Raw genomic sequence first — 45176 nt, forward strand, 5'->3', positions numbered from 1 at the left:
GGCCTGTCCTGCGTACTGGGAGCCACAACGGCACGCCCGGCCTGAACCGTGCGTTGTCTGGCATGCCGGTTGCTTGATTACCGGCAAAGCCACCGACCGAACCGGACGTGAACGCCATGAACCCCGCCCCCGCCAACCGCCGCCCCCGTGCCCGCAAGACTCTGCTGCCCCTGCTGGCTACGGCGCTGTGCCTGGGTCTGGCCGGCTGTTCGGGGCGGCCCGTGGCCGTGTCGATCCCCATGAAGCCGCAGCCCGTGCTGCAATCGGCCGGGCAATGGCAGGTGGTTGCGGACGATGTCGCCTCGGCAATTTCCGCCCACCTGGAATTCCAGATGGGCAGGAAGGTGCCGGTACAGGTCTATATGATGCGCAAGGACGACACCTTGTTCGCCGATGCCTTCCTGTCGGCGGTGACCACCCGGCTGGTCCAGCAGGGGCATCTGGTTTCCGTCGATGCGCGGCCGGACGTGGTGGCGGTGGGGATTGATGTGCTGACGGTAAAAAGCAGCGGCCCGCGCATAGCCGCCGATCCGTTCCCCGGCCCGCTGACCCTGCTGGCGGCGGGGGTGGGGCTGGCGTCAAAACTATCGGGCGGCGACCTGGCCAAGTTCCCCTGGGGCATCTCGGCGGGTGTCGCCGCGGTTGGTCTGGAGGCGCTGAATTCAAAGCCGATGGAGACGGACACGGAAATGATCCTGACCGTGTCGGTCGCGCGTGAGGGCTATTACACCTTCCGCACCAGCGCCGTTTATTACGTGAACAGCGAGGATCTCTGGCATTATGACGGCGAACCGGGCCTGGGCGGGCGGCGCAACGTCAACCTGAATTCCGTGCCGCAGGCGGCCGTGATGTATGATCTGGCCGGCAAGCCTTATGTGATGAAGTGAGCCCGACCCCTTGATCGTGCCGATCAAGGGGGATTTCGTGCTCCTTCATGCGCCGGGCCGCCTGTCGGCGACCTCCAATCCGCCTTAAGTGTCGGATTGCTACAATCCCCTCCTACCGCCGCTCCGTCACCGTCAGCAGCAGCCCGGTGCCCAGCAGGAACAGCACGATCACGCTGGCCATGCCCGCGCGCTGCGTGCCCAGGGCGGTGACCGCGAAACCATAGGCCAGCGGTCCCAGCACGCCCACGGCGCGGCCTGTCAGGGCGTAGATGCCGAAGAATTCCGTCTCCAGCCCCGGTGGGGAGATGCGGGCCATCATGGACCGCGCCGCCGCCTGCGCCGGCCCGAAAAACACACCCAGCCCCATGCCCAGCAGCAGCAGCCATTGCTGATCCGGCGTGAATTCCAGCGGCAGGGACAGGACGGGCGCCCAGGCCCAGGCATCCGTGCCCACCAGCACCATGGAGGTACCGGTGATGATCAGGCCCGTCAGGCTGATCAGCAGGGTCGGCTTGGCCCCGATCCGGTCGTCGGCCCAGGCGAAGCCGATGGCCCCCAGCCCCGCCGCCACGTTCAGCGCAATGGCAAACAGGATAAGCTGCGCCTCCACCATGCCGAAGACGATGCCGGCATAGATGCCGCCAAAGGCCGTGATGGTGTTGATCCCGTCGCGCCACAGGGCGCTGGCGATCAGGAAACGCAGCGTATTGGCATGGCGCGGCATGGCACGGATGGTGGTCACCAGGCTGGCCCAGCCTTCCCGCACGGCGCGCGCCGCATTCATCCCCGCCTCCGGCAGCCGGTCGGGCACCAGAAGGAACAAAGGCAGGGCAAAGACCGCGTACCAGACGGCCACCAGCACGGAGGTGGCGCGTACCGGCTGCGCCTCGTCCGTGCCGATCAGGCCGAACAAGGGTGGATTGGACTGTAACAGCAGCACCAGGCACAGGATCAGGCAGACCAGCCCGCCCAGATAGCCCACGCCCCAGCCCCAGCCCGAAACGCGTCCCAGATGGCTGCGCGGGGTGATGACGGGCAGCAGCGCATTATAGAAGACGTTCGACAGTTCGAACGCCGTGCTGGCGATGCCGACCAGCAGCAGGGCCGGCAGGGCATAGGACGGGTCGGGCCGGATGAACCAGAGCGAGGCCGATCCGATGATTGCGATCACGGTGCAGGCGGCCAGCCAGGGCTTGATCCGGCCCCCCCGGTCAGCGATGGCGCCCAGCACGGGGGACAGGCACGCAATCAGCAGCCCCGAAAGGCCCAGCATGAAGGCCCAATCGGCCGACCCCTGGTCCGGGTCGGCCGCCACGCCCTTGGTGAAATAGACGGAAAAGACAAAGGTGCCGATGACGGTGTTGAAGGCTGACATGGCCCAGTCATACAGGCACCAGCCGGCGATGGCGGGGGGCTTCAGCCCCGGAACCGCCATGGCCTCAGGCAACCGTGTAACGGGCGCGGGCCCCGCGTTCCAGGGCGGCGGCCGTCAGCCGGTCCACGTCCAGCCCGTGGCGCAGCAGTTCCAGCAGGCGCAGTTCCTCCTGCGTGGCGGTCCGGTCGGCGGCCACCACTTCGCAGGCCAGCATATAGGCGGTTTCGCGCAGCGATTTGGGCAGGGACCGCCGGATCATCTCAATGGCCGAGTCCAGACCGTCCGGATCGCTCAGGATCTCGGTACATTCCTGCGCCACCTGCGGCAGCTTGTGCGTGTCGAAATCGGCAAAGACCGGCAGGAAGCGGATATTCTCGCCCATGGCATGCAGTTCCGCGTCGGTCATGTCGCCGTCGGAAGCCGAGGTCAGCACCATGGCAAAGATCAGGGCACGGTGGTGGTCGATCATCCTGTTCTCCTGTCGGACAAGGCACGCGTGCCGTCAGTAGGGTGCAAGCCCATGCCGCCGTCAAGCGGGGGGCGGTACTATGCCTCAACCATCTCTGCGGCTTTTTCCAGATCGACACTGACCAGTTGGCTGACGCCGCGTTCCATCATGGTGACACCGAACAGGCGGTGCATGCGGGCCATGGTCAGGCGGTGGTGGGTGACGATCAGGAAGCGCGTGGCGCCGCTGGCCGCCATTTCCTCCACCATGTCGCAGAAGCGGCCGACATTGGCCTCGTCCAGCGGCGCATCCACCTCGTCCAGCACGCAGATGGGGGCGGGGTTGCACAAGAACACCGCGAACAGCAGCGATAGCGCCGTCAGCGCCTGTTCCCCGCCCGACAGCAGCGACAGGACCTGCAATTTCTTGCCGGGCGGGCTGGCATAAATCTCCAGGCCCGCATCCAGCGGATCGTCCGATTCGGTCAGTTTCAGATGGGCCGCCCCGCCGCCGAACAGCTTGGTGAACAGCCGCTGGAAATGCCCGTCGACCAGATCGAAACTGGCCAGCAGCTTTTCCCGCGCCTCGCGGTTGATGGCGCCGATACCCTGGCGCAGGCGGGCGATGGCGGCGGTCAGATCGTCGCGCTCACTGGTCAGCTTGGCGGTCTCCGTCTCCATCTCAGCCAGTTCGACCTCGGCCCGCAGGTTGACGGGGCCGATACGCTCGCGATCCTCCATGAGCCGCGACAGGCGCTGTTCCAATTGTGACGGCGCCGGCATCTCCTCTTCCGGATCGATACCGGCGGCGGCCAGAACCTCCCCCGGCTCACAATCCAGCTTCTCCCGGATGCGTTCCACCAGACCGGCCAGCGCCGTCAGGGATTGGGCCACGGCCGCCTCGGCATGGGCGCGGGCCTCACGTGCGTCGGCCAGGGCGGCCTCGGCCTTGCGCACGGCCTGTTCGGCCTGGGACTGCGCCGTCTCCGCCTCGGCCAATGCATCGCTTGTCTGGCGGCGGCGGCGCTCGGCGGTGGCGATATGGCCGCGCAACGTCTCGCGTTCCGTCGCGATCTCCAGGGGCCGTTCGGTCAGCGCCTCCAACTCGGCCCGCCCTTCCTCGGCCCGTTCGGTCAGTTCCGACAGGCGGCTGGTCGCCCCTTCCACACGGACCTTCCAGGACAGTTCTTCGGCTTCCAGGCTGGACAGGCGGCGGCGGCGCTGTTCGGCATCGCGCTTCACCCGGTCCACGGCCGCTTGCGCGCCCGACAGGTGCCCGCGCTGTTCGGCCAGCAGGCCGCGCGCATCGGCCACCGCCATGCGCGACAGGGTGGGGTCGGGAAGCTCGTCCCGCGCTGCCTGTGAGTCGGCCACCAGACGCGCGGCCTCCACCTTGTCGGCGGTCAGGACCTCCAGCGTCTGGGCCATGGCGTCGCGCTTCGACCGGGCGGCGGCGGCTTCGCTGACCAGCCGGGATTGGCTGCTGCGGGCCTGATCGACGGCGGTGAAGGCGTGGCGCACCGCGTCACGCGCCTGCCGGTCGCCGGCCTGGGCCGCTTCCTGCGCGCGTCGTGCCGTCAGGATGGCCGCGTCGGCGGTGGCGCTGGCCTCGGCATGGGCACGGCGGGCAGCGGCCAGATCGGTATCGGCGCGGTCCAGCTCCGCCTCGATCTCGGCCAGACGGTTGCGCTGGGTCAGGCGGATGGCCGCCGCCGTGGGGGCGCCGGGCGTGGTGGTCAGCCCGTCCCAGCGCCAGGCGCCGCCATCGCGGCTGACCAGGATCTGTCCGGGCAGCAGTGTGGGGGCCAGCCGGCGGGCGGTCGCGGCATCGGGCACCAGCCCGATATGCGACAGGCAGCGGGCCATTTCCGCCGGGGCCTTCACCTGGGCCGACAGCGGCGCCACCCCCGGCGGCAGGGGGGCGGTGAGGTCCAGTGGCGGCAGGGTGCGCCAATGCCGGGCCGCCGCCTCGTCCAGCGGCGCCGTCAGATCATCGCCCAATGCCGCGGCCAGCGCCTGCTCATAGCCGGTGGCGACCGTGACCGCGTCGATCAGCGGTGGGAACAGGTCTTCCTCTTCCAGGTTCAGCAGAGCCCGCAACCCGTCGCGCTCGGCACGAAGCTGGGTGTCGCGGGCCTCCGCCTGGGACAGGGCGGCGCGGGCATCGGCGATGGTGGCCTGTCCATCGCTGCGCGCCTGTTCCAGGGCGCTGTCGGCCTCCTGCTTGGCCAATTCCGCCTGTTCGGCGGCATCGCGCGCCAGATCCAGCCGTTCCTCGGCCAGGGCCAGCGCCTCGGCGGCGGCTTCCAGAGCGGCATCGTCGCCGATCTTTTCGTCCAGGGCGGAAAGTTGGGCGGCCTGTTCGGACAGGCGCTTTTCCAGGGTGGACAGGCGGGCCTGCGCATCGCGCAGCCGGTTGCCGGCGGCGGTACGGGCCGCTTCCTCGGAGGCTGTTTGCTCCAGGGCGCGGGACAGGTCGCGTTCCGCCGCCTCCACCGCGTCGCGGGCCGTCAGCAGCGCTTCTTCGGCCGCTTCCAGCTCCATCGCCTCCTCGCCCTGCGCGTCCAGCAGGCTGGCGCGTTCCTCGGCCAGACGGGCGGCGGCGCTGTCGGCATCGGCGGCAAGCGCCCGTTCGCGGGCAAGGTCGGTGGCCAATTGCGCCAGACGGCGCTGCATGGCGCCATGGGCCTCCTTGACGCGGGTCTCCTCGGCGTCCAGTTGCTCTCGCGCCACCAGCAGGCGCTGCAACGCGGCACCGGCGGCGGCATCCTCCTGCCGCAGGGGGGGCAGGGCCTCTGCCGCCTGATCGCGGGCGGTCACGGTGCTGCCGACGGCCAGCATCTGATCGCGCACGGCACTGTCGGCGGCGGCATGGCCATCGCGGGCGCGATCCAGCAGGCGGTTGGCCTCCTGCCAGCGCTGATGCAGCAATTGCGCCTCGGCCCGGCGGATATGGTCCTGCACCTGGCGGTAACGCTGGGCTTGCCGGGCCTGTTTGCGCAGGCCCTGCAACTGCCCGTCCATGGCGGCCAGCACATCCTCCAGCCGGGTCAGGTTGGTTTCCGCCGCGCGCAGGCGCAATTCCGCCTCATGCCGCCTTGCATGCAGGCCGCTGATGCCGGCCGCTTCCTCCAGCAATTGCCTTCGGTCGGCGGGCTTGGCATTGATCAGGGCACCGACGCGGCCCTGGCTGACCATGGAGGGGCTGTTGGCCCCCGATGAATGGTCGGCGAACAGGATCTGCACGTCGCGGGCGCGCACCAGCTTGCCATTGATACGGTAATCGGACCCCGACCCGCGCTCCAGCCGGCGGGTGATCTCCAGTTCCTCCGCCTCGGTGAAGGGCGGGGGGGCGGTGCGGGCATTGTTGCCCAGCACCATCGTCACCTCGCAGATATTGCGGGCGGGCCGGGTTGCGGTGCCGCCGAAGATGACGTCATCCATATCCTCCCCGCGCATACGCTTGGCCGACGTTTCACCCATGGCCCAGCGCAGGGCTTCCAGCAGGTTGGACTTGCCGCAGCCATTGGGGCCGACAACACCCGTCATCCCCGGCTCGATCAGCAGCTCTGTCTGATCGACGAAGGATTTGAAACCGGAAAGACGGAGTTTCGTGAACTGCACGGGTGGCCCAAGGGTCGGAAGCGGGGAAGGGCGCGATGGGTAGGCCTAACCGGCGGTCCGTTCAAGCCCTTTGATGGCAAGGACCAGCCCCATGCCCCTGGATCAGGGGGCGGGCTTGGCGCCCAGCTTTTCCAAGGCGGCGAACAGCTTCGCCTCGCTGGCTTCCTCCACCCGCGCGGCACCGTCATTGATGATGAAGGTGGGCGTGCCCATGACCTGATGGCGCTGGCCGGCCTCCTGCTGGCGGCGGATCATGAAATCCTCCACTTGGCGGTCGGCCATGCAGGACTGGAACTGCGCCGGGCCGACACCGGCCAGGGCACCGATACGGGCCAGGCCATTCATGAAATCGGCGTTCAGCCATTGCGCCTGTGTCTTGAACAGCACGTCTGCCAGTTTGGCATGCTTGTCATCGCCCAGACAGCGGGCCAACTGTGCCGCGCGCAGGCCGGGGGCATTGTTGGGAATATCCTTCACCACCAGCCGCACCTGCCCGTTATCGATGAAACGGGCCTTCAGCCTGGGCAGGATATCGCTGTGGAAATGGGCGCAATGCGGGCAGGACAGGGAGGCGTATTCTACCACCGTGACGGGCGCCTTGGCGTTGCCATAGGTGATGTCGGCGAAGGTGGGGGCGATGGTCGCCCCCTGGCCCAGGGCGGGCAGGGACAGCGTCAACAGACCGGCCAGGATCAGGAACCGCCGCCCCCACATGTGATTACGACGCCTTGCGCTTGGCGCCGGCCTTGACCACGGCGTCGGTCAACTGGTCCAGATAGGCACCGGCGATCACATATTCGCCATTCACGATGAAGGTCGGCGTGGAATTGACCTGATGTTCCTGCTGGGCCGTGTACTGGCTCTTGATGATGAAATCTTCCAGCGGCTTGGTGGCCATGCAGGCATCGAACTGCGCCTGCGACACGCCCGCCAGCTTGCCGATATTGGCCAGATTGGCCAGGAAGTTCTGGTTCAGCCAGGTGGCCTGGCTGTTGAAGATGGCGGTCTTCAGCGCCTGGGTCTTGGCCCCGCCGGCGCAGCGCATCAGCATATGGGCGCGCAGGCCCGGCTCGTTCAGCGGGTAGTCGCGGAAGATCAGCCTCACTTCGCCGGTATCGATGAATTCCTTCTTGAAGGTGGGGAACATCTCCTTCTCGAAATGCGCACAATGCGAGCAGGCCAGCGAGGCATATTCGACCACCGTCACCTTGGCCTTCGGGTCGCCATAGACAATGTCCGCCGTGGCGGCCGCCACATCGATGGCGGGGGCAGCCTGACCCAGCGCCGGCAGGGCGGGGGCAAGGGACAGGGCGGCGCCGGCGGCCAGGAGTTGGCGACGGGAAAAGTCAGAACCGCTCACGGATGTTATCTCCACCAGGGGAATGTTTGCGCCGACGATAGGGGATGATGATGGCGGCGGCAAGGCGATCCGCACGGGCCATTACACCAGGATCTGCAACCCATGCTTCTCCACCAGCGAAAGCAGTTTCAACGCCATGCCGCTGGGCCGCTTGGCGCCGCTTTCCCATTTCTCCACCGTACTTTCGCTGGTGTTCAGGTAGCGGGCGAAGACCGGTTGGCTGACCTTGTTCTGTTGCCTGATCCGGATAATGTCACCCGGTGCCAGGGCTGGGGGTGAAACAAGACAAGTTTCGTCAAATTGACGCAGGGTAGTCTTGTCGATGGTACCTGCGCGATGCATACCCGCAACGGCACTGTGGATTGCCGCGAAGGCATCACTCTTATATTCCCGCTTCTTCGCCATGACAAATCTCCATCAGTTCCTTTGCCAGCAGTTCACGTTCGATCTCCACATCGTGTTTTTGGGCATAGATGTCAGCCAAAGCGCGAAAGCCCGCCAGTTCATCCTCGGTGATATTGGCACGGTCCTGTTTGGCGAACAGGTAGGCATAGACCCAGTAGCGCCGGCCTTTTGCGACAATAATGCTTCGTTGCCGGTTCTGGTCCAGCCGCTTCTTGAAGACGCCGCCACCCAGGTCGTCGGCCTGGCCACGCATCACCGCCCGCATGGCGGCGCATAGTTCGGTATCGGCGATGCGCGCCTTCCTTGCGGCCCTGCTGAACCAAGCCGTTTTGAATACCCGGGCGGGTACGATGCTGCCGTCCATCACGAAACACTAGCACCTGGTGCTATTGCGAGCAAGCCACCCCCAGCATCCCCTCCATCCGTGCCAGCGCTGCCGCGCTGGCCTGCCGGCTTTCCGCCTCCACCTGCCGGTAGAGCGCCACCAGTTCGCGGCCCCAATCGGTCAGGGCCGTGCCGCCGCCGCCACTGCCCCCGGTCTGTCCCGTGACGGCGGGCTGGGTGAAGGCGCGGTTGATCTGGTCGACCAGAAGCCAGGCCCGGCGGTAGGACATGCCCATGGACCGGCCCGCCGCCGCGATGGAGCCGGTATCCGCGATGGCTTCCAGCAGACGGATCTTGCCGGGGCCGATCTGGCTGCCATTGGCGAAATCCAGGCGCAGGGTCAGGCGGGTCATGGGAACATCCGATGAGGGGGGCATAGAAAAGGGGCGGCCGTTGCGGGCCGCCCCTATCAATTGGGTGACAAAGCCCCGTTCCGTCAATGCCCGGCGCTGTTGCCCGCCTTGGCCCGCCGCTTCTTGGTGGCCAGCAGGTTCAGGCTTTCCACACCGACCGAGAAGGCGATGGCGAAGTAGAGATAGGCCTTGGGGATGTGGAAATGCAGCCCGTCGGCGATCAGCGCGACACCCACCAGGATCAGGAAGGCCAGCGCCAGCATCTTCACCGTCGGGTGATCCTGTACAAACTTCGACGTCGGCCCCGCCGCGAACAGCATGACGGCGACGGCAATGATGACGGCGGTGATCATCACCGGCAGATCATTGGCCATGCCCACGGCCGTGATGACGCTGTCCAGCGAGAAGACGATGTCCAGCACCATGATCTGCGCGATCACCCCGCCAAAGGTGGCCGCTACGCGGGACGTGCCGTCGTCCTCGTGCTGGCCTTCCATGGTGTGGTGAATCTCCTGTGTGCCCTTCCACAGCAAGAACAGGCCGCCGCCCAGCAGGATCAGGTCACGGGCCGAAATGGCCAGATCGAAGATCGTGAACAGGGGTTCGGTCAGTGACACGATCCAGGCGATCGACGCCAGAAGCCCCAGCCGCATGAACAGCGCCAGCGCCAAGCCCACCTGACGTGCCTTGGCGCGCTGCGCCTCCGGCAACCGGTTGGCCATGATCGAAATGAAGATGATGTTGTCGATGCCCAGCACAATCTCCAGCGCCGTCAGGGTCGCCAGACTGGCCCATGCATTCGGGTCATAGATCCATTCAAACATTGTTTCCACCTGCCCCCAGGAAATGATTCGTTAAGGATAGCACCATAGTAGGGCTGTTTGCCGCCCTGCAATATGGCAGCAGCGGGCCTTGCGGGCTGACGGTATCGGGCATAGCGTGGGCCGCAATCCATGCTCATGAGGGAAAACCAAGCCCATGCGCCGTCTGGCCTGTTCGTTGCTGCTCTCCTCCCTGGTCCTGCTGCCCCTGGTCAGCCCCGTCAACGCGTGGGCGGAGACGGTGTTCCGGCGCGGCATCGGCTCCGCCCCCGGCACCATCGATCCCGGAAAGGCCGACCTGCACCCCGAATCCATCGTCATCTATGATCTTTATGAGGGGCTGCTGACGGCGGGACCGGAGGGCAAACCCATCGCCGGAGCCGCCGCCAGTTGGGAGATCAGCCCGGATGGCAAAACCTATACGTTCAGCCTGCGCCCCGACGGGCGCTGGTCGGACGGGTCGAAGGTGACGGCCAGCGATTTCGTCTATGCCTGGCGCCGTCTGGCCAGCCCGCAGCAGGCGTCGCCCTATGCCTATTATGTCTGGCCCATCGTGAATGGCCGGGAGGTGACGGCCGGCACCAAGGCGCCGACGGAACTGGGCGTGGAGGCTGTGGGCGACCTCATGTTCCGCGTCAAGCTGACCGAGCCTGCCGCCTATTTCCTGGGTCAGGTGGCGCACCAGTCCATGTCGCCGGTGAAGGAGGGGGCGACACCCGGTCAGGTGGGCAATGGCGCCTATAAACTGGCCGAAATGGTGCCGCAGACACATCTGAAGCTGGTGAAGAACCCTTATTTCCGTGATGCGGCCAACGTGAAGATCGACACCGTCATGCATATTGTGACGGAGAATGTGGATACCGAACTGAAGCGCTACCGGGCCGGCGAACTGGACGTCACCTATACCCTGCCGGTTACGGCGGTGACCTGGGCGCGCCAGGAAGTTGCGGCGGAATACATGCCGACGCCCACCTATTCCACCTTCTTCATGGCGTTGAACCTGACGCATGAACCGTGGAAATCGTCGCCGAAGCTGCGTCAGGCGCTTTCCATGGCCATCGACCGGGAGGTGATTGTGGAGAAGGTGCTGCAGGGTGACTTGCGCGCTGCCTACAGCTTCACCCCACCGGGCAAGGTGGCAGGATACGAACCGCCCCGCCCCTCCTGGGCCATGCAGCCGCAGATCGCCCGTGATGCCCTGGCCAAGCGGCTGTTGATGGAGGCTGGATACGGGCTGGGCGGCAAGCCCCTGCCGCCCGTCGAAATCCTGTTGACCCAGAGCGAGAACAACAAGCGGACCATGGTCGCCGTCGCTGCCATGTGGAAGCAGAAGCTGGGCGTGGAAACCGTGATGAACAATCAGGAATTCCGCGTCGTCTCGTCCATCGGCAATCAGAAGACCTATAAGGACGCCCTGTTCTATGGCTGGATCGGCGACTTTGCCGACCCGATCAACTTTCTGAAGCTGCTGCGCAGCGACGTGGATCAGCAGAATTATCCCGCCTATATGAACAAAGAGTATGACGCCCTGCTGGACAAGGCCAATGCCAGCCTGGACCCGGCGGACCGCATCGCCTTGCTGGGCAAGGCCGAGGCGATGATGCTGGAGGATACGGCCCTGATCCCGATCTTCCACAATACCCGCCGCCGTCTGGTCAATCCGCGCATCACCGGCTGGACCAAGGCGCCCTTGGACCAGAACCCGACCCGGTTCCTGGGGATCAAGGGTTGATCCCTCCGCTTTCCATCACCATTCCCTTCCTATCGGATTCTTGATCCATGAAAAGCTTCCGCCTTCTGCCGCTGCTGGCCATGGCCGCCCTGGCGCCCCTGTCGCTGTCCGCCCCGGTCCAGGCCGAAATGGTCTATAAGCGCGGGTCCGGTGCCACGCCCGACACGCTGGACCCCACCAAGTCGGAGCTGCAGCCCGCCGCCCGCATCATCTATGATCTGTTCGAGGGGCTGTACACGCTGGACGCCAAGGGTCAGGGCCGCCGGGCCGTCGCGGAAAGCGAAAGCGTCAGCGCCGATGGCCGCGTCTATACCTTCACGCTCCGCGCCGATGCCAAATGGTCGGACGGCACCGCGGTGACGGCGGCGGACTTTGTCTATTCCTGGCGCCGGCTGGCCGACCCCAAGCATGCCTCCCCCTATGCCTATTTTGTCTGGCCGCTGGTCAACGGGCAGGCGGTGACGACCGGCAAGATGCCGACCGATAAGCTGGGTGTGGAGGCGGTGGATGCCCGCACCCTGAAGGTCACGCTGGAACGGCCCACAGGTTATTTCCTGGCCTCGCTTCAGCATGTGGCCATGGCGCCGGTGCAGAAGGCCAATATCGACAAGTTCGGGGAGAATTTCACCAGCCCCGGCAATCTGGTGTCCAACGGCGCCTACAAGCTGGTCGAATATCTGCCGCAGTCGCACATCAAGACGGTCAAGAACCCATATTATTACGATGCGGCCAAGGTGAAGATCGATACCGTCTTCTCCTACCCGATCGACAATCAGGATACGGAGTTCAAGAAGTTCCGGGCCGGTGAATTGCTGGTCACCGACACGCTGCCCAACCCGCAGATCAATTTCGCCAAGGAGAATCTGCCCCAGGCCTATACGACGGGGCAGACCTATTCCACCTACTACCTGTCCTTCAACCTGAAGAACGAGCCGTGGAAGTCGTCGCCCAAGCTGCGCGCCGCCCTTAACCTGGCTGTGGACCGGGAGGTTCTGGCCGACAAGGTGGTGGGCGGCGGGGAGAAGCCGGCCTATACCTTCACCCCGCCCGGCAATGTCGGCGGCTATGAACCGCCGCGCCCCGATTGGGCGGCGCAGACCCAGGCGCAGCGTGACGAGATGGCGAAGAAGCTGTTCGCCGAAGCGGGTTACGGGCCGGGTGGCAAGGAACTGCCCGAGATCGAGATCCTGCACTACACCAACGACAATGCCCGCAAGGTGGTCGTGGCCGTGGCCGCCATGTGGCGGCAAAAGCTGGGCGTGAAGACCCGGCTGAACAATCAGGAATTCCGCGTGGTGGCCAATATCGGCAACCAGAAATCCTATGCCGACATCATGTATTACGCCTGGATCGGCGACTATCCCGACGCCAATTCCTTCCTGCAATTGTTCCGCAGCGATGTGGAGCAGCAGAACCTGCCCGGCTACAAGGACCCGGCCTATGACAAGCTGCTGGACGAGGCCAATGCCAGCATCGATCCGGCCCGGCGTATCGCGCTGATGAAACAGGCTGAAACCCTGGCGCTGGCGTCGAACAGCATCGTGCCGCTGACCCACAATACCCGCCGCCGGCTGGTCGATCCGCGGGTCAAGGGCTGGACCCCCAACCCGCTGGATTTCAACCTGTCGCAATATCTGGAGGTGGCGCAATGACCCCGCGCCGCCGGATCAGGTGCGATAGAAGCTGAACCCCCCAAGCATGACCACCGGGGTCAGCCCCACCGCCCAGGCGGGGATCGGGTCGGCTTCGTCCAGGAACCGGTTGGCCCCGGCGACGATCAGGTCCAGCCCGCCGATGGCCCGGCGGGCGATCCGGTGGGCAGCGGCGAAGGAAGGGTCACAGCCATCGACGGCCAGCATGGGGCCGTGGCGCGGGTCATCCGGTCCCCAGGCCGGGAACAGGGTGGGATCGCGCACCACCAGGGCCAGCGACCGGCCCGGCGTGCGGTGGCGGGCATTGACGGCCATGGCCGCCAGCGCCTCCATGGCGCGCACGCCGCGGTCGCTTCCATGGGCCCAGATGGCGCGGGCCAGCGCGTCCTGACCGCTATCGACGGGAACGCTGGCGGCGCGGTCGGGTTCGGGGACCAGCATCGGTCGGGTCATCATCATCTCCTCGCTGTCGGATCAAAGCTCGAAATCGGTCTGGGCCAGGACCGGTCCGGTCTGGCGCGTATGGTCGGGGCGCTGGCGGGCGCACATGGACATGGCGCCAGCCAGGGCATCCAACCCGTCATCATGGCTGCGCCCGCGCGGCCGCCATTCCCGCATCTCCCGACCCAGGGGGCCGGCGATGACGCTGTCATGGGCGTAAATCAGGCTGGCATGCAGCGGCCCGTCGATGGCGCCCAGGATGCGGTCCACCTTGGCCTGAGTGGATCGCTGTTCCAGGACGCTGACCTTGGTCTGGCCCTGTTCGACCAGGGTCCGGCGCAGCGTTTCGGGCAGGAAGGCGCCCACGCCGTTCACCTCCAGATGGATCAGGCGCACGCCGGTATCAGCCACCATGGCCGTCAGTTCCCGGCATTGCGCGGCGCCCGCCGCTTCCTCCGATCCCGGTGGTACGGTCAGGTATAGGGCACGGTGGACGAAGTACCGTCCCTCGCCATCCTCCCCCACCAGCACCGCGACGGAGCCGTCGCCGGCCTTGCGCCGTTTCTTGTCGCGCAGGCCCAGCGCCGGGTCCCACCAGACACGCAGCGAGCGCAGGCGGTAGGGACCCAAGCGGAAATCCGGCCGGGCCAGGGTCGGCGGCTCCAGCGGCCAGTCATAGGGAAGCAGCCTGTCCACATCCAGCCGCCCATCCTCCAGCGCGACGGGTGTCAGCATCATCTGGCTGGCGAACTTGTTGGCGCTGCTGCGCTTGCGGATACGCTCGATGCTTTCGGGCGTGAAACGCTCGGGCCAGGCGCTGGCCCCCGTCTCGGTCAGGATCGGGCGTTCCAGCCGTTCGAACCCGTCCAGGAAGGGGGCATCCTCCCCTTCCTCCACACAGGCGCGGCGGCTGTAGATCGACTGAAAGGAATGCGGCGTGCCGATATAAAGCTGGGTGCCGCCGGGTGACAGGACATAGGCGACCTCGCCCAGGCGTTGGCGCAGTTCCTGACGCTTTTCGGCGGTGCCGCAGGTGTTGGGCACTTCCACATCATCGCAGACCACGATGTCGGCATGGCTGCCCGTGACGTTCGCGGTGATGCCCTTGGCCACCATGGACGGGTCGCGGCCCACCTTGTCGCGGGCAATGGCGAATTCCTCCGCCCCCCACAATTCCGGCTTGGCGGGCTTCATGCCCTGGCACAGCGGGTGGCGTTCCACGATGCGCTTGACCGTGCGCACCATCTTCTTGGCCAGGTGCGTGTCGGCGGCCAGAACCATGACGCGGCGATTGGCATCCAGATACAGAAGCCAGGCACAGAACAGACCGATCAGGGTGGATTTGCCGCTGTCGCGGAAGGCCAGCAGCAGCAATTCCTTCGACCCCGCCCGCCAGCGGCTTTCCAGCCACCCGGCCATGTCAGTGTGAAGGGCGGGGGTGGTCATGCCCTGTTCACTGTTCCAGCGGTCCAGGAAGGCGATGAAGCCTTCCTTGTCGTCATCGGCGCCCCCCATCACGTTCGCCCGATAATGTGCCAGGCGGCCCCGTTGGACAGCAGGATCATGCCGTCGAACTGTGCCGACAGGGTCTTGGGTCCGCCATCGGGGCCGCCGCTGCCATCGCCGCTGGTGACATTGACGATGTTGGCCGACGGATCGGTCTTTTTCACCGACAGGCGCGTGCCGCTATTGGCCGCCGCTGGCGCCGGCAGCCGCACCTCCACCACCCCGGCAAAGGCGGAGACAAGGTAATGCTCCGCGCCCAGGTCGGGCTGGAACAGGCCCGCCGCCTCGTGGAAATGCACCGTCGTCGGCATGCGGCTGGCCGATGTGACCCACCAGGCCGCGCCGTTGGAGAATACCGTCACCTGCTCATATTGCGGGGCCAGTTTCCAGACGCGGCCGTCGGGGCCTGTGCCCGTGGCGGCGGTGACGCTGACCATGCCGGTCGAGGTGTCGGACTTCTTGATGGTGATGCGCCGCCCCACGGCCTGGGGGGCGGATGGGCCGGGCAGGCGGACCTCCACGGCCCCGTCGTCGCCGCTGACCAGATACAGATCCTTCATCAGGTCGGGTTCGAACAGGCCGCCTTCATCCCGGAATTCGGCATTGCCCGGCGACCCTGTGCGCGCCGTGACCCACCAGCCGGCGCCGTTGGAAACGACGCTGACATGGTCGTACCGGCTGGACAGGATCACGGCTCGCCCGTCCGGCCCCGGCCCGCCCAGTTCGGTGACGGTGACGGGGTTGGCGGAACTGTCGGTTTTCTTGATGGTCAGGATGCGGCCATTGGCCGTGTCGGCCTTGGGCAGACGGAATTCGACGGCACCGCCGAATGACGATACCAGATGGGTGGTCGATGTCAGGTCGGCCGCGACCAGGCCGCCGCTGTCCGGCTCCACATAATTGGTGTCGACGCTGAACCCCTCCACCCGCAGGTCGGTGACATGCGTCTCCTTCAACAGGTTGCGCAAAGGGTAGCCGGCATTGATCGCGGTATAGGCGCGGTTCGCGGAGGTGTCCCAGACCGGCTGCCCGCCGGTGGCGCTGAACAGGTTCACAATGCTGGTATTCTGGCTGCCATTATCGATGCGGATGCCGGGCAGGGCGCCCAGGCTTTCGGCATAGAAATTCACGATCAGGTTCTGGTCGGTGGCGGCCCCCAACCGCAGACAGGCCTGTCCGCCCGGATGCAGGTTGGCCTCGCAATCGGTGAAGCTGTTGTTGAAGCGCCCGGCAGAGATGAAGAAACCGCAACCGCTGATCGGCGCGGCCAGGGAATAGACCCGCACATCCTGGAACTTGTTGGCGTTGGGCGTGTCGCCATCGCCCTCCACGGTCAGCAGCACGCCATGCGCCTGCGGCCGCGCCACCAGCACGCGGGCCACATGGTTCCAGTAACAGGGCCGGTCGGCGTCGTGATAGCCGTCCAGGACGATACCGTTGATGCTGTCCCAGATGGACAGATTCTCCACGACATTCTTCACGGCAGGCCCGTCGCGGCCGAACATCTTCACCCCCGAGGCCCCGCCCACGATGCGCAGGTCGCGCAGGGTGGCATAGCCGTCCACCATCTCCACGGCATTGAACATGCTGGGATATGCCGGCAGGTTGACGGGATCATAGGCGGCGGCACGGGCCTGGATGACGCTGCCCTCACCCTCCCCATACAGCGTCTGGCCATAACCCAGCACGATGGGCGCGCTGGTGCGATAGGTGCCGGCGGGCAGGAACACCGACCGGTGCGTCGCCAGCGCCGCCAGGATGGCGCCGGTATCATCGGTCACCCCGTCGCCGACGGCGCCGAAATCCTTGGCCGTCACCACATCGCGCAGCTTGTCGGCCACGGCCCGGCTGACGGCACCCGCCCCGTGGGCGGCGACGGTGCCGGCGGCGGGCAGGCTGTCCAGGGGCAGGGCCATGGGATTGCCCGCCGCATCGAAGCCCAACGCCGCCCCGGCCCGCACGGAACGGTCGGGCAGCAGCGATGCCGCCGGCAGGTCGGTGGGGGCCGCGCGCAGCATGCGGGCCTGATCGGCGGCCAGTTGCTGGACCATGGCGGTCAGGCGGTTCAACTGTTCATTCAGGCTTCGGGCGGCCAGCGGCCCGCTTTCCAGGAAATCCGCCTGTCTTTCCAGCGCCACGCGCCGTTCGATGGTGACGATGGTGCCCGCAGGCGGCGGGCTATCCAGTTGCACGGCCCCACCGGCGGGATCACCCAGTCCTTCCAGCGTAAAACCGCTGGTCCAGGGGGCGGCGTCCAGATGCAGGGACAGGTCGGACGGGGAATAGAGGGGGAAGGCAAAGGCAAAACGGCTGACCACCCCGTCGGCGACAAACTGCGCGACAGGGCTGGCCGCCGGGATCGGGGCGGTGGGCATGGGGGGGCCTCGCGGTATGAAAAGGGGGAGATGGACGGACCGTCAAAGGCCGCGCGCCAGCCGTTCCAGGCGCTGGCGTTCCTGTTGGCGGGTCAGGTCCAGAAGGTTGCGGCGTTTCAGGGATTCCTCCTCGTCCGTCAGGGCGGACAGTTTCAGGCTGTCCAGCCGGGCCGCATTCTCCTTCTCCTCGGCGGCGGCGCGCTCGCGGCCCAGGATGACGGCTTCGCCCGATCCGTCGGCACTGCCGATGCCCTGGGCACCCAGTTGCGCGCGCAGGCTGCCCGTCTCCTGCCGCAGGGAACGGCCGCGCCGTGCCTCGGCGATCTCGCTTTCGGCCTGGATACGGGCGGTGGTGCGGGTGTTGCGCTGTTGCAGATCGTCCAGATCGGCCGCCTGACGGGCGGCCAGATCCGCATCCTCCACCGCCTTTTCGGCGTCCAGGATTTCGCGTTCCTTCTTCTTGCGCTTCGACTTGGTGATGCCCAGCAGGTCCTTGGCCTGGTTGGTGGTGTTCACCAGATCGGTGGCGGCCTTGATATAGGAACTGCCGGGTGCCGAATGGCTCAGCACCATCAGCGCCGGGGTCGTGATCCCGCCCATCAGTCATTCACCTTCAGTTCGTGGGTTACGGACAGCAGCGTGAAAGGCAGTGGCCTTTCCTCCGTGATGCGCCAGGGCGGCGTGGCCCGGCTGGTCTGCCAGCCGATGCCGGTCAGCCGCCGGTCGCCGGTGAAGGCCGGGGCGGGGCTGTCGGCCAATGCGGGGCCGGTGGCGCGCCGCAACGGCACCTCCACCGGCCCCCGCCCCAGGTCGGCGCGCAGCGCGGGCGTGTCCTTCAAACGGAAAGTGACCGCCAGCAGGCGCGCGCGCCGTCCCTGTCCCTCCGCCGCCAGCAGGTTGGGCGGCATGGGTTCGATCTCATGGGTGAAGGACAGGCCCGCCTGGACCTGCCGGGCGGCGGCGGGCAGGCGGATGCGCCCCGCCGCCACGGGCGCGACCGGCACCACGGCGCCGTCGGCCAGCACCGCCACCTGCCGCCCGTCCAGATGCTCCAGACCGGCCCAGCGGGCCGTGGCACTGTCCACCGTCCCCGACAGGCCGGCATCGACATGCAGCCCATCGTCCCACACCTCCACCGACACGGCTCCATCGCGGTTGACCAGCCAGTAGAGATGCGGTCCCACCTGTGCCGTGGACAGGATGCGGCCGCCCGTGACCAGCCGCACCCAGGCGCGGATCTGTTCAGTGCGGTACAGCGTCAGGACCGCCAGCGTCCCGTCCGACTGCACCGCAAGCAGCAGACGGCGGCGGCGGTCATATTCCAGATCGACCGTGCCGGGCAGGATGGGGCGTGTGGTCAGGGTCAGGTCGGCCGCCGAATAGGATTGTTCCAGATCGGTCCACAGGAAATCGCGGATCGACCCGTCACCGGCCGCGAACAGGGTTCCGCCCTCGATCTCCTGCGGGGGGATGTTGCGGGCGGCGACACTGCCGATGCGGGTCTGCCGGTCCAGCCGGATGGCGGTGGGGGTCAGGGGAACGCCCGTCACCGCCCATTCCCCGCCCGTGGTGAAAACCTGCAGGTGACGCCCGGAATAGACGGCGCGGATCGGGTTCACCTCATCCGACAGGATGGCGAATTCGATGGCGCTGTCATCCTCGCCCTCGCCCAGGTCGAAATTGAACAGGTCGCCCGATTTCGACAGCCAGAGCCGGTTGGGCAGGTCACGCGCCCCGCCGATGACCAGCCGGTCCTGGTGGAACGCCACGGACAGAGGCCAGCCGCGTTGCGGGCTGAACGCCGCCTCGTCCCAATCCAGGGTCGGGTTGGTGTGGGGCAGGGTGTCGGCCAGATCGATCTCCGCTTCCCGGCCCGACCGCACCGCCGCGATGCGGCCCGGCTTGCGGTGGATGCGGAAGGGGGCGCCTTCGTGATCCGGCGTGAAGAAGGGGGCCGAGGCGCGCAGCCTGACACGGCCCGTCACGCCCGACGGCGTCAGGGTGATGGAAGCATCGGCGAAGCGGTAGAAGGGGATGCGCGGCCGCCCCTCCTCCTCCGCGAAGGTCCAGGGCTCGACCGTCCACTGGCCGGGGCCGGTCCGGCTGATGCGGCGCGGTTCGATATCGGGGTGGCAGACCAGCAGCACATCCCCGCTCTGGGCCCAGTTCAGGTTCGCCAACTGCTCCCCTGTCCAAGGCGCCGGCAGGCTTGCCTGCAACATGTCATTCCCGAAAACGGAAACCAGCCGGTCGGTCAGCACCAGCAGATAGGTCTGTTCGGTGTTGAAGGTGAAGGGGATCAGGCGGCCCGGTCCCGGCACATGGGCGATGAAACCCGTGCCGGGCCGGCGCGTGATGCCGCCCGTGGGCTCGATCAGCACATTGGTCAGGGTCAGGGCCCCATTCTCGAACGCGGCCAGATCCCCCCGTCCCAGCAGGTCGGGGCTGACGCAGCCACCGGTGAAGCTGGTCTTCACAGCTTTCAGGCGGGTCATGACAGGCGGGCCTCGATCAGGGTGAAATCGGTGAACCCGTCCTGACTGTCCTGGGAGACATCGGTCAGGCGGGCGCGGCGGAATTCCGTCTCGGCACTTTTCAGCAGGGTCTCGGCCCGTGACGTGTTCTCCGTCAGGGGCACGCAGAATTCAGCCGCCAGCCGGGCGATCAGCAGCGCATCGAAGAAGGCGGGAAACAGCCCCTCCGCGACGCGGGCCACATAGGTCAGGGTGACGCCATCGGCATCGGCCAGCAGGTCGCGGCCCTGGATACGATAGGACAGGCCCCGCCCCCGCCCGCCGCAGCCCAGCGACAGGGCCCGCAGGAAATCATCCGGCAGGGCGAAGGCGTGGGTGAAGTCGGCGGGCGGCGCATCGGCCCGCCGCACCAGCGCCGCCTGACGCGTGGCGAAGCTCCAGCCATGGGCCGCCAGCAAGGCGTCACGGGTGGGGGCATAAAGGGCCGCGGCCAGTTCCGCTTCGGCGGTGCCGTCCTGGAAAGAGGTGATCGGATTGGCCCCGATCTTCAACAGCGCACGGGCGCACAGCCCGACAGCGGAATAGGCCATGGGGGGGACTCCGGTTGCCGCCCCCCTTCGTCATTCCATTCAGACGTTTCCCATGATCGGCGCTCTAAAGCTCCTGTCCCGCCCTTTCTGCGTCATTCCCGCGTAAGCGGGAACCCAGCGTCGAGCGGCGACAGCCGCGACATGACTCATATCGGCGCTGACCGCGCCTCATGCTGGGTCCCCGCTTTCGCGGGGATGACGGTAGAGAGGGGGGCAAGAGGGTAGCCAAACATCTGAAATGTCTGCCGGCATGACGCGGGGGGCGGAAAAGGGGAAAGGGTGGGAAGAGAACCCGACGGATCAATCCGTGTCGGCCGTTCCCACCTGGGTCACGTCGGCGGTGTCGACCGTGCCGCCGGCATTGGCATTGACCAGGAAGATGCCGGACACCGGCGTGCCGCCCACGCCGGTATTGGCCAGGATCATGTCGCCCAGGCGCAGCATATGGCTGGCCGCGTTGAAATATCCGGCGGCGCGCACGGCGGTGTGGGCATCGGGCGTGCTGTAATGCCAGAGTGTGAAGCCATTGGCATAGGCAAGGACCGACAGGTCCCGCGGCAGATAGGACATGGCGGTTACTCCTTGCAGCGCAGGGTGACGACGCCGGTGGCGTCGATCAGGGCCGCGCCCTGCGACATCATGTTGTTGACAAAATGCGCGGCGCGATCGCCGTGCCAGGTGATGTCGCTGGATACGTCGGCCCCGCTGGCATGGCCCACGGCGGTCTTGTGGTACCAGTGACAGAGGCGGACATTGCCGGCGCCAAGCGTCAGGCCCGAATGCGGCATCCACAGCGTGCCCAGCCAACGTTTGGCCTGGGTCCCGCGCCAGGGCAGTTCATCCTCGCCGACATAGTCGGAATTGGCGAACTCCTCGATGCCCAGCAACTGGCTCCACTGTTTCCAGCCAACGACGGCATAGCGCTGGCCGTCATCGGGCACATCGGCGCCGCCCATCATCTCGAACGCCGCCAGGATCTTTTCCTTGGTCAGGCCATCCGTATCGGCACCGGCATAGCGGGCACCGGTATCCAGGCGGCCGATGATCAGCTCATCGGTCTTGCGGCCCAGCGCATAGGCGCCGGCATTGGCGATGACGCTGCGCTCGTCGATATTGGTCTTCAGCTCATCCAGCTTGTCGACCCAGTCGCCGGCATAATAGTCGAGCAGGGCGCATTCGACGGTGCCGTGGTCCAGGTTCATGACCGGGACATTGCCATGGCGCGACTTTGTGCTGGCCACACCCTTGCCGACCTTCTGGAAGACGGTGGTGGCGCCCTTCACATTGTTCTTGGACCGCACGGTGGCGCGCAGCTTCGAACCCAGGCGCTGATAGGCTTCGTGTACCTCGCGCTCATACTGCTTCACGAACGATTTCTCGATGTCGGTGGACATCCTGGGACCTCATTCCTGTCATGATGGCAGCCGTCGCGGTTGCCGGAACGGGGTCCGGCCGCATGTCGGGCAGCGATGGGGGGAGGGCAGGCCCGGTGGCGCATCCGGTCGCCGACCGTTCATATCAACGGTTGCCGGCGCCGGGCCTCTGGTCTGACCCATGGGGAGGATGGATGGAACAAGGCCGCCGCCGGTGGATCACCGTGGACGCGGCTCGGGCCTTGGTGAGAACAGATATAGGATTATTTTCAGGTATTCGTCAACAATAAATCGAATGAATATATCAATATGCAAGTATTGGCATATAATTCTATGCAGGCCCCGTGAAGCGCAGTTCCACCTTCAGGCCCGGCGCCGCCGCATCGGGCCGCGCATCGGTCAGTGTCAGTTGGGCATCGTGCAGCCGGGCCACGGCGGCGACCAGCGACAGGCCCAGCCCATGGCCGGGCGTGCCGCGATGGGCCTCCAGCCGCACGAATCGCTCCAGCACCTTGTCGCGCTGGTCGGCGGGGATGCCCGGCCCCTGGTCGGCCACCCACAGCAGCGGCCGTCCATTCTCGGTCCCCGCCGCGACGGTGACATGCCCCTGTCCGGGACTGTATTTCACGGCATTCTCGATCAGGTTGCTGATCAACTGGGCCAGAAGCTGGCGGCTGCCGCTGACAAGGATGGGTTCCGGCGCCGACACATCCATGGACAGGCCCCGCTCCTCGGCCAGCGGCGTGTAAAGCTCCGCCACCTCCGCCGCCAGGGCCGCCAGGTCCACAGGCTCGAAATCGGTGCGGGCCCGGCCCGTCTCCGCCGCCGCAATGGTCAGGATGGCGTTGAACACACCCAGAAGCCGGTCGATCTCGGCAATGGCCTGCTCCAGGGTGGTGAACTGCGCCTCCGACAGGTCCTCGTCCAACTGCGCCAGTTCCAGCCGTGCCCGCAGCCGGGACAGCGGCGTGCGCAGGTCGTGGGCCACATTGTCGGTCACCTGCCGCATGCCCAGCATCAGGCGGCCGATTTCGTCCAGCATGCGGTTCAGCTTGGTGACCAGCCGGTCGATCTCGTCGCCCGAGCCCGTGACGGCCATGCGGTCGGCAAAGGAACCGGCCGTGATACGGTCGATGGTGCGGTTGATGCTCTCGATACGCTCCGCCACCCGCCGGCTCATATAGACGGCGCCCAGCATGCCCACCGCGAAGGCCAGCGACACGGCCCAGATCAGGCCGGTCAGCAATTGACCGCGCAGCAGGTAACGGTCGGTCATGTCATGCCCGACCAGCATCCAGCCGATGCCCTCGATGGGCAGGATCACGGCCACGGCCTGACGCTTGCGGCCCGGTTCCTTGCGCGATTTGATGTCGAATTCCACCCAGCCGGGTCCCGGATCGCCCGATGGCCAATTGGCCAGATTGCCGGCGATGACGTCACGGCCGGGCGTGGTCAGGGCATAGATCATGTCGGTCCGCCCGTCTGACGCGCGTTCCGAAATGATGCGCAGCAGGCCGATGCGCCCCCGTTCGTTCAGGGCGGTGGTCAGTTCCTCCACCTCGCGCAGCACGGTTTCTTCCGTGTGGCGGTTGATGAAGCCGGCCGTGAACCAGTAGACGACGGCCAGGACCACCATCACCGACAGGGTGAACAGGCCCAGATGGAAGGCCGCCAGCCGGAAGCTGGTGGTGCGCAGGAAATTGAGGTTAAGCCGGCTCACGGATGACATAGCCCGCCCCGCGTACCGTATGGATCAGGGCCACCGGATGATCCTTGTCGATCTTCTGGCGCAGGCGGGCGATATGCACATCGATGACATTGGTCTGCGGATCGAAATGATAGTCCCAGACATTTTCCAGCAGCATGGTCCGCGTGACCACATTGCCGGCATTGCGGATCAGATATTCCAGCAACTGGAATTCGCGCGGCAGCAGATCCACCGGCTTGCCGGCGCGTTTCACCGAACGGGCCAGCAGGTCCATCTCCAGATCGGCGATCTGCAGCTTCGTGACCGGGGCCGAACCGCCACCCTTGGCGCGGCGCTGCATGACCTCCAGCCGGGCCAGCAGCTCGGCGAAGGCAAACGGCTTGGTCAGGTAATCATCGGCCCCGGCGCGCAGGCCCTTCACCCGGTCATCGACCGAACCCAGGGCCGACAGGACCAGCGCGGGCGTCTCGTTGCCCGTGGCGCGCAGCACCTCCAGCAGCGACAGCCCGTCGCGGCCCGGCAGCATACGGTCCACGATCAACCCGTCATAGGGTTCGGAGGCCGCCATAAACAGCCCGTCGCGGCCATTATCGGCGTGATCGACAACATGGCCGGCCTCTTTCAGGCCCTTGACCAGGTAATCGGCGGTGGCACGGTCGTCTTCGATGACAAGGATCTTCATGATGGGCATATCCTAACCCCGGACGGGTTCGCTTGGGAACTCGCCAAACAACACTGCCGACACGGCTCAACCAGCGGCGCAGCCGCTGCAGGCCGGTGACCGCCGGCCCGCCGCACATGCGGCGTGAGCCAAGCCGCCGGATGGCGGCGCCCGGCGCCTGAGGGAACCTGAAAAAGATATGGCCGGGCGGTGGGGGCCGCCCGGCCACAGGGGACGAGAGAGACTACGATGTACTAGCTCTGTGAGAGGGCGGCGGCGGGGACCGGAGAGTGGGGAAGCGGTCCCCGCCAACCTCTCATCATGGACCGAGGGGGCTGGGGGGTGTGGGGCTCGGTGCCCCGTCGATCCATGTCTGCACCTTATTGCCGGCCCGCTGACAGGACCCTTTCGGGAAGATGAACAAAGTTTCATCTGCGCAATCTTGAAATGGGCGGTCCCGGTTCCCACACCGTTCGGCCGGAGCGGATGACAGAATTTTCATCCGCCTGTCAGTCGCCTGTGGGCAGGCCGCTGGCAGGCTGTGATCATCGAAAGCGCCGCCGGACCAAACCGGCGCCGCATGGCAGAGAAAAAAGAATGGAGACTATGATGTCGCTTGCCACCGCCCGGGCCTTCCGCCGCAACCTGGCCATGGCCCTGCTTGCCGGTACCGCCCTGCTGGCCCCGGCAGCCATCGAGACCGCCCGCGCCGCCCCGGCCGAGGTGCTGGCCAATGGTGGTGTCGCCGATCTGGTGGAGCGTGTGTCGCCCGCCGTGGTGACCATCACCGCCGCCCAGACCGCGCCGGCCCGCAGCAATGTGCGCGGCAACCTGCCGCCGGAGCTTGAGGAATTCCTGCGCCGCTTCGGCATGCCGGGCCTGCCGGGCCAGGGTGGCCGCGGCGAAGGCCGTGGCGCCCCCGTGGCCCGGGCGCTGGGTTCCGGCTTCGTCTTCGACGCGTCCGGCTATGTCGTGACCAACCGCCATGTGATCGCCGATGCCGATCAGGTCACCGTCGCCTTCAGTGACGGGACGGAGCGCGAGGCGGAGATCGTGGGCGAGGATGAACGCACCGATCTGGCCGTGTTGAGGGTCAAGACCGACAAGCCCCTGCCGGCCCTGAAATTCGCTGACAGCGACAAGGTGCGTGTGGGTGATGTGGCCGTGGCCGTGGGCAATCCGTTCGGCCTGGGCGGCACCGTAACCGCCGGCATCGTGTCGGCCCGGTCCCGCGATATCGGCTCCGGTCCCTATGACGACTATATCCAGCTTGATGCCTCCATCAATTCCGGCAATTCCGGCGGTCCGACCTTCAACATGGCCGGCGACGTGATCGGCATCAACACCGCCATCTTCTCCCCCAATGGCGGGTCGGTGGGCATCGGCTTCGCCATCCCGTCCAATCTGGCCAAGCCGGTGGTCGAGGCACTGAAGCGTGACGGCAAAGTGGAACGTGGCTGGTTGGGCGTGAACCTGCAGGGTGTCACCAAGGAACTGGCCGATGGTCTGGGCCTGTCGAAGGAGGGAGGCGCCCTGATCGCGGCCGTGGAACCGAAAAGCCCGGCGGAAAAGGCCGGCCTGAAGCCGGGTGACGTGGTGCTGTCGGCTGGCGGCAAGCCCATCAAGGATACCCGCGATCTGGCCCGTCAGGTCGGCATGGTGAAGCCCGGCACGAAGCTGGACCTGGCCCTGTGGCGTGATGGCAAGGAGAAGACCCTGGCCGTGACGGTCGAACAGGCCCCCGGCCAGCCGCAGCAGCGTCTGGCCAAGACCGAGGCGCAGAAGCAGGAAGGGGAGGAGGTGGCCGGCCTCAAGCTCTCCAGCCTCAACGGCCAGTGGCGTCAGCGCTTGCGCCTGTCCGAGGATGCGTCCGGCGTCGTGGTCCTTGACGTTGGCAATGGTATCGAAGGGCTGCGGCCCGGCGATCTGATCACCTCGGTCAACAATAATCCCGTTGCCCAGCCCGCCGATGTGGCGGCCCAGGTGAAGGCCGCATCCAAGGCGGGACGCAAGAATGCGCTGGTTCAGGTGCGCCGTGGCGAGACGACGGCCTTCCTGACCATCCCGGTCGATGTCGGCTGACATATCCGGGTCGGTTCTGGCGCTGAAAGGGGGGAGCGGGCAACCGCTTCCCCCCTTCTTGCAACCGGGTGCTACAGCGCGGCGGCCAGCGCATAGGCCTGCTGGGTGGCGAAGACGATGCGGCGGGGGGCGAAGGCATCGCCCAGCAGATGCAGGTTGGCCTGCCGCCCCTTCAACGCGGCATAAAGACCCGCGTCGGCCACCGACCCGCAGGCCAGGACCACGCTGTCCACCCCGTCCGCCAGTTCCTCCTTGAAGGAGAAGACGTTACGCAGGCGGATGCGGCCCGGTTCGATGGCGATGGCCTGCACCTGATGGCGGAACGTCACGCCGCCGCGCGACAACCGGGCCAGAAACGCACCCAGCGTGTAGCGCCCCACAAGCGGCGCCGGCCCCGGCGTCTGGTACAGCAGGGTCACCGCATGTCCGCGCTGGGCCAGCAGGTCGGCCAGGGCCAGCGGCGCGGCATGGTCATCCTGCACGATGACATGCACCCGCCGGCCCAGCGCCGCGCGGTCGGTCAGGACATCGCGCATCTCATGCACAAAGGGCAGGTCCAGGCCCGTGATGTCGGGCCGGCGGGCGACGGCGCCCGTGGCCACCGCCACCATATCCATGCCTTCCGCCAGCACCGCCTCAGCCGTGGCCCGGCGCCCGCGATGGACATTCACGTCCAACTGATCCAGGCGGTGGGACAGATGGTCGACCCAGGACAGGAACCCTTCCTGCGTGGGCAGCAAGGCCGCCAGCCGAACCTGTCCGCCCAGCCGGTCGGCAGCTTCCCACAAGGTTACCTTGTGTCCGCGTTCGGCGGCGCGGACCGCCAGTTCCAGACCGGCCGGGCCGCCGCCCACCACCAGCAGGCGTTTTTTCACCGCCACGCGGGGCAACGGCCCCTCCACCTCTCGCCCCGCATCGGGATTGACGGCGCAGGCGAAGGGCAGGTTTTCCACATAACGCCTGCTGATACATTCGTTGCAGCCGATGCAGGGCCGGATATCGGCGGCCCGGCCGTCGCGCGCCTTGGCCAGCAACTGACCATCGGCGAAATGCGCCCGCGCCATGCCCACGACATCGGCATGCCCGTCGGCCAGCGCCTTTTCCGCCACGTCCGGTCCGGTGATGCGGCCCGTATAGACGATGGGGATGGAGAGTGAGCGGCGATAGAGGGCCGCTTGTTCGGCCCAGCCGCCGGCCGAATAATGATGCGGCTGGATATAGGACGGGTCGCCCCAGGGGCTGCCCATCACCAGATGCACATAATCCACCAGCCTGGCATCGGCCAGCCGCCCGGCAATGGCGGCCCCGCCCAGCAGGTCGTACCCGCCCGGCTCCCCCTCTGCCATGTTCATCCGGATGCCAACGGTGAAGCCCGGCCCCGTGGCCTCCCGAATCTCCGTCAGGATTTCCGTGACGAAGCGCAGGCGGTTGGCGAACGACCCGCCATATTCATCGTCCCGCCGGTTGGTCAGGGGCGACAGGAACCATTCCATCAGGTCATCATGGTTGGCGTGGATCTCCACCCCGTCCAGCCCCGCCTTCTGCGCCTGCGCGGCGGAGAAACGGTATTCCTTTACGAACCAGCGGATCTCATCACGGTCCAGGGCGTGGGGCACCTGATGGATCAGGGGGCCGGACAAGCGCGCGCTGGGCGCGTGCGGCATGCCGCCCTGGATGACCAGTTGTGTGGTCGCCACGGCCCCTTCCGCCTTCACCGCCGCCGCATAGGCTCCGGCCCTTTCCAGATAATGGGGCAGGCGGAAGACGCCCTGTTTCATGGCGCCCACGCCCGTGGGTTCGAACCCGGGCGGCATCAGGTTTTCCACAAACCCGGTGATCCCGTCGATCCAGCCGGCCCCGGCCCGCGCGCGCGACGCCCAATAAGCGATGTTGCGGTCGGCCTCCGCCGGGGTGCCCCACAGATTGCCGACGGCGCTGGCATGGGGCGGCAGCATCACGCGGTTGCGGATTTTCAGGGCCCCCACGGTCAGCGGCCGGAGCAGGTTGGGATATGTGGTGCTCATGCCTTTTCCCCCCTTATCGTGCGTTGGACCGGGCGGCCGCGCGCCCTGCGCGCCAGCCGAAGATCATGGCGGGACCCAGCGTGCCGCCCGCCCCGCCATAGACCTTGCCCGTCACCCCCCCCATGGCATTGCCGGCGGCGTACAGGCCGGGGATCGGCTGGCCCGACAGGTCCAGAACGGCCCCGTCGCGATCCGTCTTCGGCCCGCCTTTGGTGCCCAGCGTGCTGGCATGCACCGGCACGGCATAGAAGGGGCCGCGATCCAGCGGCCCCAGCGTGCGGGCAGGACCCGCGGGGCGGTCGACATCGCCGTTCCAGCCGTCATAGGCGCTGGTCCCCCGCCCGAAATCCGCGTCCTGGCCCGTCTCCATCATCTGGTTCCAATGCGCGACCGTGCCCGTCAGGGCATCGGCGGGCAGGCCCAGGCACCGGGCCAGGTCCGCCACGCTGTCCCCCCGCGCGATCCAGTCCGGGGCCACGGCGCCGGGCGCCAGCCCGAAGAAGCCGTAGCGGTCCAGATAGGTCTGGCAAAAGATCAGCCAGCAGGGCTGGTTGGCATAGGTGAAGCCGACCGGGTCAAAGGCGTGAAGCACGGCCCCGAAGGCATTGTAATTCGTCGCCTCATTGGCAAAGCGCCGGCCCCGGGCATTGACCATGATCGACCCCGGCAGGGTGCGTTCGCGCAGCAGCAGGAAATGCCGGGTCGGGTCGTCGCCCGCCACCGCCTCCCCACCCCAGGCGATGGTGGGCACCCACCAGGCCTCCGCCATGTTGGTCAGGGCAGCGCCGGCCCGCATGGCCATGCGCAACCCGTCGCCGGTGCAGGTGCGGGCCGTGGGCAGATGGCCGACGGGACCGCGCAGGAAATCCCGCGCCAGATCGCGGTCCCATTCAAACCCGCCGGTGGCGATGATCACCCCGCGCCGGGCCGCTATCGTGTCGTTGCCGCTGCACACGCCCGTCACCCGGCCCGTCTCATCACGCAGAAGGTCGGTCACCGTCTGGTTCAGGCGCGGTTCGATGCCCCGGTCCAGACAGGCCTTCAACAGCCAGCCGACCAGGGCGCGGCCACAGCATTCGATGCCGGCGGCGCGGCGGGTCTGGATCGTGGTGGCATTCACCCCGCCGCTGCCATCCCCGCGCGGGCGTTCGCCGATCATGGTCCAGGGATTGGCCCGCCCGCGCAAAACCGTCTCCGCCCAATCGCCCAGCGACGTCATGGCAAAGGGACCGGGTTCCAGCGACCGTCCGCCATCGGGCATGCCGCCCGGATGTTCGGGATGGTAGTCGGGAAACCCCTCCACCAGCCTGATCTCCATCCCCACTGGCCCTGCCAGCCAGTCGATCAGGCCCGCCACCGAGTCCACATAGGTTTCCGCCATCACCGGATCGATCAGGCCCAGTGAAAGCGCCGCCAGATAGGCCAGCGCCTTTTCCCGGCTGTCGCTGTCGCCTGCGAAACGGTTGGCCGGTAACCAGAACACACCACCCGACAGGGCGGTGGTGCCGCCAAGGGCGCCGGCCTTTTCCAGCAGCAGCACCCTGGCGCCCGCATCCGCCGCCGCCAGGGCCGCCACCAGACCGGCGGCCCCGCTGCCCAGCACGATCACATCCACCGCTTCCATCCCCGGCCCTTCCATCTTTTCCTCCCGCGCGGCATGATGGCCTGACGCCCGTTATATAACGGATGTTATTTATAACGAATGTTATAGGAAAAGCAATGCCGGCCGTGGTGGATCACGAGGCGCGCCGACGCGCCGTGGCGGATGTGACGGCGGATCTGATCGCCAGGGCGGGGATGGAAGCCGTGACGGTGCGCGAGGTGGCGCAGGCCGCCGGTTACAGCACGGCCATCGTCAGCCATTATTTCGCGTCAAAGGTGGAACTGCTGTTCTACACCTACCGCGCCACGGTGCTGCGCGCGCACCAGCGGATGGAGGCGGCGCTGGATACGGGGGGCGGGTCGATCCGCCCCTACCTGGCGGCATTGCTGCCCTTGAATGAGGAACAGCGTCGCGACTGGCTGGTCTGGTTTTCCTTCTGGACCATGGCCATCGCCGATCAGACCCTGTCGGCCGAACAGCAGGTGCGCTCCCGCCAGATCACCACGCGCATCACGGCCCTGCTGCTGGAACGCGGATTGTCGGAAGATGCGGCCAGGGCCGGGGCACGGCGCCTGCTGGTCACCATCTATGGCATGGCCAGCCAGGCCTTTTTCGACCCTGACCGCTGGCCGCCGGAAACGCAGCTATCCCTGCTGGATGCCGATCTGGCGGCGCTGGGCGTCAGTTGACGGCCGGGCGGGGACCGGGCGCTTGGGATAGTCGAATTTTGGCGGCAGCCGGTGATGCAAGGCGGCATAGACCACCATCACCAGTGCGCCCGCCACGGCGATGGACAGCAGTTCCAGCGCCGGCATGGCCGATGATCCCGCCACCACCACGGGCATGGCGCCCGCGGGCGGATGGGTCAGGCGGGCCAGCGACATGGCCGTGATGGCGGCCCCGACCGTCAGCCCCACCACCCACCAGTCTGCGGGCAGGGCCATATGGGCCAGCAGGGTGACCAGACCGGCCAGCAGGTAACCGCCGACGACATTCACCGGCTGGGCCAGCGGGCTGGCCGCCTGCGCGAACAGCAGCACGGCACTGGCCCCGAACGGCGCCAGCAGCAGCGGCAGATGCGTCACCCCCGCCAGCCATCCCGCCGCCGCGATACAGACCGCCGCCCCCAGCCCCGCCTTCAGATGGGCCGTCAGGTGCGGGTGCCGGGTTTCGTGACGGATCAGCAGGTGACGCGGCATGGGTAAATCCTGTGCATTGCGTGCCTGTTTTCTGGCCTGCGTTCGCACAATTTGCAATCAATCTCTATCGTGGCACTCGATTGAGTGCCGTGCATGCCTGTGTCCCGAACTTCACCGTTACGGAATAGATGCAGTATCGGATTAATTTGCCGCAACAGATTCCGATGTTGGGGGGAAAAGCATGACGCGGACCTTGATCTGCGCCCTGCTGGTGATGGGCACGCTGCTGGGCATGGCGGGGATCGATCTGATCCTGCCGTCGCTGCCCTTGCTGGCCACCTGGCCCGGTGGCGATGCGGCGCGGGCGCAACTGGTGATCGCCGCCTATGTGGCGGGCGCCATGGGCGGCATGCTGCTGTTCGGCAGCCTGGGCGCCCGGTTTGACCGGCGCCTGTTGCTGATGCTGGCCATCGCCGCCTTTGGCCTTCTGTCGGGCCTGTCGGTGCTGGTTCACGATCTGGATCTGTTGATCCTGCTGCGGTTCGGTCAGGGGCTGGCGGGGTCGGCGCCGGCCGTCTTTGCCCCCGGCATCATCCGCCGCCTGTTCAGCGAGGTGGGGGCCATGCGCGCCCTGGCGCTGCTGGGCTCGATCGAGGCCATTGCCCCCGGTGCGGCCCCGCTGGCGGGGGCCGCGCTGATCGCCTGGGCCGGCTGGCAGGCGCCATTCCTGGTCATCGCGTTGGCATCGCTGCTGGTCCTGGCCTGTCTGGGGGCGGGGCTGCGCATCCTGCCGGCCGGGCGGGCGGAGATGCGGCGCGAAGGCTCCTATCTGCGCCTGCTGCGCGATCCCGTCTTCCTGCGTTATGGCCTGTCGCATGGCGGGGTGCTGGGCGGCCTGCTGATCTTTGTGTTCGGCGCGCCGGTCACGATCATCACGGGCATGGGCGGCACCATGGGTGATTTTGTGCTGATGCAGGCCATCGGCGTCACCCTGTTCGCCGTCACCGCCAATCTGGCGGGGGGCCTGGCCAAACGTTTCGGTATCGAACGGATGATCAGCATCGGTACCTTCATGGCCTTCCTGTCGGGTGTCCTGCTGCTGGCCTATGGCTGGACGGGCGGCGGGCCGGTCTGGGTCCTGTCGCTGCTGTTCGCACCGATGAATATCGGCCTGGGCCTGCGCGGGCCGCCGGGTTTCCTGCGCGCCATCATGGCCGGCCGGGGGGATGATGACCGGGCGGCGGCCCTGGTCATCCTGTTCATCACGGGCATCTCCTCGGCGGGTACGGCGCTGCTGGCCCCCTTCATCACCCTGGGATTGCCGGCCCTGTCCCTGGCGGTCATGCTGGTACAGGCGATGGGGTTGGCAGCGTTGGTCATACTCCCCCGCCTGCCGGATTGATGACTTGTCAGGGGCGCGGGCTTTGGCCACCCTGGGGCAAAATGACCGATGGGAAATGGCATGGGTCCGGTTCTCGGATTGCAAGGCAAACTGGCCGATTGGCGGCGTGAGGGCATCATCGATGCCGCACAGGCCGACCGCATCACGGCCTATGAGGCGGCCCGCGGCCGGCCCCGGCTGGCCCTGGCGCTGGCCGTGCTGGGGGCCTTCACCATCGGCGTCGGCATCATCGCCATCATCGCCGCCAACTGGGATGCCATCCCCATCACCCTGCGCCTGGGCCTGCATGTGGCGCTCAATCTCTGTCTGGGGGCCGCCGCCTGGGTCTGGACCCGCGCCGCCGGTGCGGAACCATCCGCCAAGGGGGAAGGGGCGATCCTGCTGCTGTCCTTGTCCACCCTGGCCCTGATCGCCCATATCGGACAGAGTTTCCAGTTGCAGGGCAGTGCCGCCGGCCTGCTGGGTGGCTGGTTGGTGCTGGTCACCACCTTCACCCTGCTGCTGGCGCGCGGCGGGATCAACCGCTGGGCCTGGACGTGGGGCCTGTTCGCCTGGATGATCTTCACCCTGGACGATCATCATGACTGGCTGTCGGACCACCACCTGTTAACGACGGCTTGCATGCTGTTCCTGGCCGCGCTTTATGCGCTTCGGGCCAATATCATCCGCCTGCCGCCGGCCTGGGCCCGGAATATGGGGCAGGTCGTGGCGGGTGCCGTCATCCTGGGTACTTCCATCATGCTGATGATCGTGGCACCGCTGATGACCCGCTCCGTGGAGGCAAACATTAGCACCGACGCGCTGATCGGCGCTGGTGTCGGGCTGGTGGCCCTGGCGGCGACGCATCTGCTGGTGCCGGCCGACCGGCGGGGCGCGCATCTGGGGCTGGGCATCGCCATTTCCCTGTCGCCGGTCCTGTTCATCCTGCCGCTGCTGTTCTCCGGCATCACCGGGGCCATCGTCACGGGCGTGGCCTTCTGCCTCTACTGGATCGGGCTGGCGCGGCTGGCCCTGCTGGCGGGGCGGACAAGCTGGTACCGGCTGGCCGTGGCGCTGATCGCCGTCAGGGTGTTCGTGGCCTATCTGGATGCGGCGGGCGGTTTGATGGCCACGGGCCTGGGCCTGATCCTGGCGGGGCTGGTGCTGCTGGGTCTGGCCTATGCTGCCTGGCGGGTCATGGAATGGCGTGTGGGGAGGCCGGTATGAGGAAATCCACCTTATCCGCGGCCCTGCTGCTGCTGCCCACCCTGATCCTGGGCGGCTGGGCCATCTGGTTGCCCATTCCGCGCGCCGATGATCCGGGCATGCGTATCCGCCTGCTGGGTTTCGATCCGCGTGACCTGCTGCGCGGCCATTACCTGCTGGCGCGGCTGGATATCCATGGGTTGCCGCCCGGCCGCTATGGCCCCGACGATTGTATCTGCCTGTCCGACCGGCCGCAGGACCCGGGGCGTCCCGGCTTCACGCCCTTGCCGTCCTGCGCGGCTGAAATCCTGAAATCCTGTCCCATGCCCCTGTCCGACCCCGGCCGCGAACTGCGCCTCTATCAGTCGCAGGAGATGGCGCTGGCGCTGGAACGCTGGCTGGCCGGCGGGAAGAGGGTCGTGGATATCGAGGTGCGGTTCGACGGCAAGGGCGGTATCTCTGTGCAGGATATCCGCGTTGACGGGCAACCGGCCGCTGCCGCCCCCTGAAACAATCATCGGAGATAAAGACCATGGCGCGTGAAGGACGACTGATCCGGGTTGAGGTGGCCCTGACCCATCTGGACGGGTTCATGGAGTATTTCGGCCATAACCTGCGCCACAGCCGGGAGGAACCGGGCTGCATTCAATTCCGCGCCGCGCGTAGCCGGTCGGAGGAAACGGAAGGCGGCCCCGCCATCTTCCACGTCTGGGAGGAATTCGTGGACGAGGCGGCGATGCGCGCCCACCACGCCTCGGCCCATTTTCAGCGCTGGAGCCATTGGCGCGCCGAACAGGGCGACGCCGTGGTGCGGGTGGGGCTGGTGACCGACCCCTGGGAATGATCCCCCCTCAGTTATAGTTCTCGCGGTCATCCACGTCGCGGGCCAGCACCTCGCGCTTGCCGGCATGGTTGGCCTTGCTGATCACGCCTTCCTTTTCCATCTGTTCGATCAGACGGGCGGCGGAGTTGTAGCCGATGCGCAGATGGCGCTGGATGAAGCTGGTGGATGCCTTGCCCTCCCGCGTCACCACGGCAACGGCCTGATCATACAGGTCGTTGCCGGATGCCTCGGCGTTGCGTCCCCCCTCACCACCGCCGCTGCCGCCGCCGGAAGCGGACGCCTCGGCCTCTTCATCCTCTTCGGTCACGGCGTCGACATAGGCGGGCTCGCCCTGCGCCTTCAGGAACTTCACCGCCTGTTCCACCTCCTCGTCCCGGACAAAGGGGCCGTGGACGCGGGTGATGCGGCCGCCGCCGGCCATATACAGCATGTCGCCCTGGCCCAGAAGCTGTTCGGCGCCCATTTCGCCCAGGATGGTGCGGCTGTCGATCTTGCTGGTCACCTGGAAGCTGATGCGGGTGGGGAAATTGGCTTTGATGGTGCCGGTGATCACATCCACCGACGGGCGCTGCGTCGCCATGATCAGATGGATGCCGGCGGCACGCGCCATCTGCGCCAGGCGCTGGATGGCGGCTTCGATATCCTTGCCCGCCACCAGCATCAGGTCCGCCATCTCGTCGACGATGACGACGATATAGGGCAGTTCCGTCAGGTCGATGGGCTGTTCCTCATAGATCGGCTTGCCCGTGTCGGGGTCGAAACCGGTCTGCACCCGGCGCATCAGCACTTCCGCGTTCTGGCGTGCCTCCTTCAGGCGCGCGTTATAGCCGTCGATATTGCGCACGCCCAGCTTGGACATGTTGCGATACCGGTCCTCCATCTCCCGCACGGCCCATTTCAGTGCCACCACCGCCTTTTTCGGGTCGGTGACGACGGGGGCCAGCAGATGCGGAATGCCCTCATAGATGGACAGTTCCAGCATCTTGGGATCGACCATGATGAAGCGGCACTTGTCCGGCGGCATCCGGTACAGGATGGACAGGATCATGGTGTTGATGGCCACCGACTTGCCCGAACCGGTAGTGCCGGCGACCAGAAGATGGGGCATGCGGGCCAGATCGGCGATGATGGGGCCGCCGCCGATATCCTTGCCCAGCACCAGGGCCAGCTTCTGCTGGCTCTTCTCATAGGCGTCCGACATCAGCAGTTCGCGCAGGTACACGGTCTCGCGCTTCTGGTTCGGCATTTCGATGCCGATGACGTTGCGGCCGGGCACCACGGCCACACGCACCGACACGGCCGACATGGACCGGGCGATATCATCGGCCAGACCGATGACGCGGGCCGATTTCACGCCGGGCGCGGGTTCCAGTTCGTACAGGGTCACCACCGGGCCGGGACTGACCTTCACGATCTGCCCGCGCACGCCGAAATCCTCCAGCACGCTTTCCAGCATCTCGGCATTGCGCTGCAACGCCTCCTCGCTCATGGCGGGGCCGACGCCATGGGGGGGCAGTTGCAGGATATCGACGGGCGGCAGTTCGTAATCGCCGCGTGCCTCCGGTTCCAGCAGCAGGTTGGCCTGACGGGCCTTTTCCACCTTGCGTGCGACCTCGGGCAGGGGTTTTGGCGCGGGACCGACCACGGGCGGCGCATGCCGGCGGCGTTCCTCGGCGGGGGTGGCGCTCGGGCTCTCCGCCGTCTGGCTGTCGGTTGCCGGCACGGGGGGCGGCGCGTCGGTGCCCGCCGACGGCGGTGTTTTCTCTGCCGTCGCCAAACCGGCCCTGGCGGTCAGCTTGTCGCGCACCTTGTTGAACAAGCTGGTCACGCGGACGGTCAGGGCCGTCTTCGCCGTCGGGCCCGTGTCGGTCGCCGGTTTCGCGCCCCAGCGTGTGGCGTGAACCGGCGTCGCCGGCGGGGGTGTTTCTTCCGGCTGTTCCGGTTTCGCCATGGTGGCCTTGATGCCGGTCGCGTGCTTGCGCAGGCTTCGGAAGAACTCCGTGACTTCCCAGATGCGGATATCCAGGGCCCACAGGCACAGGAACACCGACGGCACCAGCAGCACCAGGCCGATGACCAGTCCGGAGACGCTGCCGGCCAGCGCCACCACCAGTTTCAGCAGCGGCTTGACCAGCAGGGCGCCCGCCGGCCCACCCCAGGCGGCATTGCCATTGGCCAGACAGACCATGGCCATGGCCGTGACCAGAACCGCCGCCAGCGCCAGCGGCACACGCAGGGCGATATTGCGTACCGGCTTGTGACGGAAGACCCTGACCCCCCATCCCACCAGGAACAGGGGCAGCAGATAGGCCGCGAAGCCCAGGGATTGCAGCAGCAGGTCTGACGTATAGGCACCCGGCCGGCCCAGCAGGTTGCCGACGGGGGTCGCGTCGCCCGGCACGGCCGTGCTCCAGGATGGATCACGGCTGTCATAGGACAGGAAGGACAGGAGCAGGGCCAGCCCCAGCATCACCACAATCAGGCCGCCGCCTTCCACCAGCCGGCGCAAGGCGAAGACCAGCATCCCTTCCGGCAGCAAACGTGATTTACGCGGCGCCATGCCGCCGCCGATGCCGGGTGCGTGCCCGCGCGGTGCGGGGCGCCCGGCGGGCGGAGGGGTCTGCGGGGCGGTGCGGCTCGGCATTGGCGACGTGTCCGGTCAGCGAAGATGAACAGGGGTGATCAGGTCAGGATGCGGACCAGCCGTTCCATCGACCGGGCCACGTTATCGGCATCCTGGACCAGGGCGACGCGGATATAGCGGCCGCCGGGATTATAGCCGTCCTTGTGCGGCTGCGTCAGATAGGCGCCGGGCAGCACCTTGATAGCACCTTCCCGCCACAGGCGTTTTGTCGCTTCCTCGCCGCTTTCCGCCACCTGGGAGACATCCAGCCAGAGGAAGAAGCCGGCATCGGGCCGGTAATAACCCAGCTTGCCGTTCAGCACCGCTTCCGCCGCATCGACATTGGCGCGGTAATAGGCGCGGTTGATCTCCACATGAGCATCATCGGCCCACAGTGCCGCCGCCGCCGTCAGCACTGGCAGCGGCATGCCGGCCAAGGAATAGGCGCGCAGGCGCGTAAAGCCGGCGATCAGGTCGGGATCACCCACAACGAAGCCGGAACGAAGCCCCGCGGCACTGGATCGTTTCGAAAGCGAATGAAAACTCATCAGGTTCGACAGCGGCCGCTCCCCACCCAAGGCGCGGGCCGCGTCCAGCCCGCCGGTCGGCACGCTGTTGTGCCACAATTCGCCGTAACATTCATCGAAAGCCACGGTGAAACCATGGCGGCGGGCCAGCGTCAGGGCCCGTTTCAGATAATCCAGGCTGGCCACCGCCCCTTGCGGGTTGGCGGGGGTGCAAAGGTAGAACAGGGCGGTACGGGCCCAGGTCTCCTCCGGCACCGCGTCCAGATCGGGCAGATAACCCGTCTCCTTCGTGCCGTCCAGAAACACCGGTTCCGCGCCGGCCATCACGGCGGCGCCCTGGTACACGGCATAGAATGGGTTGGGGATCAGGACCACGGGTTTCTGCCCGGCCTTCTGTGTCGGCACCACCAGTTGCGCCAGTTGGTACAGCGCTTCACGCGTGCCGCAGACGGGCAGGATCGTCTTGTCGGCGTTGATGAAGTCACCGGGCAGGTTGAACCGGCGCGACAGCCAGCCGGCCACGGCCGACCTGAATTCCGGTGTGCCGGCGGTGGGCGGATATTTCGCCCAGGCCGATGGCGCCGCAGCGGCCACCGTGCTGGTCAGGAGGGCGGGCGGTTCATTCTGCGGTTCACCGATGGTCAGGATGCTCGGCGCCACATTGGCCAGCGGCGTGACATCGGCCAGCAATGCATGCAGGCGGGGAAACGGATATTCGGACAGGCTGGTCAGCCGGTCGCTGCGGCAGGGCGCCTGGTCGGTAAGGGTGGCGTCGAACATCATGGCCCTTGCGGCTGGCAAAACAATGGCTGTGCCGCACGACAGACCGGCGGCCCTGGGCGAAGTGTAGCCGCCGCCAAAGTCCCGCACAAGCCGCCCATTCGGGGGCATCAAAGGGCCAAGAATCCGCTTGTTACAAGGGCTTGTGGATAAGCCTTGAGAAAAACGTTGAAAACTCTTGTAAGGCCTTGATCCGAATCACAAATTTCTTGTGAACGAATCAGGAAAAGCCGTTCGCGGAAGGTTCTGCGAACGGCTTTTCCCGATCCTGGAAATCCTGGAATATGGGGCGCTTACAGCGCGTCCCCGTTCTGTTCGCCCGTGCGGATACGCACGGTCTGAACCACGTCCAGGACGAAGATCTTGCCGTCGCCGATGCGGCCCGTGTTGGCGGCCTTCTGGATGGCATCGACGACGCCGTCCACCAACTCGTCCGTAACGGCCACTTCCACCTTCACCTTGGGCAGGAAGCTGACGGAATATTCAGCGCCGCGATAGATCTCGGTCTGGCCCTTCTGACGGCCGAACCCCTTCACCTCCGACACGGTCAGGCCCTGGATGCCAAGTCCCGTCAGGGCCTCGCGCACCTCGTCCAGCTTGAACGGCTTGATGATGGCCACGACGAGCTTCATTGCGCTCTCCCTTCCTCTGCATGGAACTGAAACGACTGCGGGTGCCGGCACCGGCCCGGATTGAAACCGATGCATCGCCATCCTAACTTACAAGAACCGTGCCGCGGGCGATTTCCATGGTGTTCAGCGCGAAAAACCCCCGACATCCGGCCCATGTGGTTAAGATTCGGCGCATGCATGGGCAGGTACTGATTAAATATTGTGCAATGACTGCGACGCTGCGCCGTCTGGACAGGCGATGGGGCATGCGCCAAGCTTCCAACGCCCAAAAGAGCAGCCAGGTTCCGGAAAGACAGCATCATGTCCGTGCAAAATGCCGATCATCAGGCCGATATCATCATCGTGGGCGGCGGGCTTTCCGGCCTGACGCTGGCCTGTGCGCTGGGGACGGCCGGGGTTTCCACCCTGGTCATCGATCGGGAACCGGCGGAAGACACGTTGCAGCCCGATTTTGATGGCCGCACGACCGCCATCGCCTATGGCGCCGGGACGGTGCTGATGGGGGCCGGTGTCTGGGACCATCTGGACGGCAATGTCGGGCCGATGCTGGATATCCGGGTGACAGACCAGTCATCGCCGCTGTTCCTGCATTATGACCATCGGGAGGTGGGGGACCGGCCCTTCGGCTGGATCCTGGAAAACCGGGTGATGCGTTTTGCGCTCTATCGCCGGCTGAAGGAACTGCCGTCCGTCACGCATCTGGCGCCCGCCGTGGTGACGGGCATGGTGCGCGACGCGTCGGGTGTGCGTGTCACCCTGGCCGATGGGCGCACGGTCGCCGGCCGGCTGGTGGTGGGGGCGGATGGCAAGAAAAGCTTCTGCCGCGAGCATGCGGGCATCCGCCAGATCGGCTGGTCCTATAAACAGCACGCCATCGTCTGCACCATCCAGCATGAAGGCCCGCATGGCGGTGTCGCGGTGGAACAGTTTCTGCCCACCGGTCCCTTCGCCATGCTGCCGCTGGCCGGCGGGCACCATACCAGCATCGTCTGGACCGAACCGTCTACCCTTGTCGATTTCTACATGAACCTGCCGGAGGAGCGGTTCCGGCAGGAACTGCAACTGCGCGTGGGGGACTGGCTGGGGCGGGTGACGCCGGTGGCGGGCCGCTGGGCCTGGCCGCTGGGGCTGGCCCATGCCGAACGCTATATCGACACGCGCCTGGCATTGGTCAGCGAAAGTGCGCATGGCATGCACCCGATCGCGGGCCAGGGCCTGAATGTCGGCATCCGCGATCTGGCGGCACTGGCGGAGGTGGTGGTCGATGCGCTGCGCGTCGGTCTGGACCCCGGTGCGCCCGATGTGCTGGAACGTTATCAGCGCTGGCGCCGGGCCGACACGGTTGCCCTGCTGGCCACGACCGACGCGCTGGTCCGGCTGTTCAGCAATGATATCAAGCCGCTGGCCCATGCCCGCCGGCTGGGCATGGCGGCGATCAACAACCTGCCGCCGCTGAAGCCCGCCAAGAAATTCTTCATGCGCCACGCCATGGGCATCGTGGGCGAGTTGCCGCGTCTGGTGCGGGGAGAGGCGCTGTAAAAGCCATGCCAACCAGCCTGCGGCGCAGGCTGGTTGGCGCATTGAGCGCCCGGCGCGGAGGGGGGCGCGCTTTACGCCCCCGGCACGCCTTTGCTGGTCGAATATTCGAAATGCATGGGCTGGTCGGGGTGGATCAGGGCATGCACGGCGTGCGCGGCCATCGCCGCCTCGCTGAACCCGCACAGGATCAGCTTCAATTTGCCCGGATAATGGGCGATGTCGCCAATGGCGAAGATGCCGGGGGCGGACGTGGCCAGGGTGCGCTGGTCGGCCAGGATATGGCCTTTTTCCATGTCCAGGCCCCAATCGGCGATGGGCCCCAGATTCATGGCAAGGCCAAAGAAAGGCAGCAGCACATCGGCGTCCAGCACCTTTTCCTGGTCATCCAGATCGGCGACGCGCACACCGGTCAGCTTTCCGTCCACGCCTTCCAGGCCGGAAAGCTGGTACGGCACCACCATCTCCACCTTGCCTTCCTTCACCAGCGCATCCAGACGGGACACGCTTTCCGGGGCGGCGCGGAATTTCGGACGGCGGTGGACAAGCATGACATGGGCGGCCACTTCCGACAGGGAATTGGCCCAGTCGACGGCGCTGTCGCCACCGCCGGCGATGACGATGCGCTTGCCGGCAAAATCCTGGCGCCGCTTGACCAGATAGAAGACACCCGTGCCTTCATACTGTTCCAGCCCGTCCAGGGGCGGCTTGTTGGGACCGAAGGCGCCGACGCCGGCCGCAATGATCACGGCCTTGGCATCAATGACGGTGCCTTTGTCGGTGCCTACGCGCCAGCCGCCATCGGTCCGGGTCAGGGTCGTGACCTGCTGACCCAGATGGTAGGTGGGGTTGAAGGGCGCGGCCTGTTCGGCCAGCCGGTCGATCAGGTCGGCCCCGTCGATGGCGGGATGGGCGGGAATGTCATAGATCGGCTTTTCCGGATACAGCGCCGCGCATTGCCCGCCCACCATGTCCAGCGCGTCCACCACATGGGTGCGCAGCTTCAGCATGCCGCATTCGAACACGGCGAACAGGCCCACGGGGCCGGCGCCGATGATGACGACATCGGTGGAATGAACGGTTTCGGTGGACATGGGCAACGCTCCCCGGCGGGCGGATATCGGAACGGGGGGTTTGGTGCCGCTTTTCAGGCGCGATGGCAAGTGCCGATACGAGGGGCAGGTTTAACTTGTGGGCAATCCGGGGGCGTTTAGGGCAGTTTATCGAGGGGCTTCCGAACCGCCCCGGAACCGATAGACTGACCTGAACTGACCCGAACCACGGACGACCGCAGATTGCTCACCCTTTCCCTTCCCGACGAGGCGGCGACGCGGGCCCTGGCTGCCCGGCTGGCCCCGCATCTGCGCGCCGGCGATGTCGTGACCCTGCGCGGCGACCTGGGCGCCGGCAAGACGGCGCTGGCCCGGTTCCTGATCCGGCATCTGGCGGGCGACGAGGCGGAGGAGGTGCCAAGCCCCACCTTCACCCTGGTCCAGACTTATGAACACCTGTCGCCGCCCGTGTGGCATTTCGACCTTTACCGCCTGACCGATCCGGGGGAGGTGGTGGAACTGGGCTGGGAGGAAGCGCGCGACGCCTGCGCCCTGGTCGAATGGCCGGAACGCCTGGGCCCGCTGCTGCCGCGCGACCGGCTGGATGTGCAACTTACACTGGATGGGCCGACGGCGCGGCGCGCCTTGATCACGGGCCACGGCGCCTGGGAAGAACGGGTGGCGGGGATATGAGCGAGACGCGTGAGCATCTGATCGGGTCCTTCCTGGCCGCCGCCGGCTGGGCCGATGCGACCCGCCTGCCCATGGGGGCCGACTGGTCCACACGGCGCTATGAACGCCTGACGCGGCCCGACGGCGCGAAGGCCATCCTGATGGACGCGGCGGGCGACGGGGCGGGGCAGGTGCCACCTTTTGTCCGGATATGCGGGCTGCTGCGCGACGTTGACCTGTCGGCGCCGGACATCTTTGCGCAGGATCAGGGTCAGGGACTGCTGCTGCTGGAGGATTTCGGCGATGACAGTTTTGCCCTGCTGCTGGACCGGGGGGATGATCCCTGGCCGCTCTACCGTGTGGCGACCGACGTTCTGTCCCACCTGCATGACCGGTTCGACATTGAATCGGCGCCGGATGTGCAGCGCTATGACCTGTCGCTGTTCACCCGGCAGGTCGCCCTGTTCGGCGATGCCTATCTGGGGGCGGCGGGCAATCCGTTGACACCGGCCGGTCGGCGGGCGCTGGATGATGCCTGGGCGACGGTGCTGACGCAGGTGCTGGGTATCGTGCCGGACAGCCTTCTGTTACGCGATTACCATCCCGGCAACCTGATGCTGCTGCCCGACCGTGCTGGCGTGCGGGGCTGCGGCCTGCTGGATGTACAGGATGGCGGCATCGGTCCCGTCAGTTACGACCTGCTGTCCTTGCTGCAGGATGCGCGGCGTGACGTGCCCGATGATGTGCAGGCGGCGATGATCGATCGCTATCTGGCGGCGCGGCCCGGCCTGTCGCGCGATGGTTTCCTGGCGTCCTATGCCGTGATGGGCGCCATGCGTCATGCCCGCATCCTGGGCCGCGTGGCGCAACTGGCGGCGGGCGGGGGCAAGGCCCGGCAACTGGCCTTTCTGTCCCGTGTCTGGGGACAGTTCCGGGCCGCCATCGCGCACCCGCTTTTGTCGCCGTTACAAAGTTTCACGGATCAACATTTGCCCCCTGACGGCGCCGTGCCGCATATTCTGGGGAAGTAATCTACAGGAGTTGTGTCTATGTCCTTCATGCCCAAGCGGGCGATGGTGCTGGCGGCGGGTCTGGGCCTGCGCATGCGCCCGATCACATTGGAGACGCCCAAGCCGCTGGTCACCGTTGGCGGCCGCACCATACTGGACCACACCCTGGATCGGCTGGAAGCTGTCGGCGTGGAAGAGGCGGTGGTGAATGCCCATTGGCTGGCCGACAAGATTGCCGCCCATCTGGAGGCGAACCCGCGCCGCAAGCTGAAACTGACCCTGTCGCGTGAAGAGACGCAACTGGAGACGGGTGGCGGCGTGAAACATGCCCTGCCTCTGCTGGGTGATGATCCGTTCTTTGTGGTCAATGCCGATATCGTCTGGCTGGACGGGCCGGTCCCGGCGCTGAAGCGGCTGGCCGATAGCTGGAACCCGGCCGTGATGGACAGCCTGCTGCTGGTCACGCCCACACCCATCGCCATCGGGTATGAGGGGCGGGGGGATTACCAGATGGACCCCGATGGCCGCCTGACCCATCGCCCGGACCTGGAGGTCGCCCCCTTCGTCATGGCCGGCGTGTCGATCATGACGGCCGCCCAGTTCAAAGATACGCCCGACGGCGCCTTCTCCAACCTGCTGCTCTGGCAGCGGGCGGAGGCGGCGGGCCGGCTGTTCGGCGTGCGGCATGAGGGCAACTGGTACCATGTGGGCACCCCGGCGGCGATCCCGCTGGTCGATACGCATCTGGCCGCCCCGGCCAGCCGTGAGGTCGTGCCCTGATGGAACCGGCCGCCGCGTCCCATCCCGCCAGTGTTTTCACGCTGGCCCCCAACCTGCCCTTTGTGGACGCCCTGGCGGCGGGCCTGTGGGAACAGGCGGGCGGGGATGCGCTGGCCCTGAACCGGTTCACGGTGCTGCTGCCCACGGCGCGGGCGGTCAGGTCCCTGCGGGAGGCGTTCCTGCGCCTGTCCGATGGGCGGCCCATCCTGTTACCCCGCATGGCGCCCTTGGGCGATGTGGACGGGGATGAGGTGTCGCTGATGATGGACGGGGTGACGGGAAAGGCCGGCGGCCTGGACCTGCCCCCCGCCATCGCGCCGCTGCGCCGGCAATTGCTGCTGGCCCGCGCCATTGCTGCCGCCGGCGACCGTTTCGCCAAGACACGGGCGCAGGCGGCCCGTCTGGCGCGCGAACTGGCCAAGCTGCTGGACCAGACGCAGACGGAAATGGTGGGGTTCGACCGGCTGCACGCCCTGGTCCCCGATGATTATGCCGAACATTGGCAGGTGACGCTGTCCTTCCTGTCGATCATCGTCGATCAATGGCCCGCCATCCTGGCCGCAGAGGGGGCCGTCGACCCCGCGCAGGAGCGCAATAACCGCCTGCTGGCCTATGCGGCGGCGCTGAAGGCGGCACCGCCGTCCCATCCCGTCATCGCCGCCGGGTCCACCGGTTCCATCCCCGCCACGGCGGAATTGCTGGCCACCATCGCGCGGCTGCCCACGGGATCGGTGGTGCTGCCCGGCCTGGACCGGGCGTGCGATGATGCGACCTGGGCGGCTCTGGACGATGCGCATCCGCAATTCGGCCTGAAACAATTGATCGACCGGATCGGGGTGACGCGCGACCAAGTGGCCGACTGGCCCCTGGCCGCCGATGTCACCCCGTCCTGTCCGCCGGCCCGCACCGCGCTTATCGCCGAGGCGCTGCGTCCCGCCGGCACGACCGAGGCCTGGCGCGATCTGGGCGACCTGGACCCGTCGGCCCTGTCCGGCCTGACCCGCAGTGATGCCACCACCCCGCAGGAGGAGGCGGGCATCATCGCCCTGATCCTGCGTCAGGCCCTGGAAATGCCGGGACAGACGGCGGCGCTGGTCACGCCCGACCGGAATCTGGC

39 protein-coding genes and 1 pseudogene are annotated in these 45176 nt (G+C 66.7%); 14 read left to right on the top strand and 26 right to left on the bottom strand.

Features of this window, described 5'->3' with window-relative positions; all coding sequences use genetic code 11:
• Window positions 1–116: 116 nt before the first annotated feature.
• Complete coding sequence (locus KBA48_RS16045; protein WP_292908136.1) at window positions 117–887, top strand: hypothetical protein; 771 nt, start codon at window positions 117–119, stop codon at window positions 885–887.
• A gap of 112 nt (window positions 888–999) precedes the next feature.
• Here the strand turns inward: KBA48_RS16045 and KBA48_RS16050 are convergent, their stop codons facing one another.
• From KBA48_RS16050 to KBA48_RS16090, 9 genes are all read right to left on the bottom strand, one after another.
• The gene (locus tag KBA48_RS16050; RefSeq protein ID WP_292908137.1) at window positions 1000–2322 is read right to left on the bottom strand and encodes an MFS transporter; all 1323 of its coding nucleotides are present in this window, start codon (window positions 2320–2322) and stop codon (window positions 1000–1002) included.
• A gap of 4 nt (window positions 2323–2326) precedes the next feature.
• A complete protein-coding gene (locus KBA48_RS16055; RefSeq protein WP_292908138.1) occupies window positions 2327–2731 on the bottom strand; it encodes a tellurite resistance TerB family protein in 405 nt (134 codons plus the stop codon).
• A gap of 77 nt (window positions 2732–2808) precedes the next feature.
• Entirely contained in the window at window positions 2809–6333 is a 3525-nt protein-coding gene (smc, locus tag KBA48_RS16060) for a chromosome segregation protein SMC (RefSeq protein ID WP_292908139.1), read from the bottom strand.
• A gap of 102 nt (window positions 6334–6435) precedes the next feature.
• The gene (locus tag KBA48_RS16065) at window positions 6436–7047 is read right to left on the bottom strand and encodes a thioredoxin domain-containing protein (protein WP_292908140.1); all 612 of its coding nucleotides are present in this window, start codon (window positions 7045–7047) and stop codon (window positions 6436–6438) included.
• Between the two features lie 4 nt (window positions 7048–7051).
• The gene (locus tag KBA48_RS16070) at window positions 7052–7693 is read right to left on the bottom strand and encodes a DsbA family protein (RefSeq protein WP_292908141.1); all 642 of its coding nucleotides are present in this window, start codon (window positions 7691–7693) and stop codon (window positions 7052–7054) included.
• 81 nt (window positions 7694–7774) lie between these two features.
• Window positions 7775–8098 (bottom strand): DNA-binding transcriptional regulator, encoded by a 324-nt coding sequence (locus tag KBA48_RS16075; protein ID WP_292908142.1) that lies wholly within the window; start codon window positions 8096–8098, stop codon window positions 7775–7777.
• Window positions 8076–8462, bottom strand: a complete 387-nt coding sequence (locus KBA48_RS16080) for a type II toxin-antitoxin system RelE/ParE family toxin (RefSeq protein ID WP_292908143.1) — start codon at window positions 8460–8462, stop codon at window positions 8076–8078. The genes KBA48_RS16075 and KBA48_RS16080 overlap by 23 nt, the downstream gene beginning before the upstream one ends.
• Before the next feature lie 22 nt (window positions 8463–8484).
• Window positions 8485–8835, bottom strand: coding sequence for a winged helix-turn-helix domain-containing protein (locus tag KBA48_RS16085; protein WP_292908144.1), 351 nt, complete (start codon window positions 8833–8835; stop codon window positions 8485–8487).
• A gap of 83 nt (window positions 8836–8918) precedes the next feature.
• Window positions 8919–9659 (bottom strand): TerC family protein, encoded by a 741-nt coding sequence (locus KBA48_RS16090; RefSeq protein WP_292908145.1) that lies wholly within the window; start codon window positions 9657–9659, stop codon window positions 8919–8921.
• A 154-nt stretch (window positions 9660–9813) separates the two neighbouring features.
• Between KBA48_RS16090 and KBA48_RS16095 the strand changes: the two genes are divergently transcribed.
• Both KBA48_RS16095 and KBA48_RS16100 read left to right on the top strand, forming a co-directional pair.
• Window positions 9814–11388, top strand: a complete 1575-nt coding sequence (locus KBA48_RS16095) for a peptide ABC transporter substrate-binding protein (protein ID WP_292908146.1) — start codon at window positions 9814–9816, stop codon at window positions 11386–11388.
• 47 nt (window positions 11389–11435) lie between these two features.
• A complete protein-coding gene (locus KBA48_RS16100; RefSeq protein WP_292908147.1) occupies window positions 11436–13040 on the top strand; it encodes a peptide ABC transporter substrate-binding protein in 1605 nt (534 codons plus the stop codon).
• 15 nt (window positions 13041–13055) lie between these two features.
• On the opposite strand, the gene KBA48_RS16105 is transcribed toward KBA48_RS16100, so the two are convergent.
• From KBA48_RS16105 to KBA48_RS16150, 10 genes are all read right to left on the bottom strand, one after another.
• The gene (locus KBA48_RS16105; protein WP_292908148.1) at window positions 13056–13493 is read right to left on the bottom strand and encodes a hypothetical protein; all 438 of its coding nucleotides are present in this window, start codon (window positions 13491–13493) and stop codon (window positions 13056–13058) included.
• Between the two features lie 21 nt (window positions 13494–13514).
• On the bottom strand, window positions 13515–14996 hold the full coding sequence (gene terL / locus KBA48_RS16110; RefSeq protein ID WP_292908149.1) for a phage terminase large subunit: 1482 nt from the start codon (window positions 14994–14996) through the stop codon (window positions 13515–13517).
• A complete protein-coding gene (locus KBA48_RS16115; RefSeq protein ID WP_292908150.1) occupies window positions 14996–17362 on the bottom strand; it encodes a glycosyl hydrolase family 28-related protein in 2367 nt (788 codons plus the stop codon). Before KBA48_RS16115 ends, terL begins: the two co-directional genes overlap by 1 nt.
• A gap of 42 nt (window positions 17363–17404) precedes the next feature.
• Complete coding sequence (locus tag KBA48_RS16120; protein ID WP_292908151.1) at window positions 17405–17962, bottom strand: hypothetical protein; 558 nt, start codon at window positions 17960–17962, stop codon at window positions 17405–17407.
• Window positions 17962–19857 (bottom strand): hypothetical protein, encoded by a 1896-nt coding sequence (locus KBA48_RS16125; RefSeq protein WP_292908153.1) that lies wholly within the window; start codon window positions 19855–19857, stop codon window positions 17962–17964. Before KBA48_RS16125 ends, KBA48_RS16120 begins: the two co-directional genes overlap by 1 nt.
• Complete coding sequence (locus tag KBA48_RS16130; RefSeq protein WP_292908155.1) at window positions 19854–20426, bottom strand: hypothetical protein; 573 nt, start codon at window positions 20424–20426, stop codon at window positions 19854–19856. The genes KBA48_RS16125 and KBA48_RS16130 overlap by 4 nt, the downstream gene beginning before the upstream one ends.
• Window positions 20427–20726: 300 nt before the next feature.
• Window positions 20727–20996: a hypothetical protein gene (locus tag KBA48_RS16135; RefSeq protein ID WP_292908157.1), complete on the bottom strand. Its 270-nt coding sequence runs from the start codon at window positions 20994–20996 to the stop codon at window positions 20727–20729.
• A gap of 5 nt (window positions 20997–21001) precedes the next feature.
• Window positions 21002–21820, bottom strand: a complete 819-nt coding sequence (locus KBA48_RS16140) for a phage capsid protein (RefSeq protein ID WP_292908159.1) — start codon at window positions 21818–21820, stop codon at window positions 21002–21004.
• Window positions 21821–22130: 310 nt separating this feature from the next.
• A complete protein-coding gene (locus tag KBA48_RS16145; RefSeq protein WP_292908161.1) occupies window positions 22131–23519 on the bottom strand; it encodes a HAMP domain-containing sensor histidine kinase in 1389 nt (462 codons plus the stop codon).
• On the bottom strand, window positions 23506–24189 hold the full coding sequence (locus KBA48_RS16150; RefSeq protein WP_292908163.1) for a response regulator transcription factor: 684 nt from the start codon (window positions 24187–24189) through the stop codon (window positions 23506–23508). The genes KBA48_RS16145 and KBA48_RS16150 overlap by 14 nt, the downstream gene beginning before the upstream one ends.
• A 588-nt stretch (window positions 24190–24777) precedes the next feature.
• Here KBA48_RS16150 and KBA48_RS16155 point away from each other — a divergent pair.
• Window positions 24778–26250, top strand: coding sequence for a DegQ family serine endoprotease (locus KBA48_RS16155; RefSeq protein ID WP_292908165.1), 1473 nt, complete (start codon window positions 24778–24780; stop codon window positions 26248–26250).
• A 71-nt stretch (window positions 26251–26321) separates the two neighbouring features.
• On the opposite strand, the gene KBA48_RS16160 is transcribed toward KBA48_RS16155, so the two are convergent.
• A complete protein-coding gene (locus KBA48_RS16160; protein ID WP_292908167.1) occupies window positions 26322–28274 on the bottom strand; it encodes an FAD-dependent oxidoreductase in 1953 nt (650 codons plus the stop codon).
• Window positions 28275–28287: 13 nt separating this feature from the next.
• Entirely contained in the window at window positions 28288–29913 is a 1626-nt protein-coding gene (locus KBA48_RS16165; protein ID WP_292908169.1) for an FAD-dependent oxidoreductase, read from the bottom strand.
• A gap of 80 nt (window positions 29914–29993) precedes the next feature.
• On the opposite strand from KBA48_RS16165, the gene KBA48_RS16170 reads away from it, so the two are divergent.
• Complete coding sequence (locus KBA48_RS16170) at window positions 29994–30566, top strand: TetR family transcriptional regulator C-terminal domain-containing protein (RefSeq protein ID WP_292908171.1); 573 nt, start codon at window positions 29994–29996, stop codon at window positions 30564–30566.
• Here the strand turns inward: KBA48_RS16170 and KBA48_RS16175 are convergent.
• Entirely contained in the window at window positions 30522–31076 is a 555-nt protein-coding gene (locus tag KBA48_RS16175) for an HPP family protein (RefSeq protein WP_292908173.1), read from the bottom strand. The genes KBA48_RS16170 and KBA48_RS16175 overlap by 45 nt on opposite strands.
• A 181-nt stretch (window positions 31077–31257) precedes the next feature.
• Between KBA48_RS16175 and KBA48_RS16180 the strand changes: the two genes are divergently transcribed.
• From KBA48_RS16180 to KBA48_RS16195, 4 genes are read left to right on the top strand one after another with little or no spacing between them, the layout of a single operon-like run.
• On the top strand, window positions 31258–32418 hold the full coding sequence (locus tag KBA48_RS16180) for an MFS transporter (RefSeq protein ID WP_292908175.1): 1161 nt from the start codon (window positions 31258–31260) through the stop codon (window positions 32416–32418).
• A 60-nt stretch (window positions 32419–32478) separates the two neighbouring features.
• Window positions 32479–33624 (top strand): DUF2157 domain-containing protein, encoded by a 1146-nt coding sequence (locus tag KBA48_RS16185; RefSeq protein ID WP_292908177.1) that lies wholly within the window; start codon window positions 32479–32481, stop codon window positions 33622–33624.
• Window positions 33621–34112 carry a hypothetical protein gene (locus tag KBA48_RS16190; RefSeq protein ID WP_292908179.1) on the top strand — a complete coding sequence of 164 codons (492 nt, stop codon included), beginning with the start codon at window positions 33621–33623 and terminating at the stop codon, window positions 34110–34112. Before KBA48_RS16185 ends, KBA48_RS16190 begins: the two co-directional genes overlap by 4 nt.
• 23 nt (window positions 34113–34135) lie before the next feature.
• The gene (locus tag KBA48_RS16195) at window positions 34136–34447 is read left to right on the top strand and encodes a putative quinol monooxygenase (RefSeq protein WP_292908181.1); all 312 of its coding nucleotides are present in this window, start codon (window positions 34136–34138) and stop codon (window positions 34445–34447) included.
• A gap of 7 nt (window positions 34448–34454) precedes the next feature.
• On the opposite strand, the gene KBA48_RS16200 is transcribed toward KBA48_RS16195, so the two are convergent.
• The 3 genes from KBA48_RS16200 to KBA48_RS16210 form a co-directional block, all read right to left on the bottom strand.
• Window positions 34455–37091, bottom strand: a complete 2637-nt coding sequence (locus tag KBA48_RS16200) for a DNA translocase FtsK (protein WP_292908183.1) — start codon at window positions 37089–37091, stop codon at window positions 34455–34457.
• Between the two features lie 38 nt (window positions 37092–37129).
• Window positions 37130–38380, bottom strand: a complete 1251-nt coding sequence (locus KBA48_RS16205) for an aminotransferase class I/II-fold pyridoxal phosphate-dependent enzyme (RefSeq protein ID WP_292908185.1) — start codon at window positions 38378–38380, stop codon at window positions 37130–37132.
• Between the two features lie 290 nt (window positions 38381–38670).
• Window positions 38671–39009: a P-II family nitrogen regulator gene (locus KBA48_RS16210; protein WP_094452794.1), complete on the bottom strand. Its 339-nt coding sequence runs from the start codon at window positions 39007–39009 to the stop codon at window positions 38671–38673.
• A gap of 300 nt (window positions 39010–39309) precedes the next feature.
• Between KBA48_RS16210 and KBA48_RS16215 the strand changes: the two genes are divergently transcribed.
• Window positions 39310–40548 (top strand): UbiH/UbiF/VisC/COQ6 family ubiquinone biosynthesis hydroxylase, encoded by a 1239-nt coding sequence (locus KBA48_RS16215; RefSeq protein ID WP_292908190.1) that lies wholly within the window; start codon window positions 39310–39312, stop codon window positions 40546–40548.
• 71 nt (window positions 40549–40619) lie between these two features.
• On the opposite strand, the gene KBA48_RS16220 is transcribed toward KBA48_RS16215, so the two are convergent.
• Complete coding sequence (locus KBA48_RS16220) at window positions 40620–41639, bottom strand: NAD(P)/FAD-dependent oxidoreductase (RefSeq protein WP_292908192.1); 1020 nt, start codon at window positions 41637–41639, stop codon at window positions 40620–40622.
• Window positions 41640–41840: 201 nt separating this feature from the next.
• Between KBA48_RS16220 and tsaE the strand changes: the two genes are divergently transcribed.
• The 4 genes and pseudogenes from tsaE to KBA48_RS16240 form a co-directional block, all read left to right on the top strand.
• Complete coding sequence (gene tsaE, locus KBA48_RS16225) at window positions 41841–42290, top strand: tRNA (adenosine(37)-N6)-threonylcarbamoyltransferase complex ATPase subunit type 1 TsaE (RefSeq protein ID WP_292908194.1); 450 nt, start codon at window positions 41841–41843, stop codon at window positions 42288–42290.
• Complete coding sequence (locus tag KBA48_RS16230) at window positions 42287–43300, top strand: phosphotransferase (RefSeq protein ID WP_292908196.1); 1014 nt, start codon at window positions 42287–42289, stop codon at window positions 43298–43300. Before tsaE ends, KBA48_RS16230 begins: the two co-directional genes overlap by 4 nt.
• Before the next feature lie 18 nt (window positions 43301–43318).
• Complete coding sequence (locus KBA48_RS16235) at window positions 43319–44059, top strand: nucleotidyltransferase family protein (protein ID WP_292908197.1); 741 nt, start codon at window positions 43319–43321, stop codon at window positions 44057–44059.
• A pseudogene (locus tag KBA48_RS16240) lies at window positions 44059–45176 on the top strand (double-strand break repair protein AddB); the annotation flags it as partial. The gene KBA48_RS16235 and the pseudogene KBA48_RS16240, both read left to right, overlap by 1 nt.

Source organism: Niveispirillum sp. (genome assembly GCF_017996735.1).
Taxonomy (GTDB): domain Bacteria; phylum Pseudomonadota; class Alphaproteobacteria; order Azospirillales; family Azospirillaceae; genus Niveispirillum.

What these genes read in the sequence shown, in the direction of transcription:
- KBA48_RS16175 (WP_292908173.1), bottom strand. Translation starts at nt 31,076, where the DNA reads ATGCCGCGTCACCTGCTGATCCGTCACGAAACCCGGCACCCGCACCTG.
- KBA48_RS16170 (WP_292908171.1), top strand. Translation starts at nt 29,994, where the DNA reads ATGCCGGCCGTGGTGGATCACGAGGCGCGCCGACGCGCCGTGGCGGAT.
- KBA48_RS16190 (WP_292908179.1), top strand. Translation starts at nt 33,621, where the DNA reads ATGAGGAAATCCACCTTATCCGCGGCCCTGCTGCTGCTGCCCACCCTG.
- KBA48_RS16150 (WP_292908163.1), bottom strand. Translation starts at nt 24,189, where the DNA reads ATGAAGATCCTTGTCATCGAAGACGACCGTGCCACCGCCGATTACCTG.
- KBA48_RS16080 (WP_292908143.1), bottom strand. Translation starts at nt 8,462, where the DNA reads ATGGACGGCAGCATCGTACCCGCCCGGGTATTCAAAACGGCTTGGTTC.
- KBA48_RS16045 (WP_292908136.1), top strand. Translation starts at nt 117, where the DNA reads ATGAACCCCGCCCCCGCCAACCGCCGCCCCCGTGCCCGCAAGACTCTG.
- KBA48_RS16205 (WP_292908185.1), bottom strand. Translation starts at nt 38,380, where the DNA reads ATGATGTTCGACGCCACCCTTACCGACCAGGCGCCCTGCCGCAGCGAC.
- KBA48_RS16095 (WP_292908146.1), top strand. Translation starts at nt 9,814, where the DNA reads ATGCGCCGTCTGGCCTGTTCGTTGCTGCTCTCCTCCCTGGTCCTGCTG.
- KBA48_RS16235 (WP_292908197.1), top strand. Translation starts at nt 43,319, where the DNA reads ATGTCCTTCATGCCCAAGCGGGCGATGGTGCTGGCGGCGGGTCTGGGC.
- KBA48_RS16230 (WP_292908196.1), top strand. Translation starts at nt 42,287, where the DNA reads ATGAGCGAGACGCGTGAGCATCTGATCGGGTCCTTCCTGGCCGCCGCC.
- KBA48_RS16050 (WP_292908137.1), bottom strand. Translation starts at nt 2,322, where the DNA reads ATGGCGGTTCCGGGGCTGAAGCCCCCCGCCATCGCCGGCTGGTGCCTG.
- KBA48_RS16120 (WP_292908151.1), bottom strand. Translation starts at nt 17,962, where the DNA reads ATGGGCGGGATCACGACCCCGGCGCTGATGGTGCTGAGCCATTCGGCA.
- KBA48_RS16115 (WP_292908150.1), bottom strand. Translation starts at nt 17,362, where the DNA reads ATGCCCACCGCCCCGATCCCGGCGGCCAGCCCTGTCGCGCAGTTTGTC.
- KBA48_RS16105 (WP_292908148.1), bottom strand. Translation starts at nt 13,493, where the DNA reads ATGACCCGACCGATGCTGGTCCCCGAACCCGACCGCGCCGCCAGCGTT.
- KBA48_RS16200 (WP_292908183.1), bottom strand. Translation starts at nt 37,091, where the DNA reads ATGCCGAGCCGCACCGCCCCGCAGACCCCTCCGCCCGCCGGGCGCCCC.
- KBA48_RS16215 (WP_292908190.1), top strand. Translation starts at nt 39,310, where the DNA reads ATGTCCGTGCAAAATGCCGATCATCAGGCCGATATCATCATCGTGGGC.
- KBA48_RS16135 (WP_292908157.1), bottom strand. Translation starts at nt 20,996, where the DNA reads ATGTCCTATCTGCCGCGGGACCTGTCGGTCCTTGCCTATGCCAATGGC.
- KBA48_RS16160 (WP_292908167.1), bottom strand. Translation starts at nt 28,274, where the DNA reads ATGAGCACCACATATCCCAACCTGCTCCGGCCGCTGACCGTGGGGGCC.
- KBA48_RS16090 (WP_292908145.1), bottom strand. Translation starts at nt 9,659, where the DNA reads ATGTTTGAATGGATCTATGACCCGAATGCATGGGCCAGTCTGGCGACC.
- KBA48_RS16140 (WP_292908159.1), bottom strand. Translation starts at nt 21,820, where the DNA reads ATGTCCACCGACATCGAGAAATCGTTCGTGAAGCAGTATGAGCGCGAG.
- KBA48_RS16165 (WP_292908169.1), bottom strand. Translation starts at nt 29,913, where the DNA reads ATGGAAGGGCCGGGGATGGAAGCGGTGGATGTGATCGTGCTGGGCAGC.
- KBA48_RS16185 (WP_292908177.1), top strand. Translation starts at nt 32,479, where the DNA reads ATGGGTCCGGTTCTCGGATTGCAAGGCAAACTGGCCGATTGGCGGCGT.
- KBA48_RS16125 (WP_292908153.1), bottom strand. Translation starts at nt 19,857, where the DNA reads ATGACCCGCCTGAAAGCTGTGAAGACCAGCTTCACCGGTGGCTGCGTC.
- KBA48_RS16210 (WP_094452794.1), bottom strand. Translation starts at nt 39,009, where the DNA reads ATGAAGCTCGTCGTGGCCATCATCAAGCCGTTCAAGCTGGACGAGGTG.
- KBA48_RS16075 (WP_292908142.1), bottom strand. Translation starts at nt 8,098, where the DNA reads ATGGCGAAGAAGCGGGAATATAAGAGTGATGCCTTCGCGGCAATCCAC.
- KBA48_RS16085 (WP_292908144.1), bottom strand. Translation starts at nt 8,835, where the DNA reads ATGACCCGCCTGACCCTGCGCCTGGATTTCGCCAATGGCAGCCAGATC.
- KBA48_RS16055 (WP_292908138.1), bottom strand. Translation starts at nt 2,731, where the DNA reads ATGATCGACCACCACCGTGCCCTGATCTTTGCCATGGTGCTGACCTCG.
- KBA48_RS16130 (WP_292908155.1), bottom strand. Translation starts at nt 20,426, where the DNA reads ATGGCCTATTCCGCTGTCGGGCTGTGCGCCCGTGCGCTGTTGAAGATC.
- KBA48_RS16220 (WP_292908192.1), bottom strand. Translation starts at nt 41,639, where the DNA reads ATGTCCACCGAAACCGTTCATTCCACCGATGTCGTCATCATCGGCGCC.
- KBA48_RS16180 (WP_292908175.1), top strand. Translation starts at nt 31,258, where the DNA reads ATGACGCGGACCTTGATCTGCGCCCTGCTGGTGATGGGCACGCTGCTG.
- KBA48_RS16065 (WP_292908140.1), bottom strand. Translation starts at nt 7,047, where the DNA reads ATGTGGGGGCGGCGGTTCCTGATCCTGGCCGGTCTGTTGACGCTGTCC.
- KBA48_RS16155 (WP_292908165.1), top strand. Translation starts at nt 24,778, where the DNA reads ATGTCGCTTGCCACCGCCCGGGCCTTCCGCCGCAACCTGGCCATGGCC.
- terL (WP_292908149.1), bottom strand. Translation starts at nt 14,996, where the DNA reads ATGGGGGGCGCCGATGACGACAAGGAAGGCTTCATCGCCTTCCTGGAC.
- KBA48_RS16100 (WP_292908147.1), top strand. Translation starts at nt 11,436, where the DNA reads ATGAAAAGCTTCCGCCTTCTGCCGCTGCTGGCCATGGCCGCCCTGGCG.
- KBA48_RS16195 (WP_292908181.1), top strand. Translation starts at nt 34,136, where the DNA reads ATGGCGCGTGAAGGACGACTGATCCGGGTTGAGGTGGCCCTGACCCAT.